General features: G+C 35.6%; 48 protein-coding genes and 1 tRNA gene (2 of these 49 cut by a window edge). 22 read left to right on the top strand and 27 right to left on the bottom strand.

The genetic code is table 11. The annotated features are described in order from the left end of the window. The 20 genes from FLA105534_RS09505 to FLA105534_RS09410 all read right to left on the bottom strand — a co-directional run. Positions 1–2,173, bottom strand: the 5' portion of a protein-coding gene (locus tag FLA105534_RS09505; protein ID WP_173965884.1) for an eCIS core domain-containing protein. It extends 1,949 nt beyond the left edge of the window; the window shows 2,173 of its 4,122 coding nt (coding positions 1–2,173); it begins with the start codon at positions 2,171–2,173; the stop codon falls past the left edge of the window. 29 nt (positions 2,174–2,202) lie between these two features. Then, positions 2,203–3,306 (bottom strand): hypothetical protein, encoded by a 1,104-nt coding sequence (locus FLA105534_RS09500; RefSeq protein WP_173965883.1) that lies wholly within the window; start codon positions 3,304–3,306, stop codon positions 2,203–2,205. Between the two features lie 78 nt (positions 3,307–3,384). Next, positions 3,385–5,628 carry an eCIS core domain-containing protein gene (locus FLA105534_RS09495; RefSeq protein ID WP_173965882.1) on the bottom strand — a complete coding sequence of 748 codons (2,244 nt, stop codon included), beginning with the start codon at positions 5,626–5,628 and terminating at the stop codon, positions 3,385–3,387. Between the two features lie 25 nt (positions 5,629–5,653). Beyond that, positions 5,654–7,204, bottom strand: a complete 1,551-nt coding sequence (locus tag FLA105534_RS09490; RefSeq protein ID WP_173965881.1) for an eCIS core domain-containing protein — start codon at positions 7,202–7,204, stop codon at positions 5,654–5,656. Between the two features lie 78 nt (positions 7,205–7,282). Continuing rightward, complete coding sequence (locus tag FLA105534_RS09485) at positions 7,283–8,158, bottom strand: DUF6734 family protein (protein ID WP_173965880.1); 876 nt, start codon at positions 8,156–8,158, stop codon at positions 7,283–7,285. Further along, positions 8,140–8,727, bottom strand: a complete 588-nt coding sequence (locus FLA105534_RS09480) for a hypothetical protein (protein WP_173965879.1) — start codon at positions 8,725–8,727, stop codon at positions 8,140–8,142. The genes FLA105534_RS09485 and FLA105534_RS09480 overlap by 19 nt, the downstream gene beginning before the upstream one ends. A 12-nt stretch (positions 8,728–8,739) precedes the next feature. Then, entirely contained in the window at positions 8,740–10,614 is a 1,875-nt protein-coding gene (locus FLA105534_RS09475) for a contractile injection system tape measure protein (protein WP_173965878.1), read from the bottom strand. Continuing rightward, the gene (locus FLA105534_RS09470) at positions 10,615–14,073 is read right to left on the bottom strand and encodes a PKD domain-containing protein (RefSeq protein ID WP_173965877.1); all 3,459 of its coding nucleotides are present in this window, start codon (positions 14,071–14,073) and stop codon (positions 10,615–10,617) included. Positions 14,074–14,085: 12 nt separating this feature from the next. Further along, positions 14,086–16,788 carry a hypothetical protein gene (locus tag FLA105534_RS09465; protein WP_173965876.1) on the bottom strand — a complete coding sequence of 901 codons (2,703 nt, stop codon included), beginning with the start codon at positions 16,786–16,788 and terminating at the stop codon, positions 14,086–14,088. Next, complete coding sequence (locus FLA105534_RS09460) at positions 16,776–20,114, bottom strand: baseplate J/gp47 family protein (protein WP_173965875.1); 3,339 nt, start codon at positions 20,112–20,114, stop codon at positions 16,776–16,778. Before FLA105534_RS09460 ends, FLA105534_RS09465 begins: the two co-directional genes overlap by 13 nt. 7 nt (positions 20,115–20,121) lie before the next feature. Continuing rightward, a complete protein-coding gene (locus tag FLA105534_RS09455) occupies positions 20,122–20,532 on the bottom strand; it encodes a GPW/gp25 family protein (protein WP_173965874.1) in 411 nt (136 codons plus the stop codon). Positions 20,533–20,534: 2 nt separating this feature from the next. After that, positions 20,535–20,825 (bottom strand): PAAR domain-containing protein, encoded by a 291-nt coding sequence (locus FLA105534_RS09450; RefSeq protein ID WP_173965873.1) that lies wholly within the window; start codon positions 20,823–20,825, stop codon positions 20,535–20,537. A 317-nt stretch (positions 20,826–21,142) separates the two neighbouring features. Continuing rightward, on the bottom strand, positions 21,143–22,888 hold the full coding sequence (vgrG, locus tag FLA105534_RS09445) for a type VI secretion system tip protein VgrG (RefSeq protein WP_173965872.1): 1,746 nt from the start codon (positions 22,886–22,888) through the stop codon (positions 21,143–21,145). Continuing rightward, positions 22,888–23,571, bottom strand: a complete 684-nt coding sequence (locus tag FLA105534_RS09440; protein ID WP_217427697.1) for a CIS tube protein — start codon at positions 23,569–23,571, stop codon at positions 22,888–22,890. Before FLA105534_RS09440 ends, vgrG begins: the two co-directional genes overlap by 1 nt. A gap of 3 nt (positions 23,572–23,574) precedes the next feature. After that, positions 23,575–23,733, bottom strand: a complete 159-nt coding sequence (locus FLA105534_RS09435; protein ID WP_173965871.1) for a DUF5908 family protein — start codon at positions 23,731–23,733, stop codon at positions 23,575–23,577. A 2-nt stretch (positions 23,734–23,735) separates the two neighbouring features. Then, positions 23,736–24,182: a phage tail protein gene (locus FLA105534_RS09430; RefSeq protein WP_173965870.1), complete on the bottom strand. Its 447-nt coding sequence runs from the start codon at positions 24,180–24,182 to the stop codon at positions 23,736–23,738. A gap of 2 nt (positions 24,183–24,184) precedes the next feature. Continuing rightward, the gene (locus FLA105534_RS09425) at positions 24,185–24,613 is read right to left on the bottom strand and encodes a phage tail protein (protein ID WP_173965869.1); all 429 of its coding nucleotides are present in this window, start codon (positions 24,611–24,613) and stop codon (positions 24,185–24,187) included. A 30-nt stretch (positions 24,614–24,643) separates the two neighbouring features. Further along, complete coding sequence (locus FLA105534_RS09420) at positions 24,644–26,740, bottom strand: phage tail sheath C-terminal domain-containing protein (RefSeq protein ID WP_173965868.1); 2,097 nt, start codon at positions 26,738–26,740, stop codon at positions 24,644–24,646. A 19-nt stretch (positions 26,741–26,759) separates the two neighbouring features. Beyond that, entirely contained in the window at positions 26,760–27,602 is an 843-nt protein-coding gene (locus FLA105534_RS09415) for a hypothetical protein (RefSeq protein ID WP_173965867.1), read from the bottom strand. Next, entirely contained in the window at positions 27,599–28,201 is a 603-nt protein-coding gene (locus FLA105534_RS09410) for a DUF4255 domain-containing protein (protein ID WP_173965866.1), read from the bottom strand. Before FLA105534_RS09410 ends, FLA105534_RS09415 begins: the two co-directional genes overlap by 4 nt. Before the next feature lie 748 nt (positions 28,202–28,949). On the opposite strand from FLA105534_RS09410, the gene FLA105534_RS09405 reads away from it, so the two are divergent. Then, entirely contained in the window at positions 28,950–30,668 is a 1,719-nt protein-coding gene (locus FLA105534_RS09405) for an alpha-keto acid decarboxylase family protein (RefSeq protein ID WP_173965865.1), read from the top strand. 43 nt (positions 30,669–30,711) lie between these two features. Then, complete coding sequence (locus FLA105534_RS09400; protein WP_173965864.1) at positions 30,712–32,706, top strand: flavin monoamine oxidase family protein; 1,995 nt, start codon at positions 30,712–30,714, stop codon at positions 32,704–32,706. A 328-nt stretch (positions 32,707–33,034) separates the two neighbouring features. Here FLA105534_RS09400 and FLA105534_RS09395 read toward each other — a convergent pair whose 3' ends face one another. Both FLA105534_RS09395 and FLA105534_RS09390 read right to left on the bottom strand, forming a co-directional pair. Beyond that, the gene (locus FLA105534_RS09395) at positions 33,035–34,651 is read right to left on the bottom strand and encodes a S41 family peptidase (protein ID WP_173965863.1); all 1,617 of its coding nucleotides are present in this window, start codon (positions 34,649–34,651) and stop codon (positions 33,035–33,037) included. A 49-nt stretch (positions 34,652–34,700) separates the two neighbouring features. Beyond that, positions 34,701–35,150: a hypothetical protein gene (locus FLA105534_RS09390; RefSeq protein ID WP_173965862.1), complete on the bottom strand. Its 450-nt coding sequence runs from the start codon at positions 35,148–35,150 to the stop codon at positions 34,701–34,703. A 286-nt stretch (positions 35,151–35,436) separates the two neighbouring features. On the opposite strand from FLA105534_RS09390, the gene FLA105534_RS09385 reads away from it, so the two are divergent. The 4 genes from FLA105534_RS09385 to FLA105534_RS09370 all read left to right on the top strand — a co-directional run bounded on the left by FLA105534_RS09385 (position 35,437) and on the right by FLA105534_RS09370 (position 38,071). Next, the gene (locus FLA105534_RS09385; RefSeq protein WP_173965861.1) at positions 35,437–35,805 is read left to right on the top strand and encodes a winged helix-turn-helix transcriptional regulator; all 369 of its coding nucleotides are present in this window, start codon (positions 35,437–35,439) and stop codon (positions 35,803–35,805) included. 96 nt (positions 35,806–35,901) lie between these two features. Then, on the top strand, positions 35,902–36,906 hold the full coding sequence (locus tag FLA105534_RS09380) for an MsnO8 family LLM class oxidoreductase (protein WP_173965860.1): 1,005 nt from the start codon (positions 35,902–35,904) through the stop codon (positions 36,904–36,906). Between the two features lie 187 nt (positions 36,907–37,093). Continuing rightward, on the top strand, positions 37,094–37,312 hold the full coding sequence (locus tag FLA105534_RS09375) for a tautomerase family protein (protein ID WP_173965859.1): 219 nt from the start codon (positions 37,094–37,096) through the stop codon (positions 37,310–37,312). A gap of 24 nt (positions 37,313–37,336) precedes the next feature. Continuing rightward, positions 37,337–38,071: an SDR family NAD(P)-dependent oxidoreductase gene (locus FLA105534_RS09370; RefSeq protein WP_173965858.1), complete on the top strand. Its 735-nt coding sequence runs from the start codon at positions 37,337–37,339 to the stop codon at positions 38,069–38,071. A 252-nt stretch (positions 38,072–38,323) separates the two neighbouring features. Here FLA105534_RS09370 and FLA105534_RS09365 read toward each other — a convergent pair whose 3' ends face one another. Then, the gene (locus FLA105534_RS09365; RefSeq protein WP_173965857.1) at positions 38,324–39,178 is read right to left on the bottom strand and encodes a hypothetical protein; all 855 of its coding nucleotides are present in this window, start codon (positions 39,176–39,178) and stop codon (positions 38,324–38,326) included. A gap of 72 nt (positions 39,179–39,250) precedes the next feature. Further along, positions 39,251–39,322, bottom strand: a tRNA-Glu gene (locus FLA105534_RS09360). Between the two features lie 421 nt (positions 39,323–39,743). Here FLA105534_RS09360 and FLA105534_RS09355 point away from each other — a divergent pair. The 4 genes from FLA105534_RS09355 to FLA105534_RS09340 all read left to right on the top strand — a co-directional run bounded on the left by FLA105534_RS09355 (position 39,744) and on the right by FLA105534_RS09340 (position 41,989). Then, a complete protein-coding gene (locus FLA105534_RS09355; protein ID WP_173965856.1) occupies positions 39,744–40,325 on the top strand; it encodes a Crp/Fnr family transcriptional regulator in 582 nt (193 codons plus the stop codon). 55 nt (positions 40,326–40,380) lie between these two features. After that, entirely contained in the window at positions 40,381–41,004 is a 624-nt protein-coding gene (locus FLA105534_RS09350; protein WP_173965855.1) for a hypothetical protein, read from the top strand. A 74-nt stretch (positions 41,005–41,078) separates the two neighbouring features. Continuing rightward, positions 41,079–41,501: a hypothetical protein gene (locus FLA105534_RS09345; protein WP_173965854.1), complete on the top strand. Its 423-nt coding sequence runs from the start codon at positions 41,079–41,081 to the stop codon at positions 41,499–41,501. Further along, positions 41,498–41,989, top strand: a complete 492-nt coding sequence (locus tag FLA105534_RS09340; RefSeq protein ID WP_173965853.1) for a hypothetical protein — start codon at positions 41,498–41,500, stop codon at positions 41,987–41,989. The genes FLA105534_RS09345 and FLA105534_RS09340 overlap by 4 nt, the downstream gene beginning before the upstream one ends. Positions 41,990–42,059: 70 nt before the next feature. Here the strand turns inward: FLA105534_RS09340 and FLA105534_RS09335 are convergent, their stop codons facing one another. Continuing rightward, positions 42,060–42,512, bottom strand: coding sequence for an Lrp/AsnC family transcriptional regulator (locus tag FLA105534_RS09335; RefSeq protein ID WP_173965852.1), 453 nt, complete (start codon positions 42,510–42,512; stop codon positions 42,060–42,062). Positions 42,513–42,665: 153 nt separating this feature from the next. On the opposite strand from FLA105534_RS09335, the gene FLA105534_RS09330 reads away from it, so the two are divergent. The 5 genes from FLA105534_RS09330 to FLA105534_RS09310 all read left to right on the top strand — a co-directional run bounded on the left by FLA105534_RS09330 (position 42,666) and on the right by FLA105534_RS09310 (position 46,855). Beyond that, a complete protein-coding gene (locus FLA105534_RS09330; RefSeq protein WP_173965851.1) occupies positions 42,666–43,826 on the top strand; it encodes a histidine decarboxylase in 1,161 nt (386 codons plus the stop codon). A 384-nt stretch (positions 43,827–44,210) separates the two neighbouring features. Then, positions 44,211–44,714, top strand: coding sequence for a hypothetical protein (locus FLA105534_RS09325; RefSeq protein WP_173965850.1), 504 nt, complete (start codon positions 44,211–44,213; stop codon positions 44,712–44,714). Then, positions 44,711–45,511, top strand: coding sequence for a tetratricopeptide repeat protein (locus FLA105534_RS09320; RefSeq protein WP_173965849.1), 801 nt, complete (start codon positions 44,711–44,713; stop codon positions 45,509–45,511). Before FLA105534_RS09325 ends, FLA105534_RS09320 begins: the two co-directional genes overlap by 4 nt. A 307-nt stretch (positions 45,512–45,818) precedes the next feature. Continuing rightward, a complete protein-coding gene (locus FLA105534_RS09315; RefSeq protein ID WP_173965848.1) occupies positions 45,819–46,178 on the top strand; it encodes a hypothetical protein in 360 nt (119 codons plus the stop codon). Between the two features lie 353 nt (positions 46,179–46,531). Further along, entirely contained in the window at positions 46,532–46,855 is a 324-nt protein-coding gene (locus FLA105534_RS09310) for a hypothetical protein (RefSeq protein ID WP_173965847.1), read from the top strand. A gap of 143 nt (positions 46,856–46,998) precedes the next feature. Here FLA105534_RS09310 and FLA105534_RS09305 read toward each other — a convergent pair whose 3' ends face one another. Beyond that, on the bottom strand, positions 46,999–48,303 hold the full coding sequence (locus tag FLA105534_RS09305) for a M20/M25/M40 family metallo-hydrolase (protein ID WP_173965846.1): 1,305 nt from the start codon (positions 48,301–48,303) through the stop codon (positions 46,999–47,001). A 265-nt stretch (positions 48,304–48,568) separates the two neighbouring features. Beyond that, complete coding sequence (locus FLA105534_RS09300) at positions 48,569–49,069, bottom strand: GNAT family N-acetyltransferase (protein ID WP_173965845.1); 501 nt, start codon at positions 49,067–49,069, stop codon at positions 48,569–48,571. A gap of 1,224 nt (positions 49,070–50,293) precedes the next feature. Between FLA105534_RS09300 and FLA105534_RS09295 the strand changes: the two genes are divergently transcribed. From FLA105534_RS09295 to FLA105534_RS09265, 7 genes are all read left to right on the top strand, one after another. Then, positions 50,294–50,902: a DUF6896 domain-containing protein gene (locus tag FLA105534_RS09295; protein WP_173965844.1), complete on the top strand. Its 609-nt coding sequence runs from the start codon at positions 50,294–50,296 to the stop codon at positions 50,900–50,902. Positions 50,903–51,660: 758 nt separating this feature from the next. After that, complete coding sequence (locus tag FLA105534_RS09290) at positions 51,661–52,218, top strand: hypothetical protein (RefSeq protein ID WP_173965843.1); 558 nt, start codon at positions 51,661–51,663, stop codon at positions 52,216–52,218. Between the two features lie 440 nt (positions 52,219–52,658). Next, positions 52,659–54,215, top strand: coding sequence for a rhomboid family intramembrane serine protease (locus tag FLA105534_RS09285; protein ID WP_173965842.1), 1,557 nt, complete (start codon positions 52,659–52,661; stop codon positions 54,213–54,215). A gap of 160 nt (positions 54,216–54,375) precedes the next feature. Next, entirely contained in the window at positions 54,376–55,515 is a 1,140-nt protein-coding gene (locus FLA105534_RS09280) for a tetratricopeptide repeat protein (RefSeq protein WP_173965841.1), read from the top strand. An 812-nt stretch (positions 55,516–56,327) separates the two neighbouring features. After that, positions 56,328–56,660, top strand: coding sequence for an ArsR/SmtB family transcription factor (locus FLA105534_RS09275; protein WP_173965906.1), 333 nt, complete (start codon positions 56,328–56,330; stop codon positions 56,658–56,660). 10 nt (positions 56,661–56,670) lie between these two features. Further along, on the top strand, positions 56,671–57,156 hold the full coding sequence (locus FLA105534_RS09270; protein ID WP_173965840.1) for a GNAT family N-acetyltransferase: 486 nt from the start codon (positions 56,671–56,673) through the stop codon (positions 57,154–57,156). Positions 57,157–57,246: 90 nt separating this feature from the next. Continuing rightward, positions 57,247–57,671: the 5' portion of a DUF6428 family protein gene (locus FLA105534_RS09265; RefSeq protein WP_173965839.1), read on the top strand. Its footprint extends 49 nt past the window's final position; the window shows 425 of its 474 coding nt (coding positions 1–425); it begins with the start codon at positions 57,247–57,249; the stop codon falls past the right edge of the window.

Genomic DNA, 57,671 nt, shown 5'->3' with positions numbered 1-57,671 from the left:
CCAGTAATTCAACACCCAATCCTCCCTCTGCTCGGAGTCGCAGTCCTGCGAACATTGACATATTAAAAGAGGCGGAAAGACTAAAATCATTAAATACTGCAGGATCGGTAGAATAAGTTCCTACTGCTCTTATATTATAAATTTTAGCAGGACCAATTTTAGCAAGAGCTTCTAATCCAATGTTAGCAAATAAGAAAACATTTCCGACTAACGGAACTCCATACATGGTACGAACTTCGACAGTAAAGATTTCTCTTATATAATCTCGTTGAGCAAATAATTCTACTTCTGCGGGTGGTGTAATTTCTCCATGAATAGTAACGTGGCCTTCATTGTCGATAATAACCATGGCTCTGCCTGTCATCCATTCGGTAAAGCTAAAATCGACTTCGCCCCAACCTGCCATCGCTCTTGGTCCGGGTGTTGGTCCACTGTTTGCTTCAGGAATCCCATTTGCTTCTCTGGCACTTTCGTCAATTTGAGAAGGATCCAGCTGGCTTAAAGCGGCATTTCTGGCTGTTGCAGCATCTGTCACCAATAAGGTTACCTGACCACTTATTTTTTCGGTTTGATAACCTACAGTACCTCTGATGTCAAAAGTTCCATTTAAAAAAGCAGCATGGATGCTACCGTTAAAATTAGCCATATTGACAGCCAAATCAATTTCGCCGGTTATATTTCCTTCGGCATTACGTTCAATTGTAATTTGAGTTGGACTTAGATTTGGGACTTCGATACTTCCACTGGCTCTAAATGTGATTACTTCGCCTTGAATTCCAAAATCAAGAGTTGCATTTACAAATCCTCCCAATTGAACAGGAATTCCATTAGCCGTTAACGTTAGATTTCCACCTTCAATGGTGTTTTGCACGTTAGGGACGCTTGTAACATCAATTCCAATCCAGCCAAAAGTTTCGCTATTGTCTTTAATGGCATTAATAAGACCGGCTGGATTTCCAACTAACCGATCGCCTGTTTTTACCGTAATATAACCAGCTATCGCATTGTTTTCTATTTGAATGGCCAAAACCGGGGTAATATTTATACTTGTAAGCGGGCTTAAATAGTTAATATTAAGATTTATACTTTGTCTATTGTCTTTTGTATTGTAGGTACCGTCTGTATTTTTTTTCATTTTGATTGCACCTGACGCCCATTGTCCAAAAGTTACATTAACCTCAGCACCTCTGTCTCCCGCTGCCTCAATTTGAGAAGCAATTGTTTCTGGTGGTGTAAACGTTGGCGTTTGTAAAGAAATACTTTGATTGGTACCTGATACAGGGGAAGCAGTAGTTGGAGCAGTTGGTGTTTTCTGGATCATTTTAGGCTGAACTGAACTAGTGCCTTGTTGTACGGTATGTGTTAATTCGTGTGCTAAAAGATGCTTTCCGGCTGTTGAATTTGTATTGTATTTACCTTGGTTAAAATAAATGTCATTTCCGTTGGCAAAGGCCTGTGAACCCAGTTCTTTGTTCATCTGAACGGCATTTGAATCATTATGGATTCTTACATTGCTAAAGTCAGCTCCAAAACCGGATTCCATTTCCGTTTTAGTGTTTTTAGAAAGTGGAGAACCACCACCTCTGCTATTGTTTAAATTGCTTTCCAAATCAGAATCATCAGAAGGATTTGCATCGGCACCGGCACTCATTTGAAGCTCTTTTTCGTCTTCTTTGGACTGAATTTCTTCTTCCTCTTTAGTTTGAACTTCTTCTTCTGTTTTCTTTTGTTGAACAATGGGTTTTGGAACAGAAATGGTTTCAGTGGTTTTGACCGTTTCGTTTTGAGGAACTTCTATTTTATTTTGTGGAGTTTCTTCTACAGTTGCCTTTTCAGGAACAATGGTTTCCTTTTCTTCTTTTTCTGATTTTAACTGAACAACGGGAGAGATGTTTTCTGCTATTGATTTTTGGGGGGCGGCTTCCTCCTTTTTTTGTACCTCATCTAATTTATTTTGGATTATGGGTGATGGGCTGAAAAACGGTTCAGGATTATTTTTAGGAGCCTTAGCAACTATTTTGTCGGCTGCGCTGTCGGCTTCCGCTTCATACTTATCATTTGATTTACCAATGCTGAGTTTTGCCTGTAAACCAAAAAAAGGGCTGCTGCCTCGCTCATTCGTTGAGGTAGTTTGATTGGAGGAATGAGCTGTTTTTTTAGCAAGAGCACCCATAATTAAGTCATATTTTACCGTTTTAAAATTTAAAAAGAACTATTGATCTCCATCAGAATAATTTCTTTAGGTCCAACCAGGGATACCAGTAGCTTATTGTAGTTCGGAATATTGAAATAACGGCTTTGTCCAATTTTCCACCGATAAGGCAATATGTTTTTTTCATATATCTTTTCATCGATATTGTTTGTTTCTTGTGCCTTTTGATCTTTTTTACTGAATTCACCAAAGCTGTTCAAATGATAACCGAAGTAGGAATCTCCTTTTTCGAAAACAATGGGCAGAATGTAACTTTTAGAATCTTCGGGAATATCCCATTCTTTGGATATGGTATTGGTTTTTAGGTAAGTTTTTTTGTTTTCGGTGTAAGAAATAAATACCTCTCCATTATTTAAAACACCGGCAGACTGAAGTGCTATTTTTCTTTTCAAAACAGATTTCTCATACCATCTGAAAGTGGAACCTTCCAGCGTGATGTATTTGCTGCCCCAAAAGCCGGCCAGTTTTTCAAAGGGACCAAAGTTTTCTTTTGTTTTTTCATTTGTAACAGTACCTTTTGTGTCTAAAGAAACAATTTCACTTTTGGAATTATCGATACAATGGAGCGCATTTTGATAAGAAACAGTATGGATACCGCCGAACCATTCAAGGGCTTTGATTTTTGTATAATCATCTTCAATCAACCATGCATTATTGATCCCAATTACCCAAATGTCTTTGTTTTCTGAAAGGATAATTTTCATTCCTTTTAAAGGATGCTGAATTTTGACATTATCTTTTTTTACGATATACAGGAAGTCAGAGGTTAACTTCAGAAAATCCCCATTTGAAGTAACAGCCAGATCAATAACATCCGAATCGGAATGGTAGTCAAAGGAATCATTGAGGATAGAGAAAAAATGATTATCCCGTGTGCCATTTTCAGAAACATATCGACCAATTAACGCCTCTGAAGTGCCATACAATTCCATAAATTTTCTGGGAAATGCAAGTTCAGGGTTTGGGATGTCTATACGAGAATATTCGTGCCCGTTTTTACCAATTGTAGAATACTTTGATAAAGCGGGTACGGAATCTGTCGATTGTTTATAGACAATTTTAAAAGTGAGGTCGTGTTTGTTTTTGGGATTCATTTTAGAAACGTTTTGACAATTGGTAAAAACTAAAAAAAATAATAAAGATAAAGCCTTTTTCATATCGGATTGCATAATTTACCAAGGGGGATTAGAAATTTGAATTACTCCCGAAAACACGGTAATATTGACACGCTGTATAAAAAAGTCATTATTAGGCTGCGACCAGAGGCTGATAGCATGGGTTCCGTCGATTGCCATCGCAACGTGCCCCGGGTAAGGTCTGCCGGATTCGGTATAAAAAATTAACTGTCCGACCGTTGGGGTCATACCCGGATAGGTAGGCAGACCGCTGTTCCAACCTAATTGACTCCATATTAGTACATTCGGATCAGAGGCACCAAAAGCAGTATTATAAAAATTCTGAATCCATGAAGCGTTAATTTTGTTAGACAGATAAGCTGCGTACATGATACTTTCCCAGCAATTCATAGTGGCAGCAGCCGGAAGTGTTCCAGAACCTCCATTGGTCACAAAATAAGCAAAGAAATCATTGTTTTGAGGATTTCTCCAGTACATTGAGTTCAGCAGCAGATGGGAGAAAACAGCAACAGAAACAGGAGCTGTCAGTTTTGAATTGATTAAGCTTCTGATGCTTGTATCTGCCAATGCAGCTTGTCTTTCGCTGGCAGAGGCATTTAAGATTTCATTTCTAATGGCATCATAATCGGTACTGTGATTAAGAAGCCAGGTAAGTTTTGGAATGAAATCTGAACCTTCATAATTAATCCATTCTAATTGTGTTACAATGTCAAAATTGAGATCGGTCACAGCTTCGACCATGGTCGTATTATCACAAACCGCGCTAAAAAAATCTCTCCAGAGAGTCGTTTTTAAAGCGTCTTTTTGAGTTTGGTCTGTACTGGAATTTATGATCCATGGTTTTATAGTAGCATAATCGAGTTCGAATCGGGTTATGAACATTTCGGCGTTCAGCCAGGTCAATTTAGTAGCTAAATCAAACTGCAGATCGTTTAGGGCTTCAATCATAGTGATGTTGTCGCAAACGTCTACAAAGAAATTCATGCCCACATCGGTACGTACTTTTAGGGCATCTCTTTCGGTTTGATTGGTGCTGGTGCTTGTAATCCAGTGTTTTATGTCTGAATAGTTGATTGACCAACTTGCTGAAAAGATTTCCGCTTTAAGCCATACTAATTTTGTTATTAAATCAAATTGTAAATCGTCGAGAGCTTCAATCATATTGGCATTAGTACAAACGCCAACAAAAAAGTTTTTCCATGTATCGGTTTTTAAAACATCTCTTTGCGGTTGATCGGCGGCGGTTACCATTTCTTTGATTTCGCTGTACGCCATGAAAAATGTTCCAAAGGTAGCGGCGGCATTTACCCATTCCAGTTTTGTATTCAGAGGAGCTCCCAGATTATTAACTGCTCTGATCATTTCGGCAACATTTAGTGCTGCAGCCATTCGGGTTTTGTAACTGCTATTGCCTAAAACAGTTGCTTTTTCAGTATTGTTAAGTTGAGAACACATTAAAATGACTTCATCTTCAGGAACATTCCAGCTGTCCAGCATTTCGTTTAGACTGTCTAAATTGCTTGGTGGATTCTGTTTTTGAATGTTTGGTTTATTGCCTTGCTGTATCGTGTGTGTAAGTTCATGTGCTAACAGGTGTTTTCCGTCCTGAGAATCCGGATTGTATTTCCCTTCATTAAAATAAACATCATTACCATTGGCAAAAGCCTGAGAACCCAGTTCCTTGTTCATCTGAACAGCATTAGAATCATTGTGGATTCGTACTTTGCTGAAATTGGCTCCAAAACCGGATTCCATTTGGTTTTGAGTGGTATTGGCCATGGGAGAACCGCCGCCTTTACTACTTTGAAGTTTGCTTTCCAGCGATGCCGTATTTGTTGGACTTGTTTCGGTGTCGGCACTTTTTTGAATTTCCTGTTCCTCCTCTTTAGTCTGAACTTCCTCTTCTGTTTTTTTCTGCTGAGTCAGTGGTTTTGAAATCGGATTTTTTTCGACTGCTTTAGGAGTTTCAGTGGCAACAGTTTCAGTTTTGTTTTGAAGTGTTTCTTCCTGTTCCGTTTTTAATTGCGTAACAGGCGTACTTCGTTCTGCCGAAGATTTTCTTTGAACCACAGGTGAGGGGGTGAAAAAGGAATCCGATTTGGCATTTTGTTTTTGCGTAACGATTTGGTCGGCTGCTTTGTCGGCTTCAACTTCATATTTGTCATTCGATTTTCCGATACTGAGTTTGGTCTGTACGCCAAAAAAATCCTCACCCTGCCTTGAATTAAAGGCGGATGGTCCCGAAGGATTGGATTTTGATTTTTGGTTAAAAGCTCCCATGTGTCGTTAACAGTACTTGATTTTATTAATGTCTGTGTTTTGATCCCACACCTTTAAAAGCATTCTCTCCACAGGAAGCCGGAGTTCCAATGATCATCCTGAACTTGCCTGCCGTTGGGGCGGTGAAATTAATCGGAACTGTACCGCCAATTTTGAACGAGGTTGGTCCCATTAAACTTGTCCCTGCGGAATCAGTAATTTCGACTATGTAACCTGAACACGGGTTCTCACCTTTATTTCTTGTCGTTGTTAATGAGATAGAAAACGATTTACAAGCACCATCTGTTTCTAATGTTTCAATGTGAACGGGATCTGAGGAGAAATGAAATGTATTCGTTATATCGCAGGTCTTTTTGTCTTTTTTCTTTGGTGGTTTTTTCTTTTTGTCTTTGCCTGGGCCTGGGCCTTTTCCAACATAAATATCATCTAAGCGACCAATCGTTTGTACGCCAACAATACCATCGTAGCTCAGACCATTATCGGATTGAAATTTGAATACCGCAGCTCGTGTTTCACTGCCAAAATCACCATCAGCACCAAATTTCGGAAGCTGATAACCTAAATCCATTAAACCCGATTGTACTTTTTGTACGGGCTCTCCCTTACTTCCGGTAGCGAGATAATCTAAATCATCGTGCGTTTGCTCTAATTTGTAATCTCCTTTAAAACGAGGAGATTCTAAATCTTCAGCTGCGGTTGAAGAAGGATCTACTGATTTTTGTACAGCTCCGGTTTGCTGAATGGTATGGGTTAATTCATGTGCCAGCAAATGTTTTCCCTCCCGGGAATCCGGATTGTATTTTCCTTTGTTAAAATAGACATCGTTGCCATTGGTGAAAGCTTGTGCTCCCAATTCCTGGCTCATTTGGACAGCATTAGTATCAGTGTGAATTTTTACATCGCTGAAATCAGCTCCAAAGCCCGATTCCATTTCTCCTTTAGTTTTTTTGTCTAAGCCGGCACCTCCTCCTTTTGAGTGGTCTAGTTTTCCTTCCAGCTCGTTATCGTTAATTTCAGCATCAGGGTTTTGTTCTTTTTTCTGAACGGCTTTATCTTCTTCTTTTTTATCTTTTGACTGAACTGTTTCTTCTTTTTCGCAATTGTCACACTTGGCCTGTATCGGTTTTTCTTCTTCTTTCTTATCTGATTTCTTCTGAACAGGTTTTTCCTCTTCTTTTTTATCAGATTTTTTTTGAACCGGCTTCTCTTCTTCCTTCTTGTCCGACTTTTTCTGTACCGGTTTTTCTTCTTCCTTCTTATCCGATTTCTTCTGAACGGGATTTTCCTCTTCTTTCTTATCGGATTTTTTTTGAACAGGTTTTTCTTCTTCTTTTTTATCTGATTTTTTCTGTACAGAAGATATGGTTTCCGAAATAGGCTTTTGTTGTACGTTTTCTTTCGATTGCAAAAGACCGCTTCCGGATGAATTATGGTTTACTACTTTATCGGCTACTCGGTCTGCTTCCACCTCAAACTGATCGCCCGCTGTTCCTGTTTTTAGCTTTTTTTGAATTTTAGGACTAAAAAAAGGAGAGGAGGAGTGCGTAATTGGTTTTTTATTTTCTAGCGTTCTCATAACTTCATTGTTTTACTAATTGAAACAAGTACTAATTGCATTAACTTCAATAGAATTAATTTTCCTGAATAGGATGTACTACGATGCTAACATCGTTGGAGAGCTGTTTTCTTCTTTCTGAATGATCTGATGTTTTTCTAATTCGATCTTGATTTGTGCATACCAGTACGGAAAAATTTTAAACAGGCGATATTCAATTTCTTCTATAATGTCTTTTTTGTATTTTTTAAGACCGAAGAGATGGCTGTAGCTCATTTCATTGGCATATTTACTCTGCTCTATTATGTTTTTTCCTTTTAAGAGTAAGGTCGGGCTAATAGTATTGTGATCTAATAAAGAGGCCAGATTGTACTGTTCTATAACAATACAGGGTTCAAATCCTTGTTGTTTTAAGGGTTCAAATTCTTCGCGATGTGCGATGTAAATTTCTTCCAGATCATAGTAGGCACTTACAAATTTATTACGAAGCGTAAGATCATTAAACCCCAGTACACCACAGCTATAGGAATGCCCCAGGTCAGAATGCCAGTAAGGCAGATTTTTAGTATATGGGTTGAAAAAATCAATCTGTTTTTTATAATGTACTTCGTAGCCGCATTCTCTTCGTTCGAGAATAATAGTATCAAAATTAAAATTGATTTTCTTTTTTATAAATACATCGGTATCGAGATGAACAAAGGGTTTGGTTTGCCTTTCGATAGCATGAATCTTAGATTTCATCCAGAGTTCTTTGTTTTGCCCATGATTCACTTTTGTAATTCTGCAGGGCAGCATATACAGGAATTTATACGCCGTTTCGTCAGCATAAAGTTCGATGTCTTTGTACCAAAGATGACTGTATAAAATGCTCAAAGCCGTCATGTAAATGGTCTCTTTGAGTTTATTACCCATTTGCCAGCGGTTGTTTATCAGAGGAAAAGCATCCAGGCTGTATATTATTCTTGGTTCTTCCATAAAGTATCATTTAAGGTTTGAAACTTCTGTTTTTCTTCCAGATAGCAGACGTTATTGTATAACGAAGCTTTTTTGCTGTGTTTGTAGAGTCTTTTCCATTCGTATTTTTGACCCATTGCCTCTGAGGTTATCAACGGTATTTGGTTGTTGTGAAAAGCTTTCATTTCGTTGAAAGTAGCATGCCACACCATCGTACCCAGAAGAGGAGACTGAACCAGTCTTATTTTGGAAAAAACTCTTTTGAAAAAGTCTGCATGCACCTCTTTATTATCGATCTTAAACTCTGAAACCAGGACTTCCACTTCCAGATCATAGAACCTGGTGAAATAGCGTGTGATACCGTCATTTTCTTTAATGGGCAATAAATCCTCTTCATCTTGATAAATAATATCAATATCATTTATAGGCATATCATAATAACTGCGAAGATTAATATAATCTGCAATTCCGCCTACAAAGGCGATTTTTGACATGTCGAGTTTTTCAAAAATATTTTTCAGCGCTTGTTTCTGTTCGTAGAAAATATTTTTTTCATCCTCTTTTAGAAATGTTTCTTTTTCGGTTTCCATGTTTTTTTAATATTACCAGTCCACAAAAATTATTTTGTCTTTCCAGGCCAGTTTTACAATCCCCAGATTCCAGTTCATTTTTTCCAGGAGGATATCCTGTGTTTTTCTTTCGATAATGACTTTAGGATTATCTTCAGTAAGTATTATTTTGCCGGGTCTTTGTAAAAATTCGTTCTGCAATAAGGCGATAGAAGAATTTTTCATAATCGGCCAATTGAATAAAACCGCCTGTAGCATTTTATGTCCCTCATTTTTTAATTCTTCCGAGAGTACAATGTTTCGGTTGATGGTTTGGTTTATAGGTATGTTGCACAATACTTTTTCGAACAGCATCTCAGACTCATAATCCTGCTTCCGTCCTGTGGCGATATAGTGTAAAAGGTGTGCTGCCGTTTCGGAATCGTTTATCGTGTGGTTTGTATTTAGTAAACCGCAATGCTCAAAAAGAGCTTTCAAAAAAGGATGAACCAATATCAATCCGGCATTATTCACATAGTGCACCGAAGGAATTTCAGGGATTGTTTGGTCTTCCGGAAATAAAGAAGAGGGCCAGTTTTCTGTCTCTTTGACTTCCTCTTTAGCTTTCTCTTGGGTTTTCTTCTGAGCTTTCTCCTTACGATCGGAAACGCCATTTATTTCTGTTGTTTTTTCAGTATTGGATTCCTGAGGGACTACAGCAGAATTAGAACTTTCCTCGATTTCGTTTTTTTTGTTGGGACCAAAAACGGAATTTATTTCGGTTTCAGTTTCAGTTTCAGTTTTTGGATTTTTTGGATTGTCAGGATCTGGTCTATTTTCGGATAGGGGAGATTGTTCACTTTCTGAAAAATCTGATTTTAGGAATGTTTCTTTGTTTTTTTTCGGAAGGATTTCGGAAGCTTTTTGATTAAGAAGGGCGATTATATTCAGAATTTCAGGGTCAAGGCTGGCCAATATTTTTAAAACGGGTTTGTCTGATATATAGTTGCGAGTGTGTTCCAAAACAAATTTTGAATCGTATTGACGAACCGGAGCAAAAGAAGTAAGCAGCTGCAGTACTTTTTCTTTTATAATAGTATCATCATGCTGCAACAATTGCAACAAAACGATATCCCAAATCAGATTTCGCTGCTGTAAACCGTGTTTTGATTCCGAAGCAATAGTATTTATATTGTGTTTGATTTGCTTAACCATTTCCGAAACCAAAACCGAGTCCGAAGCAGTTGCTTCTAAAAGAAGTGTTCTTTGGAGTAGGTTATAGATCTGTTCGTCTGATAATTGTTTTATGAAACGGGCTCTTATCTGTGGGGTTTCTAATGTTTTTCGTAGCCTTAAATTAAAAGCTTTATCAACTGCAATTTTTTTAAATAGATGGTCTTCGTTTGTGCCAAGCATGTCACTATAAGTACTATTGAAGATGCCATTGTCATTGACATTCTCATTACTATTGTTATTGACATCCTCATTGCTATTGTCATTGTTATTGCCATTCTCATTGCCATTGCCATTGGAAATTGCCCACCAGGGATTGGCTCCGGTTTCCAGAAAAATGAAGAATTCATCTCTGTTTTTTTCCTTGCGGTCAATCAATTTGTATTGTTTTGTATCCGGAAAACCCTTTTCAATTTGCTCTTCAATTTGTTTTTGACATTGATTTACTATTTCGAGTTTTACAGTGTTGAAATTAAGGTCGGGAGCTACAGAAAGATTAAGATCTAATTTTTCTATCTGAATGCTGTACAGTGGTGTTTTTTTATCCAGCGTATCAAAATAGGTTTCTAAAAGAGGAAAGAGTTCTTCTTTTAGAAACGTATCGAGGTGATCTTTCAGGTAATACGCCTTTTCTTTAGAATGGGTATTGACCTCAAGAAACAGTTTAGAGATAATATGGCTGTCTGTACTTTGCACCTAGTTTAAATTCTTTAATTGTGATTCGATTGCCTCCAATATAAATTTGATATCCTTAAACGAAACCTTCTGATCGGATAAGAAATTTTTTAAGGTTCCCTTAGGATCGGTCTTATACTGATTTTTTACAAAACCTTGTAACAAGCTATCGATACGTCCTGTAATAGTTGTAAATGGTTTTTCGAATTTGTTTATGAGTTCTGCGGGCTGACATTTTATGATGGTATAGAAAAGCGAGATATGACTTTCGGTAAGGAAACTCAGTACTGTTTTTTCCTCTTCCATTCTTGCATTTTTTGAACCCAGTAATAAATTGTGGTATACAAGCTCATTATACATCTCGGGTAATGCAGTATTAAAATCTCCATTGATATAAGCACTGGTTTCTTTTTCAACACTTGCAAATTGTTTCTGAATTTCAGTAATCAGCGAAAGAGTTTCTTTACTGAATTTTTGTAATTCAGGCTGTTGGTTGATTTTTTCAAAAGTCAGGTTCGTTTTTTTGACAAATTCTACTGCATTGGTCAGACAGGGATTTTCAGTCGGTTTTTCACGAATTCGGATATCTTTCGGACCGTCTATTGATTCGCCGCATCTTTTGTTGAGTGCAGAAAGCGATACTTTGATCACGTCGTTTTTATATAGAGAAAGCGGTCGCGTGATAGGTTCAATAGAGTCTGTTTCTACCATCTCTCCGTCAATATTCCATATATATTTTATGGCATCTGTAGAGTTGTTTGCCAATACAAGCTGATTGTTTCTGATGGTAAAACTAAATAAAGCTACAGGCGGATTTTGCATCGTAATGGTAAGGTTCGAAGGTTTACCATTTATTAATATAACTACGTGATCTACATCTTTAGGAACATTATTGCCGATAAAAATGTATTGACCTGCATCATTCTGGGAAACTCCCGGGCCTGATAAGACGGTTTTTTTACTATTCGGTTCAATAGTTAAAACATGCGGTTTAAGGTCGTTTCTGCAGATGTTTCTGGTGTCGATACCTACGACTACAGGCACTTCAAAAGTTACCGGATGCTGTGCCTGAGCATTACAGTTTCCGTTTTCACCAGTAACTTTTACCTGAAAACTATAGCTTTCTTTAGCAGGTACTTCATAAGAATAAACATGTTGAATTTTTGCTTCAGTAGTGGCAACAGGCTCACTGCCATCACCAAAATCCCAAATATATTTCATGTCTTTCTGATTCTCACCGCTAATACTAAAATCGACTACAACTCCGGTTTTATGGAGTGATTTTGGGAAGACAAAAGTGAAATCAAATTTTGGTTTTCTAAAAATGGTTATTTGACAGTTGGTTTCAAAATTATTCACCGTAAAAGTTATCGGTTTTCCGATGAGTTCTTCACTGACTAATTTTGGATCGAAAACAAATTCGCCATATTGATTTTTGGTCACTCCGCCATTCAAATCTTCTTCTACATCAGCTTTTACAAAACCTCCGGTTGGGGTTACGTGAAAGGGGAAGTAAGGCGTTGTTTCATCAAAGCAGATATGGTTCATAGGTAAGGACAGCGTGATGAAATTATCATCGCAGCATAAATACGGTAAGGTAAAGTCGGCTATTACCGGATTTAGCACGATAGATTCTCCGGGTTCTTTTTTATCGCCCTCTTTTTCAAAATCGCCTGCGAGAGAATTTCCGCGTGGATATTCGTACGGATAACCATAGCCGTAATAATAAGGATATTGACTGTACTCTCCTTCAATATAAATCATGACAAATGTGCCTCCGGGTGCCACACCGGATTTGTGTTCGTATCCGTGATTTTTGTTCAGATAGTAGGAGGTATAATTTTCAACTATTTTTTTTGCGTCATAGGCTTTTACTCCAAGTACAACAACATTGAATCCTAAACCGTACTGGCGTCTGATGGCCTGAATCGTTTTTAGTGCTTTTTTATAGTCTGTACCCTGATGCCCTTCGATTCTGTAAAAGTTGTGATCTGAGACCATTTCGTTAGGCCATTTTGTATTCAATAAGTTATCATGATAACTTCTGTTATTGCGCTGTTGTCCGATAGTGGTTTTTTCGTAATCCCAAAGTTCAATAAGATGATCGCCCACGTTATTGTAAAATGGAATTGCTTTTTTACCAAGCGAACCCAATTCAAAACTAGGAGTGATTTTTATATAAGTATAGTTTACATTGTAATTTGCTAATAATTGTACGCAGCGTTTTATCAGACTGTACAATTTCTGTAAATCTGTATTTTTTCCATAACAGATTGTAATTTCTTTACCTTCTAAATCGACAATAAATTCGTTAATGGTGTCTTTCTTCCCGGGTTCGTTAAGCGTGTCAAATGGCAGACAATCATTACAGGTGCTAAGGTTCTGTCCCGTGAGCAACGGTGATTTGTAAAAAGAATGTCGGTATTCAAAACAAGGACCGCTTTTTTGCACTTCTCCCAGCATTAAGTGTTTGGGGAATGATTTGATGTCCGGAAAGCAAAAATCATAGTCCATATTTGATAATAAAAGTCTGATCTCATTGTAAGTATCAATTAAATCGTTGAGCAGATCGTATCGATACTGAAAATCAGGAGGGGCATTTTTTTCATCAAAACTGTACAGGGAAGCCAGATTCTTTTTAATAGAATCCAGTATGACAGGCATTTCTAATGCGGTTAATAGTATTTCAAAACCGTCTCGCAGTCTGGCCACTACATTGTTTCGGAACAGACCATTGGTGAATTTTCTCTTGATTTCATAATAACTGCTAAAATCTTCGGGCTGTAATACAATGCGGTTAGAAATCAGTTCCGGGAGTTTGTAATACAGGTTAGAGAATTTGATTTTGCTTATGATCTTATCATGACTGTTTATCTGCGCCGCAACGGTTTTACTTACCAATAAGGCTTTGTGATTACCGATAATTTCCAGTCCTTGATTGTCGCAAGAGAGGCTGACACAGAGATCGGAATCTTTTTCATAAGATTCGATATACAAAAGAACGACAGCATCGGTTACCTCTAATCCTGTATTTTTTTTAAGATAATATATTGGATAAGTATTGGCACTTTCGGTAAGTTGCTGTTCGGCAGTTAAAAGTTCGAAGATATCAAGCTGTTTTGTACCATCGTAAAAATAAGGTTTGTAAGCAGCTTTTTTGTTGTCGTATACTTTATAATGAGTGTACTGTTTACTTTCAAAATCAATAATTTTTCCGCCGTTTGGAGTAGACTTGTACAACTGTATAAGATCACCGTCGGTCGTGATACCGCTGCCTTGTGTTATGGTAATGTCTTTTGAAACGGGGCTGTATGAAACCTTAAATCCGCAAATGATGCCGACACCACTAAGACCAATTCTGGAAATACGATCCTGATCATCAAAATAATCTACAATCTCGTTAAGATGTCCTTCTGTTAGTACCTGATTTTTGGTGAATCTTCGGTACAGCGTTGTTATGGTTGAAAGTTTTACTAACATTTTGAATGGTATTTATAGTGATCCTAAATTTGTTTTTCCCAGTATTATTTTCTCGAATTGATTTTCGTTTTCGTCGCTGCAATCAAATAGCCTTCCTGTAGGATATAAATTGCTAAGGCCTGATATGGACTTAATAAGTTGTATCAGTTCTGTTTCCGGTTGTTCCTGGTTCAGTGAGGTTTTAGCAAATAAATATTCCTTATATGAATTCTCAAACTGTAAAAGTTCATTTTCTGCCGGATTTTCAATTTCATTTTTCCGATGTCCGATCCAGCAGATTTTTGCCAGAACATGTGCCGGTAATTCTTCTTTAATAACTTTTTCGATATAATTTCTAAAATCGATATTGGCAAAGCGCAAGGTGTATCCGGGCAGTATAATGCTTACGCGATAGGAGTAAGGGTCCAAAGGCTCACAGCTTTTGCATTGGTCTGTACAAATGGGTAAAAAGGTTTCCGGATTTACAGTCGTGAGATTTACATCGGGACGAAGCATCATATGTTCAACGATAAACATTCCTTCCTCTGTAAATACCTCTTTCATAAAATGGATTAAATCCAGAATAGACTGTTTTACTTTTTGCAGGGAACTGTAATACGTATAGCGTTTGGCGATAATCCTGTCCTTGTTGTTTACATCTGTAATTAACGGATTAATGATGTCATAAGAATATTTGCCGGAAGGAGACCGATGGATCTGAATGTTATCGATAACCTGCGGATCCGAAATTCCTTTTTTAAAAGCTTCTTCGACATTATATTCTTTGGTTTGGATGATTTGCAGGATGGCAAAATACAATTCCCGGTTTGCTGTAGAAGTATCATAATACTCTGTTGTAGCAGAGAGCACAATTTTGTGTTTGTCGTCTCTGACTCTCCATCGATACACCAGCTGATTGTCTGAATCAATAAAATGATAGAGATCAACAAATGAATCAGAGAGATGTCTTCTATTGTAATTTTTAATCCCCAAAAGTCTGGCAAGTCTCTTCTTCACACCCGAAACATTGTTGGTATCCCACAAATTACTGTTCAGCTGCTGGTAGTAATTAAAAGAAGTACCGCGGTTTTTGCTTACGATTTTATAGTCTTTCAAAAAGTCTTCTTTGTTTTTCAGGACTACTTCGTCGGTAGCACTGCCATAGATGCTTTTATTGATAAAAACATATTCGGAAAAACGTTCTGCAAAACGCCCTAAAAGATGATCCAGTATGTTATTTCTTCTCTCGATATTATTATCCAGCTGTTTAAAAAGAATTTCGGTCAGATAATCATCATTGTGTTCCGGATAGTCCGTTACCAGATCACTAAAACCTTCGATGTCTTTTACTGCCTGAGTAAAGAAAGTCTTGGTAAGATTCCCGCTTACCGAAAGGATTTCGTTAACCTTTCCTAAATGTTTAAAGTAACTGGCGAGAATCTGATCAAAGAATAAAAGATACCCTTTAAGCTGTTTGGCCTGAGACTGTCGGGCGACTGTGGCCCGAGTTGGTAAACCGGCTTCCCCGATACCGTAAGTGTCCGGGAAATCGTTTTGTATGGTAGTATAGCTGTCTGGTTTTAAGTAGCTGCCGTTAGGTATTTTCAGCTCTTTATGTTTGCTGGCATAATCGGTCGCTTTATCTTTCTCGGCATTAATTTCCTCCAGATATAGAGCTACCTGTGTTTTATTAATATTTAGTGGCAATACGCCTTTATTGTAATTGAAAACACTTTTATAACAAATGACCGGTTTTTGGTATTCCTCCAGACAAAGTAGCCATTGATTTCCCTCGGTTTCATTGTCACCGCAATTCCCCAGAGAAATATCTTTGATGGTGAGTACTCCCGGCACATTCATAATCAGTTTTATAATATCTGATAATCGGACTTCACTGGTCAGTTCGGCTTCGATTAATTCTTTGGTATCGATAAAACCGCTTTCTAAAACCGGACCGTCAAATATTTCTAAGGAGGAATATCCTTTGTCCATCATTTGCTTAACGGAATAAAAATTAACGGTAGTCGACAAATAACCATCGAGTGCACTTAGTACAAGGGCATGAACCATTTCTTCGTCGGCCTGAGTGTCGATCTCAATGCTGGTACATATTTTTATAGGGTATTCTTCAACTTTTATAATATTGATGAGGTCTTCGCACAGGTTTCTGTTGGCGTGGTATTTTTTTCTGATTTTGTCTTTGACGGCATTAATATCAGACGGTTTTCGGCTCTCAAAATCGACATAAAGATCATACAATCCTTTAAGTTGAAACTGTTTTTTAAACCCTCTCGGAAGCTCATTAAAATCCTTATAATTATAGGAAAGCTGTTCGTCTTTACAATTGACATACATTGTTTTTTTGTGTTTCGCCGGCCAGCAATTTTTAACTCCGTCAATATCAATAAACAGTTTTCTGTAATCCAGGGCTGTAACCGGACTTGTAGGCAGTACTTCCGAGGCTTTAAAAAACTGTGATGGAATATCTTTTTCTTTCACATCAGAGGCCAAAACGTTTTCGATAGGCAGATTGATCCGCATGCCAAGATCGGTTACGGCATAACAAAGCATTTCCAGCATGGTAATACCGGGATCATGCGAATTAAAATCGGTCCATAATTTGCCTCCGAGCTGTTCGATATACTCAATACCTTTTTTTCTGAGATAGAAAAAATCCAGGTCATCTTCGGTAGCAACCTTTTTCGGAATTGTACTATTTGGATTTAATATTGACATGTCTCTTCAGATTGAGTATTAGATATTTTGCAAGTTTTTATCTCTGTCGAAATGATATGGTTTTTTACGGATACCAAAATGCGTTTTGGATTAGACGGCGACAAGACCGATAAAAATTCGAGCGTTGCCAGATAAGCCGGATCGCTTGGATTTTCAGATTCTGTATTGTCTTTGAGCTTGGCCATTTCCAGTTCTGCCAGATAGTCGACATAGTATAATTTTTCGATGTAATCAATTATAGTGCTTCGGTGCAATTCAATTCCAAAAAGGATGTCCTGAGTGGTGTCAAATGCCCATGGGGATAAGAATTTCGTAATGTCCTGATTAAGCTGTTTCTTATAGAAATTCTCATCGTATTCGGGGTAGAACTTGACATTTAGTTTTATAATTACCTTTTCGTATTCCGGATTAATGACAGAAGCTTCTACATGCATACTGTTTAAACCACTGACATAATGCCGAATTTTATTTAAAGTTGCTGTATTTACTCTGGGTTCATAAAGATCAAATACGTTTTTGTTTATAATATCCGGAACGACTATAAGGGTCACATCTCCGGGTGAGAGAAAAGACTCGGTTTCATTATTGGTATGATTGAGGCATTTTACTCTGAAAACCTGAGGAAATTCCTGAAGAATAAGATGTTCGTAATCCCAGAGTGTGATCGCTCTGTTTTTATGACGCAGACGTTCGCTTACACGTTTGTAATAGGTCTCATCTGATTCCAGTGCTTTTCCGTTAAAAGAATTAAAAGGCTGCTCGACACTTTTAACCTGTGTTATTCGGGTAATAAGTTTAGAAATGGTTTCGGCAGGCAGTCCCTTTTCTAAATGCGACAAATCATTACCGTTGTTAAAAAATTCGGCAGTGACCACCTGTGTTTTGATGTCGATTACTTTGCAGATCGCATCATAGGCTTTATGCATTTTAGCCCTTACCCAAATCAGGTTATCCGGAAATAAAGTATTGTTTTTGGTTGCTTGTTTCGGAATAGCAAATTTCAGGATTCCTGACTTTAAAAAATTATCTGTTGAATTGCCCAGAATCTCATTTTCAATATTTTTCCAATGATTGTCACAGAGTATAAACCATTCTATTTTTTCTCTTCCGACAAAGGATTTAGCAAGCGGATTTTCGCTTCCTTCCAGTAGTTGGATCAATAAGGTAATCTGTTGTAAGTTTTCTGCTTCTTCAAGGCCTATGTAAAATTCACCTCCATTACAATAATCAGGAACCAAACGGCTTGTAATAGCTGCATTAGCGTCAACAACTCCTTTTTGTCTGGCCAGATTCTTCAAATAAGAATGTTCTTTACTTTGACCAAAAGGGGCTTCTTGAAATAATTTTATTCGTTCAGCCTGATATTCTGTCTCCGTTTGATGGGTAAAATCGGCGGTTTCCTCTGCCGTATAATTCAAACTGATCGTTTCGATAAATGGAGTGTAAGCTTCGTTCGGAATCAGTGTTTCCGGATTTTTGCTCATGATGGCGAGCGTATATATTTTCGGATACAAGGAGTGCAATAACGACTGGTTCAATGTCAATCGGATCGGACCGCTTTTATCGATATCATAACTGTTTCCTGCCAGAGAGAATTCCGTTACATAAGAGGCATCTTTTAGAGTAAACAAAACAGTGTTGGTACTTTTGCTTTCCCAGTTTTCTTTGTTTAGTATCGATACAGTACCTTTAAAATATTCATCTGATTCTACAATTAGATCGGAGTCTTTTGTGTTTAGAATCGGAATACTTCTTGGCGGAGTATTTATTACAACAGCATCGATTGTGGGTTGTGGATCTTCAGGCTGATTTACAGCAACTTCTTCTACAACTTGTTCCAGAAACATTCCGCTAAGAAAAAGAGTCTGGCTTATTGTGGTATCAAGATATTTCGTTTTGTATGCTTTGTAATGTGTTTTAAAAGATTTGGGTGTGTTTTTCCAATTTATTTTGACATCTATATTTTTCCATTTTTTCGAAAAGATCTCCGGATAATTAATCAAAAAGGCAGAACCGCTGGTAGGCTGTGTCGTAAACGGATAGAAAGGTTTGGCCACATTTAATACACCGGTATCGCTTTCCAATAACAAAGATTTGACATCTTTAACATCTACTTTTATATTTAGGGTACTGATGGTTTTGGTAACCAGATTTCTAAACAAATAATGTCCTTTCTTATCTTCGGTACGAATTAAAAAACGGATAATGGGGTCGGTATCTGTGAAAGATTCTCCCAGTTTTTTTTGATCGTAATTGACAATGGAAGGAGTATCTTTTGAAATCTGAAAGACCAATCGCAATTGATTTCCTAAAATACCGGAGGTGGCAGCGGCTTCACTAATTCTGAAAGGACCAAGCCATTCTTTTTCACCGCTGCAAAAAATACTGATATTCTCTGCAAGGTCATTGACCGTGATTGGTTCGGTGAAGGGTTCGATGGTAAAATCAAAGGCTTCATTGAAGGTGATGGTAATATCAATATTTCTTTCTCCTTCTTTTAATTGCAATAAAGGGGAAGCGATGGCAAAGCCAAGTCTGGCGGCTTTGAGTTCGGTATATTTTTCTTCATTAGACGTATAGCCAAATGGCAGCCAGTATTTATATTCTTCTTTCAGACTTTCTCCTTGTCCGTCAAGAGAATTTGCCACCTGACTTACTTTGATTTGACCTAATTTAATATCGTTGTAAACACTTTTAAGGGCTGTAATCTGAGCTTTATTGGCGATTAGTTCTTCATTAGTTTTATAAATGAGTTTGTTGCCCTGGGCATCTTTTCCGGCATCTAACTGGGTTTGCGCTGCAATTTGTTCCTCGGTACTTTTTTTGGCTAGTTCAAAAATAACATATACCTGATCTGCTTTTGCAGGAAGCTTTTCGATTTGTAAAATATCTTTATAAAAGAAATCAAGGTGTTTTTTGGTGATTAAATTAAAGCGTGCTTTAGATAATTCCAACAGCTTTAAGAAACATATAAAAAGAGTCATATGCGGCGTTAGAGTACCTTCAAACTCAATATTGCGCAGTATTTCTGAAATGCTTTGTTTTAGCGTAGCATAGGTTTTGTCTTTTCTGAAAGGAATGTCAGTTTGTGAAAAACCAAAATGATCAAAAATCACCTGCCAGTCACCGGATGCTTTTTTGCTGTTGGTCGTTTCAAAAAACTTTACTTGTTTGGCAAAGTTATAGGTAAAAAGAAACCAGTCTTCAATATCAAAGTCATGGAGTTTTAAATTGCCAGGATCAAGAATACTGTTCAGGCGGTCGCCCTGATCGGTGCCATTTCTTTTAAATACTATATCGTTTGTATGGTCGCTGTTGTTACACATAATATTCTTAAATATTAGTTCCTTCTTGTTTGTAGAAAGGATATACCATATTAGTTCTGGAATTGGTAGCTCTTACTTTATAATCTAAAGCCACTAACAATTCACCATTTAGATCATCTCCCTGGCTGATGTCGATTTTTTCTACATCAATTCGGGGTTCGTGGTACAAAATGGCGGTTCTTATTAGTTCAGCCACATAAGTTTTTAAGGTTGTGCTTAAAGGATCAAAAAGGAGTTCATCGACATTGCAGCCGTATTGAGGAAGCATAATGCGTTCTCCTATTTTGGTTGACAATAAAATTTCCAGACTGCTCTTAATGTCTTCTTCGTCAGAAATCATTACTGCAGCTTTAGTTGTTTTTTTAAATTCCGGAGGGAAACTCCATCCGGTTCCCAAAAAGGCTTGTTCTGTTTCCATAATTAACCAATTAAAACGGTTGCTAATCCGGCTACTATTGTACCGCCATGCGCGGTTGAATCACCCATTCGTGCGGCAGGTTTTCCTCCAATCAAAACGGTCGACGAACCTGCAGCAATGGTATCAGGAGGACCTGTGCAGGTAGCCATGTCTCCGACACATGCGGCCGGAACTCCGCCAATTAATACGGTTGGCGAACCGGCAGGTAAGATAGGCCCTCCTACATGCGGAACCGTTCCGGTAACCATCGGGCAAACGTGCATATCTGTAATTCTGGCGGCTGGTGCTCCCATGATTTTCTACCAATTTTATTTATATTTCAGTTCAATATTTTTTGATACAATACCGATGTAATATTAAAATAGGACGATGAAATTGTACTATATTGAATACATTCGGGATTAATTTAACCCGCTGAGTGTAATTCATTTTAACACATAGTAACATAGGTTCTGTATCCATAAAAAAGACGTTTCACTTTTAATACTATCGCATAGTGCTGTCGTAGAGCTATGTGAAGAAATCTTGATTTTTTTAAACTATCTTTAATTGTGGCATAAAATCTATGTCTCTATGTGTTAAAACATTTTTTTAAATTATACCCAAAGGGTTAATTTATTTGTACGATGCTTCCTTTTACAATGGCTACTGCGCCGGAGGATAATTCTGCGCCGGCACTTCCTTCCGCTTTAAATTGCGCTGTGGCTTTTAAGGATACATTGGTTCCCTCTATTTTAACATCGCCTGATGCGACTATTTCAATGTTTCCGGCACTTTCCATTTTGATCCCCTTACTGTCAATGGTAATCACATTCGAATTTTCATCTTCAATAACGATAACACCTTTATCTTCATCAAGGGTTATTTTTTTGCCTGCAGGAGTTTCAATTCCGATTGACTTTTTTTCGTCATCAAACATTACTTTCATTTCACTTCGGGTGACAATTCCTTTTTTGTGATTGTCGTCAGAAGCTGTGATCGGAGCAGGTTTTCCGCTGCTGTGGAGCATTCCTAAAACGATGGCGTTGTTTGGGTCCTCGTTGACGAAACCAATAATAACTTCATCTTCTATTTCGGGTCTGAAAAACACACCTCTGTTTTCCCCTGCATCTGGCGAAGCTACCCGGCACCAAATCCCCTGTTCTTCATTGTTGATGATGGGAATTTTTACCAGAATCCGGTCTTCACCATTGGGGTCGCCTTCGAGCTGCGTTACAATTCCGGCATGAAGTCCTTTTATGGCCGGGATGATTCCGGAACCTGTTGGCGTATGAATGTCGTAAGTTTCGGAGAACCACTCCGGATTTAATCCGAATTGAGCATCGATGGTCCAGTTTCCTTCCGTCAGTTCGTGAAAAACTCCGGTGATGTAGGCTTTTCCGTTAAAGCGGTCACCAACACCTTCAAGCGTGATGATCGTATTCGGTTTCACGGCAGGAATACCCTGAAATTTGGCTCTTCCGCGGATTTTAGACAATTGCTGAAACAGTAATTTGGCATCGGCCCAATCCTGTAACTGAACTTCGGTAATGGTACCACCGTGACGCAATTCCAGATTTTCAAGTTCAATAGTTTCAGACAAATCAGAAGCCGTAAGATTGCCGTTTAGGCTCACACCAGGATCACTCGCTTCAATTTCGACCAGCTCCTGATTAGTGTAATCCCAGCTGTACGAAGACACTTTGGCAAACTGATTTCGGGCATCAATTTCGGCATCAAAATCCAGTAAAGAAGCTCCAAAAGTTACTGTCTCAACAGCTGCTGAGGTTAGATTGGGTTTACTGACGGTTATTTTTCCGTTCTCTACAAAACAAAGCTTGCCATTGGCCTGCGCTCTCGAAACGATAAAATCCCAATCGGAAGTATTGTACTGAACGAGTTCTTTATGACTGAAATTAGTAGCTTCGACGTCTTTTTCTAACCCGTAGGTACCTATAATTTCTTCAAAAACATCACTGTCTTTTACATCATAAAAATACTTGCTCTTTCTGCCAATTGTAAGTTTTACCGCTTCATCCTTGCATTCGATAATCAGCAAAGACGCACCACCTTTTATTTTAATAGCATGTTTAATGATAATTCCTTTATAAATGGTTTCTTCATCGTTGTGATAACCGGCAGTGATTTCGATTTTTTTCCCGGGAATCAATAAATCTTCATTGCTTAGTTTGAAATCTCTTTCAGAAGCTTCTCCGTCTGTCAGAACAATTTGAGCCATAGGAATCCGATTGACCTCATTTTGTACCACAATACTTTTTACCTGATAGGTTTTAGACAGTTCTTCCCCTTCAACTAAAATTTTATGCGTTACTAAATCGGCACTTTTACTGGTCTGTATGACTCCGCTGTTGTTCATCAGGATTGTTTTTGTAAAGGAGGAAAAAATAGTTTTTGCCCCGTTTTTAATTTTCTGAAATTGACAATGTTATTGACTCTGGCGACTTCGAGATAATACTTTGAATCCCCATAAATGTAAAAGGTCATCAAAGGCAGGGTATCACCTTCTTTTACAATTCTGTAATGAGTCAGATCCGGAGATTTATTGTTCTCTTTTGCTGCCCTTAGTTTATCTTCGACAAAACCCTGAAATTTTGCTTTTGCAATGGCTCTGATTGGAGTTCCGTCCGGTTTAAAGAGTTTGAACTCTATATCCATTTCGGTTAAAGCCCCTTTGAAAAGCAATGTTCCCCAGGAAATAATCAGGTAATTGGGTTTGTGCTCGTCTCCATTGTAATCTAAAATGACTTTTTTAAATTTTTCAATGTCGTCAATGATCCCCTTGTTCACACTTGGAGAGCCATCGATTACTCCGGATCGGTCAAAAACAAAATCGAGTTCCAGATTTTCCGGTAGTTTTTTGTTGAACTTAGGAGACACTGTACTCGTCCCGGACGCCTGAGTTTCATCTTTCTCAATCTTATAGTGATAGGTATATTTTTCCGGGTTCATTAGTGTAGAAAATTTACCATCGGCAATTTTGTTGTTAAATTGCGGGTCACTGTAAGCAACAACTTTTAATTTTTCGAGTTCTCCTGCCATGATTTATCGCTCTTTTTTGCGTTCGATGATTTTCAATACCTGTTCGACACATTCCGCTACCGGATCTTCACCCTTGCTTTTTGGAGCACTGGGAGAAGCTGCCGGTTTAGATCCTTCGTTCACGTTTATTTTAATGTGAAGCTCTTTTATCTCTATGGGCATAATTAACTTTTGATTACGGTGAAATAATTGTAGGTAAGCTCAAAATTTTCGATAACGAGCTTACTTTCTTCAGCATTAAAATCTTCAACCGACCATTTTACAGGATAGGCGTGAACCACATTCCATGAAACCAAAGGTTTATGTTCGGGATTGAGCAGTTTGACAGTCAGGTTTACAGGTTTGAATGAAAAATTTTCGATAGCATCCCTGCACCAGTCAATAACCGCAGAATCAATCAGTATTCCTCTCTTTAAAGTCAGGTTTGGATATTTTGTCTTTACCGGAAGTTTGTGCTTGAATCTGTTTTCTCCACCCTCGGCAATTTCCTCGGTTTCGATATCGACGGACAAGCCGGAGACCGATTGAAACTGATGGTCCTTTTCTTTTGAACCAAGCCCCTGGAACTCCACTAAAAAATGAAAACCGACAGGTGGATAATAATTAGCCATGATTAGTCATTTTGGATGGATAAACCTTCGTGAACCAATTCCATAGATTCAATCGCTACTTCATTTCCGTCGGCTTTTAAATCGGTCGACTGAATTTTGGTAGGCCATGCATTTTTTACTTTCCAGGTTACTACAGGATTGTGTTCTTCATCCAGTAATTTGATGGTAATGTCCCTTCTTTCTATGGTGTTTAGTTTTACCGTATTCCACCAGGCATAATACTCATTATCACTTTTAAAAGTTCCCCTTTTCAGTGTGATGTTGGAGAATTTCTGCATGCCCGGCATTTTGATCTTACTATACTCGGGACTTGCTCCCTGACGGTATTCAATAACCTCAGTTTCTACATCTAATCCCGAAACTTCTGTAAATCCTATTTTTGTTCCACCCCAGTCAACTGAGAAATGAAACTTTGATAGCGGATAGCTCATGATTTATATTTTTTTAATGTTGATATTTAATTAAGATTCCTGCATTTTGTGAGAAAAACGAAGTATGATGAATTCTGCCGGACGAACTACTGCCATTCCGATTTCGATAATCATTCGGCCTTCAAGAATATCTATTGCCGACATGGTTTGCCCCAATCCGATTCTAACATAAAAAGCCTGTTCAGGTTTGGCTCCGGCCAATGCTCCGGCTCTCCATTGAAGAATCAGGAAATTTTCGATCATAGCTCTTACTCGTATCCAGGTATTCGCGTCGTTAGGCTCAAATACAAATTGTTCGGTCGCTTTTTTGATGGATTCTTCGGCCATATTAAAGAAACGTCGAACCGGAACATAACGCCATTCGTTATCGTTTCCTGCCAGTGTTCTGGATCCCCAAACAAGAGTTCCTTTTCCTGTAAAACTTCTGATTGCATTGACAGATTTACCCGCAACGGTATCCACATTTAAGTTGTCCTGAATGGTGTTGGTGATTTTAACGGTTGGTTTTATCACATAGTTCAGACTTACATTGGCAGGAGCTTTCCATACCCCTCTGTCTTTATCTACTCGGGCATAAACTCCGGCAATAGCAGAACTTGGCGGAAGTGTTATTGGCAGGTTATAGATCTCGGTAAGAATTTTATTGTAAGTGGCATTGTCAACAGCCTCAAGAGCACTTAATTTTCTGCCGTTTAGTTCTCCGTTATTCAAATCTTTTCCATCAACAGATTTAATGGCATTTAATAGTGCAGTAAGTGCAGCAGCAATACCCGAAAAGTTATTGGTAAGTCCGCTAATTCCTGTTTGAACATTCAGCGGTGTATAGATAACCAGTTTTTTTAGTTCCTTGTCAAAACTCACAGCGTCAGTAGATATAATTTTTAGCAGTTTAGCTGTAATGTTTTCATCCTGAATTTTTTTCTTTAATGCGATTAAGTTTTTATAGACAGAATCAATTTTATTGGTAGCTGTAAAAATTAAATTGAAAGTATTCAGGGTAGTAGAGATCGTATTCGCAATTCCCGGATCTTCATCTGAGATGGTGCTGATGGCTGCATTGGCTTCATCATTCAACGAATTTCTCAATGCAGATAATTCCTGAAGAGAAGCCAGTAAAGGGTTTAGCTTGTTTAAGAAAGCCGTTTTTTTGGTTGGATTGCTCACAAAGGTTCCGCCTAAATCAAAACCAGTGGCATTATTGCTGTACATCTGTAAAAACAAATCACTATACTGACCGGCGATATCACCCGCAACTGGTTCACTAATTAATTTGGTTACCGTAGCAGTAATTCCGGTCGCAGGGTCTTCTATAGGGACTAATCCTGCAGCGATTTTGTCATATGCTTTTGCGGTATAAGAATAGTGTTTTAAAGTAATTCTACTGGCATCAAAAGCATAATCCAGAATCGTTTCCAAGTGTGGATAATAAACAGCTCCGTATTTAATGGTATCTTTTTCAGAACTAATTTCGTTTCTTAAATCGTCTACATTGGTATCTGTCGGACTTGTCGCGTCATAATTTAACGTATCAATTAAAGTGAATCTGTCCTGAAGATTTTTACATTGCGTTAAAGCATTGTTGTATAAGCCGTAGAAATCCGTAATTGTTATTCCGGATACGTTTGTAGCGTCCGGAAACAAAAGTAAAGTTGGTTCGTCTACTTTTTCGATTTCCAATAATCCGTTATTCAGTGCAGTGCTGTTGTTAATTGTCGTAACAGCTGAATCTGCATCATCTAAATCATCTCCATAGCGACCTACCGAAACAATGTAGCAGGGACCACCACCATTTGCAAAGAATAATTGCAGAGAATAATACATCAAAAAGGGCTGTTTTGAAGTGGGCTGATCTACAATAATAGAACGAGTATCTCCACTGTCTGTCGAAACATCATTAATTGTTATACTAATGGTGGTTTCTGGTTTTGCAAAGCCGAAAAAGCGTTCGTATTCCAGAAGAGAGGTAATTCTGGTTGGTTTTAATTTCAAATCTCCATTAATCTTGTTTGTCGCTTTTTCTGTATAACCAATAAAAGCGGGAATCGCTGTTTCTACCTGGGCAACGGAAGGAGGAAATTTTACGATCTCCTCGACATATACCCCGGGTGTTTTGTAAGTTGTTGCCATGATTAATTGTTTTTAATTATTAAATAAATATTTCTGAGTAGTAATCACCATTGAATTTTGTTATTGATTTTACAGATGGATTAGGGTAGTGGCTGTTTACCGGTTCTGCCGGTGTAAAATCGGTAAGTGGGTCAATTTCGACAAAACCGGAAAGTGTTAATGGTTTTGCAGTATTGGTTTCGATCTGAGTTGCAGCTTTACGGTTGATATATTTCCAAAGTGTTTTTCGATTGTCAAAATGAATTTTAAAATTTGGACTTACTATTTGCCCCGTATTGTCTACAATATTCTCTGATACATTATCGCCTTGCAGTTGCAGCGAAATAAGTCCAAAAACACCTGGTTTTTCAAACGGCTGTAGGGTCGAAATTAAATTAGCAGAGGTTTCTTTAGAGACTAAATAGGCATTGGAAATTAGTTTGTTGTCGTTTATTTTAGGTAAATATTCAAACGTAACCGGTTCGCTTGATGGTTTGACGTTGCTAAACAGAAATAACTGATCGGTTGTAAAAGCGAGATCGGTATAATTCTCAAACTGATAGTCGTTGATAGAAATCATAAAGTTCAGATTCAAATCTGCAGGGACTTTTATGAAAGGATCAATGTCATTTGTTTCTTTGACTTTAATATAGATATTGAAACCCGTTTTGTTTTTTTTGAATATCATTTTGTAGTTTCTAAGTACAGTTTGAGTTTCCAGAGTTGGTGTTACAGAGATAAAGGAATCAATGCTGAATTTTTGCAGCATTTTTTCTTTATCATCAGCTGACATGCCGGCAAAGCTGCTTTCACCGCTATTCAGGAAATAGTTGTGAAAAAAAGTTACTTCAAATAACAATCCATATATAACATTAAAACTCATGATTGTTCGCTTGTTTTGGTTATACCTTTAATTTTACTGATAAGCGGTCCTTCGCTTTGTGCAATATTGCGTTCGATTTGTATCATGCTTACTTTGTATAAAGCCGAAGGGAGCTGTTTACCACCCAGAGTTCCCCAGATGTAATTCAGTTCCTCAAAAGTGGGAGTATAGAGTTCCACCGTAAATCTGAAGTTGTCAATATTGGCCATGGCAACATTATTTCTGTTGTAAATTGTATTGGCTTGTGTAAACAGGTTTTTCCCCTGAAAAAAGGCAATGATTTTCGAAATATCATTAAGAGAATTGATGTACGCCGTTCTGTTGGCACTAAAAAGCAAATACAGATTTAAGTTGATAACACTGTTTCGATAAACTGTTTTAGTGCTTTCGACAATATGGTTGGGAAAGTTTTTTAAAGTAGCTTCCTGATCTAAGTTGATGAGGGTAAGCGCTACTTTATCATCTAAATTGGTACCTATGGCTTCATTTTGTGACTCTAAAAAAGCAATATTTTCAGGCACAATCGTTTTTTCCAACCCGATTTCTTCGAGGTAGTTGTTGACTTGTTCTGTAATTATCTGAATAACTTCAAAAATCATCTTGTGGAAAGTTTTAATATATTTTGAAATTCGTTAAGAAAGGGCAATTCAAATCTCTGCCTTTTTAAAAGCAGTACTGATGTTTTTGGCTTTTTTTCGTGATATTTCGCTTGTAGAAAAACTGTATAAATAGGCTAAAAAGAGATAGCTCTGAGGCGCAGATTGAAAGGTAAAAAGAAGTGTTTCCCGGCTTAAATTTAGATTTGTACTTAAAACTAGGGCTTATAGAAGATCTAAGTTAGAAAAACATTAGGATATCAAAACAGCGTAAAAATACCTTTTTTTAAATAACTTTTAGTTTTCTAAATGGTTAATTTTCAGTTACTTAACTGTTGTGTTGAAATTTGATTTCATTTTTTTAGAAAAAAGAAACGTCAGAATTTTCAAATACTATTAAAGTTTTAATATGGAAAAGGCAAAAAAGTTTGTTTTTTAAGTCTATTTGTTTGTTTTACAGTATGATATGTTTTTGTGATGGAGCTTTGAAGCACTTTTTAGTTTCAAAAAGACCTGAAAATATTTGAAGCAGACCATTCAAAGCTGCCTCAACATACAAAAAATGACCTCATACTGTTATTTGGGTTTCTCATGGATAAAAATTCGCCACTCATACCTTTTTTTTGATTTGAATTCTGGCAGACTGGTAATTTTATAATGAAATAAAAACCGGAGATAGCTTTAAAAGAATAAAAGCGAAGACCGCTACTACCAAAACAAAAACAACTCCTAATTTAGAATAGCAAAAAAAATGAAACCTACAAAAGATTTTACAGTTGCAGATTATCTGCTCACCCGACTCAAACAATTAAATGTTACCGAGATCTTTCAGATTCCGGGCGACTATGTAAAACATTTTACACAGGCTCTGGAAGATTTTGAGGGAATTAAAACGATTGGAACTTCAAACGAATTAGATGCTTCTTATGCGGCCGATGCTTACGCACGTACCCGAGGCTTGGGGGCGGTATCTCTGCAATATGGAGTAAGTACTTATAGTGCATTGAATGCTATTGCCGGAGCTTACGTCGAGCGTAGCCCTGTGGTTGTAATTAGTGCTACACCTGGAGCAGATGCAAGACAAATAGGAAGTATGTACAATGTGCTTTACCATCACTCGACTGGTAACCTCAATGCCGATCAGGAAATTTTTGAAAGAGTGACCGTTGCGGCTGAAACCCTGAGCAGTTCTGTAGATGCCCCTGAAAAAATCGATAAATTAATTATTGCAGCACTTACACATCAGCGTCCTGTATATATTGCATGTTATAAAGAGGTGTGGGGCGAACCTTGCCCGAAACCTTCCGGCAAAAAATTAGAACCTCAAATTATAAAAAGTGAAGCTGCAGAACTTGAGAATGCTGTTTCTCAGGCCTGGACACAAATTAGCCAGTCAAAAACACCTTTGATTTTTGCGGGAGTAGAACTTTTGCGACATAATTTAACAAAACAGTTAGAAGAACTTATTAAAGCAAGTGGAATGTTGTATACCACAACTTCACTCGGGAAAACGGTTTTGGATGAAAAAGGAGATAAATTTATTGGGACCTATTCCGATCAGGCTTCAATACCCGAGGTCATAAAATTGGTTGAAGCTTCCGACTGTATTTTGTCTTTAGGAACGATTATTACCGATGATTATTTATGGTTGGTAGAAAATAAGTTTTCGAATATGATTCAGGCGACCACGCAGGAAATGCGAGTTGGTTATTTTACTTATACCGGTGTAACGTTGAAAGACTTTATCGAAGGGTTAACCGAACGCTTTAAAAAAGCTTCTGGATATCCTTTAAAAATAATAGCTCCGGCTCAGCCAAAATTTCCGGAACCATGGCGATCTAACTCAGACCAAAAATATAATAAAACTCCTGAAGTGATAACATTTAACCGCTTTTTTGAGAGAGCCACTTATTTTCTGGAAAAACAAAAAATGCTGGACGATATCGTGTTCACTTTTGGGGTCAGCTCGTCGATGTACGTAGCCACCAATATGTACGGATTATCTAAGAATGCCTTTATTTCTTCCGCTGCCTGGCAGTGTATTGGTTTTGAAACCGGTGCTGCTTCCGGAGCTCAGTTAGGAAGTGGTAAACAAGCATGGACTATCGCGGGTGACGGTGGTTTTATGATGGTGGCACAGTCACTTTCTACCCTTGTAAAATACAACATCAACTCTGTAATCTTCGTGATGAGCAATGGCGTTTATGCTATAGAGCAGGTATATGTAGACATGGACTCATTTAAAGAAGGTTCGTCTCATAAGTTTGATGAATTTGATATTCTTCCAAATTGGGACTATCAGGCACTTGCCAAAGCATTTGGAGCAAAGAGCTACCGTGCTAAAACCGTCAAAGAATTAGACGAAGTACTTCTTAAACTGAAACAAAAAACAGATCTGCCAACTCTGGTAGAAATTGTAATTCCTCAAAAAGATCTGGCACAGCAAATGGAAAGGCTGGGGAATGAGTAAAACAACTAATGAAAAGCAATAAAAAAATTAAAAAAATAAAATCATGACCAAGAAAACATACTCTATTTTTGGAGCCGGTGCCGCCGGACTCTATACAGCGTGGAGATTATTGGATGGGAAATCCAAACGCGACAAAAATGAAAAAATGCTGGTTAAAGGCGATGTATTAGAACTCTACGACTGGGGAAAATATGATTTTTCTAAAAAAAATCCGGGAACCAGAGAGGCGGGAGCACGCGTTTGTACGTGGCATTATAAAGACAACAAAGACAATTCGTATCTGGAATTGGGCGGTATGCGATATTCATATTGGGACGGCACTCCACAAGGAGCAGGACATCGTGTAGTCACAAAAACGATAGAGAAACTGGATTTAAAGAAAGATTCAGTTGAATTTAACGAATCAGCTGATCCTTTAATGTCTTTGCGTACCAAGAACATGTATGTCTCAGATGTTAATTCGAATCAGCCGGCTCCTTATTTTACTAATAATTATGGTGAAGATGCTCCGCCGGATGATGGATTCACCACCATACAATCTGTAGCAATTACAGCAACGTCAGGTCCTGTTACCCGTAGAGAATGGTGTAAGTTTTATGAGAATGGAAAGATCGAGATTGACATGCCGGACAGTTCCATCTTTCAAAGAGGAGATTTACTAAAGGATATTGGATATTGGAATCTTGCTTATGACAGACTTGGACAAGAAGGATTTGGCTATCTGGCAGATGGTAACGGCTATAGCTCCAATGTAGTAAATAGTCATAGTGCCCAGTCGTTTAATGTTAATGACGAGTTTACGCCGGGAACAGAATATAAAACGCTGGTAAAAGGATATTCCAGCTTATTTGTTGCCTTATTCGATGAAGTTGAAAAACTAGCCAAACAAAAAGGAATAACGCTGAATTATTTTCCGGATACCCGATTACGTTCGATTCTGCATACTAAGGAAGGGATTCGTTTTACAACCGCAAAACGTGCAACTCCTGATAAACTTGCCGATAGTAAAATATGTGATGCTGCGTTTCTTGCCATGCCTCGCGCATCCATTGAACTGGTAGCTCAGGCAACACGTTATACAGATGATGAAGGTCAGGACATATTAAACCATGAAGAAGTACAGCTCTATCTGGAATCTGTAATTATGGAACCTTCCTATAAAATTGGGATGTTTTTCACTACACCATGGTGGAGAACAACCGAAGCCGGAAGCCCAACTTATCCTGCCAAACTAACCAGTTACTTTTTAACGCAGGAAGGAATTGCTAAACTGAAAAAAGAAAAATTTCCGTCTAATTATTTGAAAGCAATAGAATCAGCAAAAAATCCGGTTATTATTGCGACATCGTTTAACGATAAGGCCAGTTTTATAGCTGCGGTAGAAAATGCGATTCAGGAACGTCTGACTTTTAAAGAAGAAAAGCAAATCTCAGCTATAGCCGAATTAGATACCATTGGCCCAAGTATTACCGATATGCCGATCCGACAAGTGGTATATTTTGGTGATAACGCCATCAATCAAAAAGGGGAAAAAGTGTATGGTATTTTGGCCAGTTATGACGACATTCAGTACACCACATTTTGGAAAGCTTTAGAACTCGGCCCTCATGGAACACGCGAAACTCCGGAGTCCAGAGATTGCCAGACGCTCGAAGGACCTCGTTTAGCCACTCCGGTAATGGTCAAAATGCTTCGCTCGCAACTGGCAGCATTACATTTTGGACCACAGACTGATTATTCGGCCGTACCCGAACCTTTAGAAACGAGATATATGGACTGGTCATTGCCTCCTTTTAATGCAGGATATCATGCCTATAAATCACACTATAATCTGGGTGATGTACAACGAAAAATTAGAAAACCTTCACAACTGGTTCCAAAAGCAGATTGCGATATTTTTATCGTTGGAGAAACCTATTCAAATGATCAGGCCTGGGTAGAAGGTGCTTTTTGTACTGCCGAATCGGTTCTGAATGATTTCTTTGGAATTGAACCTATTATAGACGAAAAGTATTATCCATTTATCAGTCCGGAATAGTAGATTTTGGACTGTTTTTTAACCGCAAAGATCGCAAAGGTTTATGTAAAGTACGCAGGAATAGTAGCCGGAAGGATACATAAAACTATGTGTTAAAACTAATTGCATCCAGAAAGTTAAAGAAAACAACAAAACAGGCAATTACGTTGGAATAGAGACAAACTCCAACATAATTGCCTGTTTACTTATTCGAATAAATCAGCAGTTTTAACAATGAGTATTGCTATTGAAAAAACGATATGCTTATCTACTAAAAATAAAAAAAATCCATATTAATCCGCGTTTTCTCCTTGGCGAATCCGTCTCATCCGCGTACGATATCAAGCTTCTATTTAGCAATAAGCTTAAGAACAAATTCCATTTGTGTGTCCTTTTGCTGAAAAAAGTCGTCTAAAGAAGGCCATACTTCATAGTCAGGCATAATACCGTGACCTTCTGGCTGGTTCTCTTTTTTAGGTGCATCCTGTACGACATTTACAATTGAAAATTGTGTTTTTACTTTTGAGTTAGGAAGTTCGTAAACCAATGGTGAATGTCCATTATGAACGTAATAACCTCCAACTGTTTCCAGACCTACTATGGTAACATTATCCACATAAGCTTTTACCAGAGAAGCAAAATGGGAAGCAGCTGATGCCACATTTTCATTAATCAAAAGATAAAGCTTGCCTTTAAATAGCGGTGATTTAGGGTGATAAACCGGATTGTATTTCTGGTTCTGGAAGCTTATTTTGTTTTCGAAAACCGGATACAGTGACTTTAGATACTCTTTTCCTGCTTTTAGAGCAGTACTATCCATTCGTTCTGAAGTTGAGGTACCCCAAAAATACTTTTCGAGAGGTAAAACATTAGGGTCGAATATGATAGTAGCCTTTACATTTTCCTTGAAGGGTTTATCGGTGAGGTACATTACAGGCTGTTCAAAGTTAGGATCACTTCCTCCCGGATTATTTCTAACATCAATGATTAGATTAGCAACTTTGTTTTTGTCCAGTTCTGTAAAAATGCTATCCAAAAATCGAACATACGGTTTGAACTTAGGATCGTCTGATCCATAGGCCATACCAAAAAATCTTAGATTCAACAAACCTAAGGTCGGATTGATCATACGAAAGCTATAGGGAGGCTGTTTTTTATAATCTAGTAAATCAGTAACCGGAGCACTAAACCTGTTTTTAAGGTTGGCTGTTCTTTCCTTCAGCGTTACTGAGCGAAGCACTGTTTTTTTTAGAGATTCAGATTTTGGTGCGCTGTATTCTATAACAAACTCATCACAAAGACCATATTCGAGCAGGTAGTTCAGCCCAAACGATTTATTTACGCTGGCCGATAATTTTTGGGTAGCATGATGACCATCTGTTGTATAATATTTGTAGAAAGAGCGCATTAATTGTACGTCATTTATTCCGTTTATACTTTTTATTCTTGAGCCGGGAGGTATATCCGATGATTGACCGTCAAAAATAATTTGTCCGTTAATATAGACCAGAGGAAAAGGGAAAAATGATTTTTGTCTGTTCAGAAAATTGATTAAACCGAGATCAGGAATGGTGTAATTGTGTAAACTTCCTTCATAATCAGACAGACGAAGCATTATTTTGTAAAATTCGATAGTGCTCATGGGCTTTTTAATACTTTTAATGGCACTGTTGTAAATATGGTCTATTTGTTTTTTAGAACGGTATTGGTATAAACCGGAATTTGCTTTTTCATTTATCGCAAGGAGAGTTCTAAGATCCTCCTGCATTTGTTTTTGCGAAAGCATTTTATTGTACAGCATTAAACTATCCTTCATGGTCTTACCAAAGCTTTGCGCCTGAATAGTACAGGAGAAGAAAAACAACAATAAGAGGGTAAAGACAGATAGTAAATTTTTAGGATTCACAAATGTATTCGTTGTTTGTTTATAAAAGCAAATGGGTGGAGTAATAGGGGTACGATACATGGTTTTGGGTGGTTTTTTTATAAGGTTTTGAAGGTTAGGGTTACAGTAGCTAAGCCAATTGCTGTCTACTATTTTTAGTATTTAGAAAAAAGAGTAATTGGTCTACTTTTTTAGAATTTTCTCTAAGGTCTATCAAATTATTAAAATCTATTATTAAGGACTCGCCATTATTAAAGTATATTTTTAACCTGTCAGCACCACGACCATTAAAAAATTTCCAACTTTTAATTTCGGATAGAAGAATGACCTGGTTTTCTATTTTAGTATAGATAGGTTTTTTATCCCACTCCAATGTAAGCGTGTCTTTGTCGTTGTTGAAATCGATAATTAAGGTGCCCGTAAATAGGTATACTAAAAAAAAGAAGAAAATAAAATGAGAAAACAAGAGTAAAAGATAGTGTGTTTTAAGTCCTATAATTGCCCAAAAAAATCCTTGGAGCGGGATAGAAATTAAATAAGCGATTACCATAAAGGTAACATTTAAGGTTTTAATTTTCATAATTTAAAAATTGATGCTTTTGCAGGTGTTAGTCTTTAAAAAAATCCTTAATTTATATTTTTCGAATATACTAATATATCACAGAAATTCCTTTCAAATAGGATGTTTTTCTCAAACTTAATAAAGGCGTTTGTTTTGGGCGGTAATAATTATCTTTGCAATAGTTATTTACATACTTTCAGTCTTTGTGAAAGACGCAATATTGCCATAGTATAGGCCAGAATAATGCATTTGAATCTGTTTAAAGAAAACGCAGTTGAACTGAAAACTAAAATAAATTTGATTTATGTACGAGAGAAAAATTGAAAAAGAGTACTCCTGTGGTTTAGAGATTACAAGCGAAATTATAGGCGGGAAATGGAAACCTACTTTGATCAATCTTATTCATGAAGGTATTATTAGACCAAGTGATCTGCAACGAGCAATGCCGGCTGCATCAAGGCGTGCGCTCAATATTCAGTTAAACGAACTTCAGGAACATGGTATTATTGAGAAAAAAATATACCCTGTTTTACCTCTTAAGGTCGAATATTCACTTACTGAATTTGGTACCTGCTTACTTCCAATAACCCTCGCAATGGAAGAATGGGGAAATAAATATCGAGATCATTTCCGAAAACTTCTTGAACTAAAAAAAGAAACAACCGATAAATAAATGGTATAGTTATAGGGAATAAGTATGCCGTATCTGAATCGTTTTGCCGTTATTGTGGCAGCTTTTTTTTGGTGCTAAATTTGCAAAAAAAAAGTTATGATTCATTTAAGCATATTAGATTATTCTCCTATCGATGAGAAGAGTAATTCAAGAGAAGCATTAATTGCAACCACGAAACTGGCTCAACTTGCTGATAAATTGGGTTTTAAAAGATTTTGGGTTTCTGAGCATCATGGAATGCAGACTTTAGCCGGAAGCAATCCCGAAATGTTAATGATGCATCTTGCTGCCAATACACAAAACATACGCATCGGTTCCGGAGGAGTAATGCTGCAACATTACAGCGCATACAAAGTAGCAGAAGGCGTGAAGCTTTTGGAGGCCTTGTATCCTGGCAGGATTGACCTTGGTATTGGAAGGGCTCCGGGTGGGAATAAAATCACACACTCGGCACTCAACATCGGAAAGAGTAGAATTTCGTCATACGAACAACAGGTTAAGGATTTAAAGGCTTATTTGAGTGGTCAGGAAGAAATAACCGCTTCGTTTCCGGGTTTAATTCCAACACCAATTGTAGATACAGTACCACAGTTATGGTCTTTGGGAGCAGGAGGTAATGGAGGATTGCTTGCTGGCAGAGAAGGTACATCTTACATATTTGCACATTTTATTAACCCTGGTGGAACAGGACTGCAGGCAACAGAAGATTACTTTTCTAATTTCAGCCCTTCAGTTATTACTCCCAAACCTCAAAACATGGTCGCTGTTTTTGCAGCAGTTGCCGAAACAGAGGAAGCTGCCGAAAGGCTTGCTAAGGGATTTGATCATTGGATGCTAATGATAGAGTCAGGACGAGAAACTCCCTACTACATGACTTTTGAGAATATTCAAGAGTATCCTTATACAGCAGAAGAGAAAGAAATTATAAGAAACAACAGAAGAAGAATTATTGTCGGAAGTCCGGATAGTGCAAAGCAACAAATCGGACAGCTTGCCGCCGCATACCAAACCGACGAAGTAATGATATTGCCCCAGATTTTTGGTAAAGAAAACAGGATGAAAGCCATCGAATTACTAGCAGAGGTATTCCAGTTGGATTAGTTACTTCGTTTAAAAGAGAAGCGACAAAAAAACTGCAAGCTTCTTACTTTAGAAACAAAAACAATAAAAAAACAGCACTGAAAAACGAGACATGAAAAGGGATTTTCCTTCTTTCATGAAGGGTTTTATTGTGCATTATTTAAGCTGAAAATTCAAATAACCGCGATAAGCATAAAACAAAAAAGTCATGCCATACGTAAAGATTGAGATTACACGAGAAGGTGTTACCCGAGAACAAAAGCAAGTTCTTATAAAAGGAGTAACCGATTTAATTACAGAAACCTTAAACAAAGATCCGCATTTGACCCATGTTGTAATTCAGGAAGTAGACCTTGATAATTGGGGATATGCCGGAGAACAAGGGTCGATAATACGAGAAAGGGCTTTACAGTCAATAGAAAAATAATAAATTCAATAAACAATAGAAACAATGAAAAAACAAACAATAGTAGTTACTGGTGCAGCATCAGGAATAGGAAAAGGAATTGCAAAATACTTTTTAGACAGAGGTGATAATGTGGTTATTAATTCATTACTTCCAAGTACACTTGAAGACACATTCCAGGAACTGGGAGCAGGGAAGAATCTTGCAATGGTAGCCGGAGATGTAAGCGATAAACAAACAGGAGAACAGTTAGTACACGCAGCACTCGAAAAATTTGGTTCTTTAGATGTGTTGATTAACAATGCAGGGATTTTTGACAGCAAACCATTTCTGGAAGTAGATGAAGCTTATTTGGATAAATTTTTGAACACCAATTTTAAAGGGACATATTTCACCACGCAGGCTGTAATTCCTCAAATGTTACAGCAACAGGACGGAGTTGTTATTAATATTGGGACACCGCTGGTTAATCATGGTTTTGGTGGGTTGCCTGCTACTGCGCCTATATCAAGCAAAGGTGCTATTCATGCTTTAACGATTCAGTTAGCGGCCGAATTTGGGAAACAAAACATTCGTGTCAACACCATCGCGCCAGGTATTATACGTACACCAATGCATGGAGATAATGCAGATCAGAGTGCTGGGTTACATTTACTAAACCGAGTAGGAGAGATTGATGATATTGCCGAAATGGCTTATACGGTTGCAAAAAGCAGTTTTATTACAGGTTCAATTATCAATGTTGATGGAGGTAAAGGCGCCGGACGCAACTTAAATTAAGAAACAACACCTTAATCTGAGATAAAAACGAAACAGAGATAGTACTTAATCTAAAAAGGAAGATTTGCCCAAAGTCCGCAAAGTTTAATTAAGCTTTGCGGATTTTGCATTTTTAGTATACTTAGGCTATGATTAAAGTGTTGTATTTTAATGGGTGAAGTACCGGAAATGTTTTCGGTACTGTAATTGTAGTCCTTTTCAGGCCCCGCTAAAGAATTCGGCATGGCATAGAAAAGTAAAATACAGAAAACGTTATTTTAACTCAAAGTGATGTTCTGCTTGTTTCCATTTTAATTCGTTTACCAGGAAATATTTATGATAGAAACCAATCAAAACAACGATCTTTTTATCCGGAAATTGAGCCTTCCATTTCAAAATATTATCAATTATAGTTCGGTTTCTTAACTCTTCAAAATGACAATATCTTTTATATAACTCTCTTAATGAAATGGTTTCTTTAGTAGCTGTTTCGATTTTCAGTTGTGCAAATTGGTCATTTTCGTCTACAATTTCCTTTAGTTTTCGATATTGATAAAATTGTCTTTCACTAACCAGATTTGCGGTAGCATTTGAATTTATTTCCTTTAACGGACTATTGTCTAATTCATTTAAAGAGTTTGAAAGTTCTATAAACCTGCTCCATATTTTTTTATGTTTAGCAGAGAGGATATTTAAGGAGTCAAGAACGTTTATTTCATTAAATACCGCATCAGTATTCTGGATGCCGTTTTGTCTTCTGTAATCATTTCGTCCTTCAAATTCTATTGGTCTGAATAGAGTATTCTTAAAATTAACTTTGTATTTCAGAACTGCATTCCATTCGTTCTCGTCGTAAGTATTTTTGAAGGTAAAATCAGAATTAAAATTAGTTTTATCAGATTCCATCAGAATTAAATCCGGTTTTAGATTCTCCAGTATCTTATAGATTGTATCCGTATTGATGTTTTTTGTCGGAAAATGTACTGTTCCGATAACGATTAATTCTGGTGTCTTCGTTTTACTGTTTTTTTGGGCATTACTAAATAGTGAGGTTAAACATAATATAGTAAGTAATAGTCTTGGTTTTGCATTTGCAATCCTGATGAGGTAAACAAAATTTATATTCATTAAATAAAGTGGTTTTTATAAAAGTAAATATAAACAAAAAAGCTTCAGATTTCTCTGAAGCTTTGTATTTAGTAGCCCGTAGCGGAATCGAACCGCTCTTACATGGATGAAAACCATGCGTCCTAACCGATAGACGAACGGGCCTTCTTGTTCGTTGCGGGTGCAAAAGTGCAACTATTTTTAGAATACACAATGGAATTTTTGAATTTTTTTTTCGAGGTTATTTTGAAAACACCATTCTTAGAAACAATCAATAGCAAACGAACAGAATTAACCAAAGTTGTATTTCTTTGATTAATAATTGGTTGTTTTAGGTGTAGAAAATGGAAAATAAGATTTTTCTTTTCTTTTATTAAAATAATACCTTTCAAAAAAAATTAAAATAATTTTTGAGAATCCTTGTTTTGAAAGAAAATTCATTCGGTATTTTTGATATACTTATCGGTTTTTTTCCTTGAACATTTGTATGTATATTTGATATCGGTGTTTTAAATTCAGCATTCGCACTTCTAACTCCACAATTACAAACAAAAATACTGTGTCCCATTTCAGAGAAAACTGCCCTATGTACATTGAGCAAATAATAGAAACTATAAGTGCCACCTACGTTACGTTAACAGATGATTGTAAAGACGATCTCAAAAGAGGGGCAAAAGTTTTGATGTTTGACAAAGAGACAGTGCTTGTAAAAGAAGGTCAGTTTGCGGATAAACTCTATTTTATAATTAGTGGAAGTGCAAGAGCCTATTATACTAAAAATGGGAAGGATATTACAGATTGGTTTGCATTTGAGGGTGATTTTGTAAGTGCCATTGATAGCTTTTTTCGAGACGGTCCAACGATATACAATATCGAATTGCTTGAACCCACAACTTTGTTGCAAATTTCAAGAGAAACAGTATTGGCATTGAGCGATAAACATCATTGTTTTGAGAAATTAGGAGGAATTGCAGTAACCAAAACAATGCTTAAATTGCGGGAAAGAGTTGTTTCGATACAATTTGAGAGTGCTTCGCAGAAATATAAAAGTCTATTAAATACGCGCCCTGATATTATTCAACGAGTACAGCTAACCCATATTGCTTCTTATATTGGTGTTACGCTAGAAACTTTGAGCCGGATTCGTAACCCAAAGTATCGAATTTGATTTAGATCAAATGGATTTTGAATAAGTTGATTGAACTTTGCAGAAATCAAATGAGATGATACGAATTCATTATATTTCAGGACTAACCATTACCGTTTTTATTGGGTTACACCTATTCAATCATTTTTGCAGCATTTTTGGTGAAGAGACCTACATGGCAATAATGGATACTTTACGATTGTTTTATCGCAATACTTTTGTTGAGACAATTTTATTAGTTGCAGTTTTTATTCAAATCGTATCAGGAATCAATCTTTTTAAGAAAAGCAGAAAAACAGCAACATCCCACTTTGAGAAACTACATATTTGGACGGGACTTTACCTGGCTTTTTTTCTAATTGTTCATGTGAGTGCTGTTTTCATCGCCCGTCTCTTTTTGCACCTCGACACCAATTTTTATTTTGGAGTGGCAGGGCTTAATACCTTTCCTTTTTATTTGTTTTTTGTTCCGTATTACGGACTTGCAATTCTTTCCTTCTTCGGGCACATTGCTTCGGTTCATAACAAAAAAATGAAAAATAACATTCTCAGTTTAACACCAGAGCAACAAGCAGAATCAATTCTTATATTCGGATTTGTGTTAACAATCATCCTATTTTATGGACTAACGAACCATTTTAATGGAGTAACATTACCACATGAATACAAAATAATAATAGAGAAAATAAAGAACGTATGATTAATAAAAGAAATAGGTTCTGGGTATTTGCCGGAATAATCAATTTGTTTAGGAACTAAAAAAAAAATAGAATTATGCTAAAACTAGGAGGATATATCAATATTGTAATTGCAATAGGGCACATTCTTGGATTAATTTGGGCTGACCAGATGTTTGAAATTACGGGAATTGGAAAAGAAATGGCAACACTTGCTCAAAAGCATAGTACTTTGCCTTATTTGCTGACCATTATTGTGGCTATTGTGTTTTTTATTTTCGGTCTTTACGGACTTTCTGCAGCTAATAAGTTTAGAAAGCTGCCATTACTAAAGCCTGTTATTTTTTTAATTGCCGGAATATATCTGCTGCGTGGAATTGGAGAATTAATTGCCGATACAATACAGGGAACAAACTCAATAGCTGAAACAATATATTCTTTAGTGGCTATAATAATCGGGCTTTTGTTTTTAATTGGCGGGTTGCAAAAATGGAGAACGGAAAACAATATTTTGTTATGAAAGTAATCAATCTGCACACAAGAATAATTAATGAGCCTAAACACAAAATCGAAGAATTGTTTAGAACCTTATCGTCTGGAAACGATATGATGCTGGCAACAGATAAATGGCCGCCAATGCGATTAGACAACGGATTAAGTATTGGTTCAAAGGGTGGACACGGGCAAATAAGATATACCGTTATGGATTATAAGCCGAACCATTATATTCAATTTCAATTTACAGAACCAATAGGGTTTAATGGATTTCATAAGTTTGAAATTACGGAATTAGATGCTCATGTAACCGAGCTGAAACATTCTATTGATATGAATACAATAGGTTTGGCGACCTTAAAATGGGTGTTTGCAATTCGTTGGCTGCACGATTCTTATATTGAAGATGCATTTGACAAAGTCGAAAACCATTTTACAAAGGAAAAGAAAAATAGTAAATGGACCATTTGGGTAAGGTTTTTAAGAAAAATTTTTAAGCCCAAAAAGAAATAAACTCCTGAAAATTCTATCCCATTCTCAGAAGAGTTCCTCATGAGGAGGAGTAGTTTATTTTTTGGAATTTTTACAAATTATAGGCGAAATCATTTTTTATTTCTTCCATCACGAAAGAACTTTGCACATTTGAAATTCCCTTGATAACCGATAATTTATCGATCACAAACTTTTGGTATTCGTTCATGTCATTGACCGCCACTTTTAGTAAAAAATCATAATTTCCGGACACGTGAAAACAACCCATTATTTCGGGCAACACAAGAATGTGCTGTTTAAAATCATCTATCAATTCTCGTGAGTGCACCGCCAAAGTAACCTGACAATACACACTGATTGATTTTCCAATTTTTTCAGGATCCAGCAAGGCAACATAATTCTTGATGTACTGCTTTTGTTCTAGTTTCTTGATTCTCTCAAAGGTGGGAGAAACAGATAATCCTATTTTATCGGCAATTTCTTTGGTATTTTGTTTCGCATCTTGCTGCAAAAGCATTAATATTTTTTTGTCTATGGCATCCATCTCAGAATAATTATATGGTTTTAGAAAAAAGAAATAGTAAATTCAATATTAAAAAACTTTATTATGGTTCAAATTTAGAATTATATTTTGAGTTTTGTTGTTAATGAAGGATATTAAACCATTAAAAGTACATTTACAGAAAAATTAAATGTTATGACACCTATTTCAGAATCGCTATCCCTAGAAGACAATCAACGTTTATTCGATTTGAATCAATACATCGAAAATGCAAGAGATAATTTCTTAGGCTATCCTGTATCTAAAGATTTTGATTACTCGGAAATCAGTCATTTTTTAAAATATCCGATTAATAATCTTGGGGATCCTTTTGAAGATTGTACCTACAAAGTGCAAACACACGAACTGGAAAGAGAAGTGGTTGGTTTTTTTGCCAAATTATTCCGTGCCAATCCAAAAGATTATTGGGGGTATGTAACTAATGGTGGTTCGGAAAGTAATTTATACGGACTTTATCTCGCACGAGAATTATATCCAAAAGCAATGGTTTATTATTCGGAATCGACCCATTACAGTGTGCGTAAAAATATTCATTTGCTCAACATTCCAAGTATCGTTATTCGCTCACAGGAAAATGGTGAAATTGATTATGAGGATTTTGAGAATACATTAAAACTGAATCGCCATAAACCGGCCATTGTGCTTACCACTTTTGGTACCACCATGAAAGAAGCCAAAGATGACGTATCAAAAATTAAAAATATTCTAAAAGCATTAGCCATACAGGATAGTTACATCCATTGTGACGCAGCCTTATCCGGAAGTTATGGTGCTTTTATGGAACCACGACTTCCTTTTGATTTTATGGATGGAGCAGACAGTATTTCTATAAGCGGACACAAATTTATAGGTTCGCCTATTCCAACTGGTGTTATTATCACGAAGCGTTCTAATAGAGATAGAATCTCAAAAGGAATCTCGTATATCGGTTCCTTAGATACGACGATTACAGGATCCAGAAATGGTCATTCTCCGTTGTTTTTATGGTTTGCCTTAAAAAAACTAGGTATTGAAGGTTTAAAAAAACGTTATTTACACAGCCTGGAAGTAGCGGAATATTGTGAGCAGAGACTGAAAAACATGGGGATTGCGGCCTGGAGAAATCCAAATTCAATCACAGTAGTCTTTCCAAAAATAACCGAAGAAGTTAAATCAAAATGGCAACTAGCCACTGAGGGCGATATTTCTCATATTATTTGCATGCCAAACGTGACCAAAGAACAAATCGATCTGTTTATCAACGACGTAGAAAATTGCATTGAAATCCCTGAAGAAATGGCGGAATTCAGCTGGTAGTTTTTTAGAATAGTATTGTTAGTTCTGTTCTGTAAAAAAGCTTATGAAAAAAGCGTAAATGTCTCCGACTTTACGCTTTTTTTTATGATATTGTAAATGGTAGATTTTCTAAAAATCTCAATTGTAAGTGTTTTGAATGTGAAATCATTTAACTAGTAAAAATTAAACGAAATTTCTGGTGAATTTAAAAATATTTGTGCAGTAGTGATGAGGATGCGTCGGGGAGTGTAGAGCAATTGGCTTACTGGGAAATTGGTTTTGTGTTTAGAATGATTTGGCTAATTCGAATATTGGGCGTAGTTTAGTCCAAAACCGCAATAGCATCAGAATATTATCAGCAATTATTACTCTTAAAAAAAACTAGAAAAAAGAAACAAATATACAATGACTAAAATATTAAAATTCTTCTTGTTTATACCATTAGTTTCTTTCGGTCAGGAAAAAAGCGAAACTAAATCTGTATATCCAAATTATGTTGGGGATATCGAATTTAATTCAGAAATGGACAATAAAGATTTTGAGTTATGTAATTCAAAACATATTTATCAATACTTTAATAGGGGTGATGGTTTGGTATATGAAGGAGATAAATTGGCTATTGAAAAAGAGTTTGCTGAAAAATATAAATCAAAAATCATTAAAAACGAAACAGGGCTAATCAGAATTAATTTTGTTGTTAATTGTAAAGGAAAAACGGATAGATTTCGTTTGATTTCTATGAACGAAAATTATGAAGAGAAAGTTTTTGTTAAATCAATAACAGAACAACTTATGAGTATTACAAAAAACTTAAAAGGCTGGGAAGGGAAAAAAAGCAAAGAAATTGATTATTATCAATACTTGATTTTTAAAATAGAAAATGGACAATTAAAAGAAATATTACCTTGAAAAATTTAGCTTACTTATTTTTGCTTTGCCCTGTTTATTTATTTTCTCAACCAAATTGTAATGCTTTTTTGTACAAAGGCGATACCTTACAATATAAAGCTTGTATTGAAGCAGAAAAAACGGAAAAACTATATCAATTTCAAAGAGAGTTTCAAGAGATTCTTGATAATGCAATTAAAATTTGTCCAAATTTCGCATATGCTTACAGAGAGAAATCTACAGCGTATTTAAAAAGCGGAGACTTTTTAACCTGGAAAAAATTAATAGACAAAGCAGTTGATTTAGATTTCGGTTTAAATTTAGGTTATCGTGCTTGGTGTCGTTATCAATTTTTTAGAGATTATAAAGGGGCTATTAAAGACATTGAAAAACTTGATAGTTTGGTAAATTACGATATAGGATATTCAACAAATGGAGATTATCATTTGAACATAACAAAAGGTATTTGTTACAGTGCAATTAATCAAAAGAAAAAAGCAATTAAAATATTCAACGAACAATTAAAAACAAAAGATTATTCGGCTGGATTATATGATTATTATCAATTAGGTGTAACTTATTATCAAGTTAAAGATTATACGAATGCTTTAAAAGCATTTGAAAAACAAACTAAAATAAATGAGTTCGCTGATAATTCTTATTATAAATGTAAGGTTTATAAAGTCTTACAAAACCAAGAAAAATATAAAAAGTACAAAGAAACTGCGTTAGCATTGTACGCTGAAAATAAAAAAATGTTCGATCCTTATACTCGACATTTTAATAGTGTTTATTACGAAACAATTAAAAATGAATAAAAATTGTTGGTGACAGCCCGGCTCTCCGAAGAGTTCCCTATGAAAAGCCCCCGCTATGCAAAGTGTTTATCTTTAACGCTGTGCGAATGTCTCTGACTTCGCACCCGCAAAGTGATTAAGTTTTCTTGTAGAAGATGTAATTTGAAAACGACGATTAATATAAATAGAATTAAGAAAAGTCGGGAGACTTATACAGGTGTAAAGTTTATGAGAACGAAAGGTTAACAACGCAAAGTCAGGAGACTTTGCGTAGCGGAGGGACTTCTTATTCAACACCTTCTTTTGGAACTAAAAAACAATTTTAAACATGAAAAAAGGGATGTTTTTATTAGTAATTTTTTTGATAACTATTGTTGGATTTATTTTTATAAATATATTTATAAAATCACGTCAAGAGTGTAGTAAGAAATATGATTTTATCATAGCTAATATTGAAATAGATGCTAAAGGAGATTTAACATTTTATGATAGTCTTAACAATAAATATTCTTTTGCAAGTTATAGGTTTAATAAATTCTACAACTTAGAAATTTCAGTTGGAGATAAAGTTTATAAGGACCAGTATTCAAAAAGCTTAACTATTAGCAGAAAAATAAAAAATGAATATAAAGTTTATTATATACAACAGCCTAATGGTATAATTCCTTTTTCATTTTATAACTATTAAAGGAAACTTGAGTAATGTATTAGATGTTGTAACTAATTATTCCATCTAGGATTCGCAGAAAACCAATTGCTAATTTTCTGAAGAGTTGTGTAAATGTCTCTGACTTCGCACTTACTCCAAAATCATTAAGAACAAAGTCACTTCATTAAACGGAGTGGCTTTTGGTTTATCTCATAATTCATTAAAGATCTTAAAACTTAAATAATTCGATATAATCAATTTGTGTTTTATCTGCTTTTCTTGAAAAAAATAGTTTTTTTCTGATGTTATCATATAAGATAACCATTTTTTGAAAATATATGCTAAAATTTGAATGATCAAAAAAAAGTAAGATTAATTTAAATAATAGCTCAATGAAAACAAATGAAAATAAAGATTTAGAGTATCTCAAAAGATTAGCAGATGGGTATTTGAATGCATTAAAACCAACGAATGACAAAACAGGGTATTATGTCGCTGAAATCAAAGTGCTGAATTATTCTGAACTTGGTTGTGTTATTGCAAACATGCTTAAATTATGCGTTTTGGCGCTGAATCAGGATGAGTGTAAAATTTCAGAAACGGTTAAACCATCGGCTATAGATGTGGGGATTGTATTGGAAGTTGCTCTGCAACTTTTTCCTAATGATGAGTTTGATTTGTTAAGCGAAATCAATGAAGTTCTTATTTCTAAATAAGATTGAAAGTGCAAACATGTAACAAAAGTTACGAAATGACAAGTTGAGAAAGTGTGTAAAAAAAAGCTCCAGATTTCTCTGAAGCTTTGTCTTGGTAGTTCGTCGCGGCGAAGACTCGAACCTGTATAATAATTTATTTACGGTTATTTTAATTGAGTGGTATTTACTCTTGTTGGCGTATCTTTTCCATTTATAATCGAAGAAGAGCTTAGTGCAATTGATTTTATGATTTGGGTCATGTTATCAATATCTAACGTTTCAAATTCATCATCGGCCGTATGATACTTGAGTTCGTTATCCATTTTTGAAGTAGAAATGGTGTGAGCAGGAACTCCAAGTTTGGCTAAAGTAGCGTTGTCTGAACGGTAAAATAATTGTTGTTCCGGATAAGGGTCTGCATAAAATTTAAAGCTTGTTCCGGTTAAATTAGTTTGTAAAATCTGCCCCATATTCGACTTTTCGTAACCTGTAATGTAAGCAGAGTTTTTACCCCATTTAGATTCTGTTCCTATCATTTCAATATTGAACATCGCAATCACTTTTTCTGGTGCAAGCTGTTTAGAAAAATATTTGGCTCCATAACCACCTAATTCTTCAGCTGTAAATGTGGTAAAAATAATAGTACGCTCGTTGTTGTTTTGTTTTTTAAAATATTTTGCAAGCATAATTACTGCTGTTGTTCCGGCAGCATCATCATTAGCGCCATTATAAATAGAATCTGTTGCAGGATGCGGGACACCTTCTTGAGGAGAGCCTACTCCTAAATGATCATAATGTCCTGAAAAAATCACATACTCATTTGGTTTGGTTTTTCCGGGTAATATTCCAACAACATTATTCAATGTTTTTTTGGAGATTGTATTCGTTAATTCAACAGAAAAAGTGGTCGCTTCTGGGGTACCAAAAACAAACATAATGGTATTGTTCCCAGGATTAGCAGTTATTCGATCAATATGTTGAATATTCGGTAAAACCTTATCAAATGAAGGGTCAACTAGTACCAAAAGATTTTTCGGACTTTTGTAGTATTCATTAAATTTCTCGCCAATGTTATCCCCTTTATTGATTTTTACAACAGAAATATCGCTTTTTTCAGTTAAAGAAACCTGAGGAAGATAGGAGAATGTTACAACTTGATTGTTATTTATTTCTTTGCCGTCAATAGTGATTTTTGAAGAAATTGCTTTCGAGTCAGTCATCGAAAATTCTTGTCTGTAATTCGTTGCTGCATTGAAAGTTTGCAAACCAATTTCTTTAAACTCCGATTCTATAAAGGCTGATGCTTTGTCGATACCGGGAGTAAAAGTTCTTCTACCCTGCATATCATCTGCTGAAAGTATTTTCTCTATGCGAGTTACTTCCTTATTCGTAATAATTTTATCTATCGATTGTCCATGTACATTAAAACATTGACTTAGAACAAATACACTTACAATAATTTTTCTCATATTTTAGTTTTATAAATAAGGTTTTAGTTAATCCAAAAGTATGTTATTTATTTGCAAAACTTAGTGCTGGTAAAAGTTTTTAATTAAAAAGAACTGACAACATTGCTAAATTATAAATTGCAATTACATCAGTGAAAATGGAGGTAATAAAGCCACAGTAGAATTTTTATCAGCAGTATTTTTAATTTGATTCCTGGTTACCTCCCATTATGCGAAGTGTTCAACTGCAATGCTATGAATGTCTCTGACTTCACACCCGCAAAGATTATAATCTTTCTATCTTAAAATAAGCTAGCTCTTCTTCATTTCTTATCAGATTATTTAATCGTTCAAATCCGGCCTTTTGCAGTACATTTTGTGATCCGGTGTTATTGAGATCTGTTATAGCAACAACTTCTTTTGTATTTGTATTTGCAAAACTATATTGTGTTATTGCTTTGCATACTTCTGTAGCAATACCTTTTCCCCAATATTCCCTACTGAGTACATAGCCAATTTCTATTTGGTTTATGTTATGTATAAAAATACGAGCAACACACATTCCTACGAAATTATTATTTGTAGTGTCAAATATCGCCCATCGACTAAGATTTTTCTTTTCATAGTTTTCAAGCAATTCATTAAACATTTCTACATATCTTTCTAGTGAAGTATCAGGAAGGTATTGTGTAACTTGATTGTCTTTAAAAAGATTTAAAAATGTTTGTTGCTCTCGAGGTAAAAATTCGCGAATAATAATTCTTGGGCTTTGATAAAGAGTAGACATTGGTTATATTTAAGATGAATAATTTAGAAGTGTTTGCTAAAATTATTAGCAGATTTGTTTTTGTAAGTACAGTCAAATTTATAGAAAATAAATAGAGAAAACTTCTCGCTTTTTAAAATGTTTAATGATATTATTTGTTTTTTATCATAGAATGCGCAGCGGGGTTAATCTTGAAAAACAAAGAAAAAATATATTACAATTGTTTAACCGAAATTATAAATTCAGAAAATAATCTGCTAAAAAGTAGCAGAATAAAAAAAGCACAAAATTGAAGATATATGGCCTATCTACTAATATTTACAACCACCGTTACAAGCGATTTATTAATTTAGTGGAATTATCGTTTTTATATCTATTTTTGTTAAGCCGAAAATACTCAGTTTCAAAACCCGTAAACCGCTTGTAGTACTGGGACGTAGTGACAGACATTTCAAAACTTTGAGGATGAAAACTTTTAAATTTTGCAGTAAATAAAATGAAACTTAAAAAAAGATCCTTCTTTATATTAGCCATACCTTTTATTATATTATGCATTTTTAGTTTTATTGGAAATCGATAAAGACAAAGATTTTATAATTCTAAAATTGAATCGAAAATTATTGATAGTAACAACTGGCAAAAAAGGACTTGCGAATATTTTTTAGTTAATGATTTAGAAATTCACGTTACAGTTTTAGATACATTCAAATTATATGTTGGAGATTCAATTTCAAAAAAACAGAAATCCTGGGAGTATAGAGTTTTTAGAAAGAGAAAAAAGAATAAGCAATTTGAATTTATCAATAATTATAAAATGGCTAACTAAGCAAGCCAATAATACCCGCTCTTCGAAGAGTTATTATAAAAAATAAATTTGTCGCACTAGCTGTGCAAGTGTCTCTAACTTCGCACCTCCGCTATGCGAAGTGTTCATCTGCAACGCTGTTCGAATGTCTCTGACTTAGCACCCGCAAAGTGATTAAGTTTTCTTGTAGAAGATGTAATTTGGAAATGACTATTAATATAAATAGAATTAAGGAAAGTCGGGAGATTTATACAGTTTAAGGTTTATGAGAACTAATGGTTAAAAATGCAAAGTCAGCAGACTTTGCGTAGCAGGTAATTAGCTTAATTTAATTATGATTTTGTATTTGGAAGATTTGGCAAATCCGAAGAATAGGCTTAATTTGGTCCCAAACACGTTGTAGTAGCGGGACGTTAGACAACATTCACTTAAGAAAGAAATTGGACAATTCAAACAAAAAATTAATAACTCCGGAAGAAGTTGAAGTAAATCAAGTTTTCTTTGAGAAATGTGCTTTAGAGTATCGAGAACTTGCTACCCAATTAATCTTTGAGTTAGAAGAGTTTTTAAAGATTGACATTTCAAATGAGCTTCCCTATTTAGCTTTTGTCAAATATTGGCAAAAGAATGGGCAAAGTGGAAAAATGAATAACTGGAAATTTTTTTTTCATGGTTTTCACTGTGCCTTTGAAAATGTTGTTACAAATCAATATATTGAAGTTTCTATTGTCTTTGGATTAGAATTTGGTGACCTAGATCCTTATTTCTTCACTCAATACATAAAGTCGACTCCTGGATGTTTTCCAATCCCACTAGTGATAAATGATAATTACAAAGATGGTATAACAATACTAGAGACAATGTTATCCATTGGTAAGTTTGAGAAAATTAATTCAAACTGGCCAAATCGTTACGGAACTGTAGTAAAAAATAGACCCGATAAAGTTGAAATAATCACATTTGAAAACCCATTTGAAAAGTCAAACGACAAAATAAAAGTTGAAAAAAAAGGAAAGTTTGATCTCTGGAAACTTTTTAAATTAAAATAAAACGTTGCCTAACAGCGGTTTCACGCCATAGCTCGTTTTGTTTTTCTTGGAAAATACTTAGTACATTCCTATTTCGACTTTCTTGTAATATTTTTTGCTAAATTTGCCGCTACAGCGTGAAGCCGCGGAACGTTATGCCTCAGTTAAAAAACCGAACTAAACCAAAATATTACAAATTAAGTTCATTAAAAATATTGAAAGTACCTGCGTTAATTGACCGCTAACGTAACAATTAATCAAACCAGAGTAAGGCTTGTTGTTTTACTTTTGATTAATTGGTGAATAACAAAGTGTTTATCGGAAACCGTAAGAGGTTGGTCGCTTACCGACAAAAAATAATCGCATTTTATGTTGACAATTTTTGGAGTAAGCTTACTCCTAAGGATAGTAAGGAAGTTTGTAAAGATTAAATTTGATGTCACAATCAGATTTAAAAACTAGTAAACTGAGCTGAAACTCTTAGGAGGAGTAAGCTCAATTTGAACTTACACTAAAACTGCTTTCAATATATATCAGAGAATATTAAAAAAAAACTTCCTGCTTAATCAGTGCGGAAGCGAAACCGAAAATAATTGTAGCGAAATAACCGAAGGCATAACAGCAACTACAACTACAGCTACAACGGATTTGGGTAATAGGCTTAATGGAAAGTTGGTTTTGTATTTGGGATGATTTGGTAAATCAGAAGTATGATCTTAATTTAGTCACAAACCCGCTGCAGTAGCAAGACGTTAGTGGCTATTTCAAACAAATTCAGTATGAAGAAACTAATTAAATTTTTTTCTATTTCTATATTTATTGTTTGCACATTTCCGTGCTTTCAAACGTGTTCAGATAATTCAATCCCTAAAAGATATCATGAAGACGAAATAATTATTGATTCTACTTTAAGTGCCGAAACTCTAAAATTTAAAAATGATTCTTTAAATCATTTGGCCCAACAAAAAAGAAATCTTGAATTGGAGCAAGTGAGAAAACAATGGACAGAAAATGCCTATGAATTGGGATTTTCTGGCTTTCGCAAATTAGCAATTGAAGATTTTAAAGATTGGACACTTTTTCCAACATTATGTTTTACTTTTTTTATTTTGTTATCCATTCTTGTATTATTTTTCGCTTTAAAAGAGTGTTTAACTAAAGTTTATATATTCTCATTATTAAATTTAGGATTATTGATCTGTTCAATGCTAATACTTCTAGCCAAATATGGAATTGTTATTATGAATAACATAAGATATGGGTATTACATTTTACTTTGCAATATTTTAATCTTAATAATATTATCTAAAAAAGAAATCAACAAGAACAGCCACTAACAGTTACTACAACGGATTTGGGCAATAGGCTTAGTGGAAAGTTTTTTTGTATTGGGGATGATTTGGTAAATGAAAAAATAGATTGTTCATTGATAATCTCCCAGTTGGCTCGAGCGTCCCGCTCGTGAACAAAACAAAAAAGCTCCAGATTTCTCTGAAGCTTTGCTTTAGTAGTTCGCCGCGGCGGCGACTCGAACCTGTGTCCGCGGCGGAGTTAAGTCTTATTTATAGTTTACTTTCCAAAATTCGTTTGTAAATATAATCTATTAACAGCTACTACAACGGATTTGAGCAATAGGCTTAATGGAAAGATAGTTTTGTATTTGCGATGATTTGGCAAATCCGAAAATAGGGCTTAATTTAGTCCTAAAACCTCTTTAGTAGGGGACGTTATATGCCATCATAAGCGAAAACCAGAAAAATTTACAAAAAGCAGAAAATTGGAAACATACTTAACAAAGCTTAAACACATACTCCCGACATTTATCATAATTGCTTTTTCGACAATAGTTGGACTTTATCTTTTTCGTTGGATTTTTGTTATTCAATATGACATTATTGACATAAAAGAAGAAGTTTGGTGTTTATGGCTTCCAATGGGATTACCTTGGATACCAATTTTAATTTGGTTAAGACCTAGATTCCGAATTCTAATCTTTAAAAAAGACAACGATAATGGACGTTTCTTTTTCCAAATTTTATCAGCTGGAACAATCATTGCTTGTCTTATGGTTTCACAAAGTTATTTAACAACTGCAACTGGTAAACTCCAAAAATTATCGACAATTACCGATATAGAAAAAGTAGAAAAATCAAGATATTATAAGGTTGAAAAATTTTCTGTTGCAAAATATTATGGAGGCTCATATACTGACTTCAGACAGAGTGGAAAATACAATCAATATCTTAATTTTCACATATTCTTCGTTACGCCAATCGTTAAAAACACATTAGAAAAAATCAATACAATTCCAAAATATTGGTATGGTGTAGATTTTAATGAACAAATTAGTAATAAAATTAGTAATGAAGAAAAAGAAAATAAATATGAAGTGTTTTATGCTGAATGTATTGAGAAAATGAATAAATATGATTTTCAGTCATTAGATCATTTTGAAAGAATACCAACATCTGATGACCGAATAAATTATTTAAAAGCTATTGAATCGAGAATAAAGCAAAAAGCAAATAAAAATTTTATCGTCTTAGAGCCAATTAAAGAAAAATTTGAAGAAAGAAATGGAAACAAATTTGCTTGGATTTTTGGCTCATTTGGTATTGGTATAGGTGTTTTATTATTTTCTTTAATTTGGCCTCGATATAGTGAAACAGAAAGAAAAAGGTTTTTATCGGGTAAAAAGCAAAAACAAGACGACTTGGTTGATATGCTTAATTACCTTGTCCCGAAAGGAGACCATTTTGCAACTTCAGTAATTTTAGACTTAAATATTCTTGTGTTTTTATTAATGGTTTTCTCTGGAATTGATATAATATCTCCAAACGGAATAGAATTACTTGAATGGGGCGGAAATAGACGACTTGAAACAACTGGTGGAGAATGGTGGAGATTATTGACGAGTATGTTTTTGCACGGAGGTATTATGCACTTAATTTTGAACATTTCTGGGCTTGTAATTGCAGCAATTTTTGTAGAACCTTTACTTGGGCGAAAAAAGTATTTCATCTTGTATATTCTTTGCGGACTTTGTGGAAGTCTAGCTAGTATTTGGTGGTATTCTAACACAACAAGTGTTGGAGCGTCAGGCGCAATTTTTGGACTTTATGGCGCAATATTGGGACTACTTTTAACTAATGCTTTTCCGGTGGGTGATAAAAAAGGAATTTTGATAATGATTGGAATTTATGTAGGTATAAATTTACTTTGGGGTTTGACAGGAGGAATTGACAATGCAGCTCATATTGGTGGGCTTTTAAGTGGAGCATTAATTGGAATAGTATTATACAAGCTAGATGAAGTACAAAAAAACGGCATATAACAGCTACTAAAATGGATTTGGGTAATAGGCTTAATGGAAAGATGGTTTTGTATTTGGGATGATTTGGTAAATCCAAATAATGAGCTTGATTTAGCCTCAAACCAGATGTAGTAGCGGGACGTTATGTCCGATTATAAAAATAACAACATAATGACACATAATGAAAATTAAAAACATTTTAGTAACACTCATTCTGACAATTTCTAACTTGACAATTTTTGCTCAAGACAAATTAACTACAGAGCTAAAAACTTTATCTGACAATAAACAATTCGACAAAATTGTTGAGCAATACGCTTCTAAATCTAAAGACTACTCAGCAAAATCATTGTATTATATTGGACTAGCTTATTATATGAAAGAAGACGATAATAACTGCATTAAGTTTATGGATTTCTCCATAAACAAAGATTCGAAAGACCCTGCATCATTTTACATTAAGGCATCCACTTTAAATTATATGCAAAAATATGATGATGCTGTAAAAAGTTTTCAATCAGCAATTAATTTAAAATCGGATGATGCAGAATTTTATAGCGGACTTGGAGATTCCTATTATAATTTAGAAAAAATAGATTTAGCACTAGAAGCATACAAAAAGGCTACGGAACAAAAGAATTGCCCTGATAGACCTTATTCATTTATAGCTCAAATTTACTCTGACCAGAAAAATAACGATAGAGCTCTAGAGGCATTTTATATAGCAAAATCAAAAATTGACAAAAAATCTAATTCATACATAAATGCATTATTTAACATTGGACTTCTTGAATCTCTAAAAGGTAACTATGAAAAAGCTGAACCCGCTTTTGTTGAACTTTTGCAATTAGATTCCGAAGACTATCACACTTATGCTAAACTTATTCAAATATATTATTATAGAAAAGAGTATGACAAAGCAAAACCATACAAAGATAAACTGTATGAAGCACACAAGAAAAAACAATTAAAAGACAATTTAAAAGATATGTTTTGTTTCGACCAATTCAAATGGAATGACAAATTAATCCAAGTTTTCGAAAGATATGAAGAAGGTTCAAAAGACATATATAACAAACATTTGTTCTATGTTGTAAATCAAAACGATAAAGTTGAATATAGAATTCAGACAGAATATTCTCCAATTTCAGTAGAGCAAGGTGGAGTAAAATATTTACTCTGCCGAACAAAAGGAGATACACATTCAACATTTAACATTGGTTTTAATGACAACTTAAAATATGATGATTTGAAGAAAAGTGTAATAGATATTCTTGAAGAAAAAGTTAAACCGACGGCAACTTCAAAACCTACCAAATAACGAGAATAACTGGGCATAACAGTTACTATAACGGATTTGGGCAATAGGTTTAATGGAAAGATGGTTTTGCATTTGGGATGATTTGGTAAATGAAAAAATAGATTGTTCAATCTCCCAGCTGGCTCGAGCGTCCCGTTCGTGAACAAAACAAAAAAGCTCCAGATTTCTCTGAAGCTTTGTTTTAGTAGCCCCGCCCGAACTAATGTCGAACTTTTTTCAAGAGGATTTAGAACGTTTACTAATGATTCCTATAAATCGCAATGTTGTTTTAAAGAAATATTTTTATTAGAAATAAAGAGGAGCATTAGAATATTGATAATAAGAGAAAAACAAACCCAGTTTTTTTCGACTGATAGTATCTGTTTGTAATTTGCGATAATTAATAGAATTATTGTAGTAAAATGAATGTAAAATATTGAATTCTGGGGTTTGCATTTCGTAAAATAATTCGGTATAACTGGTTTTTGAAGTTACGCTCTCTTTTTCTTATATTAAATATTACTGGAAGAAATTGTTGTATTTATTTAGTATTAGTACAAAAGGGAAAAAATCAAGGAAATACTCATGGGAATTTCATTCTCTAGTTTAGTATCAGGGCTCAGAATCGAATACTTAATACCAGTTTTGTTTTTTTTTTTGATACCTTAAATTAAGTTGCCTCTCGGTATTCATTATTTTTATTTCTACAAAATGCTTGCTTGATTTTGGAGGTTATTAAATAACAAATTCAAACTGTTTTTTAAATAAAAAAATATAATAAAAGCTTGTTATTTTGAATGCATATCGTAATATTGCAATATAAATATAAAACGATGGGAGCTACAAAAACAGATCACTTTACAGGTAATCAAAACGAACTTGCCGTTTTGGCTAAAGCATTAGGGCATCCTGCCCGAATAGCCATAATGGAATATTTATTAAAAGTAGACACTTGTATATGCGGAGATATAGTTAACGAACTTCCGCTTTCGCAACCTACTGTATCGCAGCACCTTAAGGAACTTAAAAACGCTGGTTTAATAAAAGGAAGTATTGATGGTAACTCTATTTGTTACTGTATTAATGAACCAGGATTAGAAAAAATAAAAGGTTTTTTCGAACATATCACAGCTCATCTTGAAAAAAAGAGAAACGAGTGCTGCTAATCTTCTAAATATGGAAATCAGAAAACTATTGGATGCCGATTGGACACAGGTTAGGTTAATTTACGAAAAAGGGATAAACACAGGCAACGCCACTTTTCAAACCACTACACCAACTTGGGAAGACTGGAATGATTCGCATCTTGCCACTTGTAGAATTGTTGCCGAAAGTAATCATTTGATTAAAGGATGGGCAGCACTCACTCCTATTTCTTCAAGATGTGTTTATGCGGGTGTAGCCGAGGTAAGTGTATACGTTGACACTGAACATTCCGGAAATGGAATAGGTCTTGCGCTTTTAAATGAGCTTGTTCATCTGAGTGAGGCCGAAGGCATATGGACTTTACAAGCTGGTATATTTCCTGAAAACACAGCAAGTCTGCACATCCATGAGAAAGCTGGATTCAGGATATTAGGCATTCGCGAAAAAATCGGGAAACAGAATGGAATCTGGAGAGATACTGTACTTCTGGAAAGACGAAGCGAATTGATTAAATAATTACAAATAGTATAAAAGCATAGGTAAATTAATTATTGCTCATGCTTTTGCTGTAAAGGAAAAAGATATAAATTTTAAAACATATAAATTATGAAACTTTCAGAAATTAAACAAGTATTAAAAACAGTTGAAGCTGTAAATTTTGAACTGCCGAACGGGAATTTTGTACCGGAATATTTTCACGTAACAGAAGTTGGACTGATCACTAAAAATTTTATTGACTGCGGTGGAGTAGTCAGAAAAGAAACGGTTGTGAATTTTCAATTGTGGGATGCTAATGATTATGAACACAGACTAAAACCTCAAAAATTAATTCATATCATTGAACTTTCTGAAAAGGTTTTGGATATTGAAGATCATGAAATTGAAGTAGAATATCAGGACACCACAATTGGTAAATACGATTTAGATTTTAATGGTAAAAATTTCATCTTATTAAATAAACAGACGGCATGTCTGGCTCAGGGTCAATGCGGAATCCCGTCTGATAAATCCAAGATAAAAGTATCTGAATT

The organism is Flavobacterium collinsii (genome assembly GCF_902804485.1).
GTDB classification, from domain to species: Bacteria; Bacteroidota; Bacteroidia; order Flavobacteriales; family Flavobacteriaceae; genus Flavobacterium; species Flavobacterium collinsii.
Note: the sequence above shows the minus strand (reverse complement) of the source record. Positions and strands in the feature narration are given on the sequence as shown.

What these genes read in the sequence shown, in the direction of transcription:
- FLA105534_RS09500 (WP_173965883.1), bottom strand. Translation starts at nt 3,306, where the DNA reads ATGAATCCCAAAAACAAACACGACCTCACTTTTAAAATTGTCTATAAA.
- FLA105534_RS09495 (WP_173965882.1), bottom strand. Translation starts at nt 5,628, where the DNA reads ATGGGAGCTTTTAACCAAAAATCAAAATCCAATCCTTCGGGACCATCC.
- FLA105534_RS09490 (WP_173965881.1), bottom strand. Translation starts at nt 7,204, where the DNA reads ATGAGAACGCTAGAAAATAAAAAACCAATTACGCACTCCTCCTCTCCT.
- FLA105534_RS09485 (WP_173965880.1), bottom strand. Translation starts at nt 8,158, where the DNA reads ATGGAAGAACCAAGAATAATATACAGCCTGGATGCTTTTCCTCTGATA.
- FLA105534_RS09480 (WP_173965879.1), bottom strand. Translation starts at nt 8,727, where the DNA reads ATGGAAACCGAAAAAGAAACATTTCTAAAAGAGGATGAAAAAAATATT.
- FLA105534_RS09470 (WP_173965877.1), bottom strand. Translation starts at nt 14,073, where the DNA reads ATGTTAGTAAAACTTTCAACCATAACAACGCTGTACCGAAGATTCACC.
- FLA105534_RS09465 (WP_173965876.1), bottom strand. Translation starts at nt 16,788, where the DNA reads ATGTCAATATTAAATCCAAATAGTACAATTCCGAAAAAGGTTGCTACC.
- FLA105534_RS09460 (WP_173965875.1), bottom strand. Translation starts at nt 20,114, where the DNA reads ATGTGTAACAACAGCGACCATACAAACGATATAGTATTTAAAAGAAAT.
- FLA105534_RS09455 (WP_173965874.1), bottom strand. Translation starts at nt 20,532, where the DNA reads ATGGAAACAGAACAAGCCTTTTTGGGAACCGGATGGAGTTTCCCTCCG.
- FLA105534_RS09450 (WP_173965873.1), bottom strand. Translation starts at nt 20,825, where the DNA reads ATGGGAGCACCAGCCGCCAGAATTACAGATATGCACGTTTGCCCGATG.
- vgrG (WP_173965872.1), bottom strand. Translation starts at nt 22,888, where the DNA reads ATGAACAACAGCGGAGTCATACAGACCAGTAAAAGTGCCGATTTAGTA.
- FLA105534_RS09440 (WP_217427697.1), bottom strand. Translation starts at nt 23,571, where the DNA reads ATGGCAGGAGAACTCGAAAAATTAAAAGTTGTTGCTTACAGTGACCCG.
- FLA105534_RS09435 (WP_173965871.1), bottom strand. Translation starts at nt 23,733, where the DNA reads ATGCCCATAGAGATAAAAGAGCTTCACATTAAAATAAACGTGAACGAA.
- FLA105534_RS09430 (WP_173965870.1), bottom strand. Translation starts at nt 24,182, where the DNA reads ATGGCTAATTATTATCCACCTGTCGGTTTTCATTTTTTAGTGGAGTTC.
- FLA105534_RS09425 (WP_173965869.1), bottom strand. Translation starts at nt 24,613, where the DNA reads ATGAGCTATCCGCTATCAAAGTTTCATTTCTCAGTTGACTGGGGTGGA.
- FLA105534_RS09420 (WP_173965868.1), bottom strand. Translation starts at nt 26,740, where the DNA reads ATGGCAACAACTTACAAAACACCCGGGGTATATGTCGAGGAGATCGTA.
- FLA105534_RS09415 (WP_173965867.1), bottom strand. Translation starts at nt 27,602, where the DNA reads ATGAGTTTTAATGTTATATATGGATTGTTATTTGAAGTAACTTTTTTT.
- FLA105534_RS09410 (WP_173965866.1), bottom strand. Translation starts at nt 28,201, where the DNA reads ATGATTTTTGAAGTTATTCAGATAATTACAGAACAAGTCAACAACTAC.
- FLA105534_RS09405 (WP_173965865.1), top strand. Translation starts at nt 28,950, where the DNA reads ATGAAACCTACAAAAGATTTTACAGTTGCAGATTATCTGCTCACCCGA.
- FLA105534_RS09400 (WP_173965864.1), top strand. Translation starts at nt 30,712, where the DNA reads ATGACCAAGAAAACATACTCTATTTTTGGAGCCGGTGCCGCCGGACTC.
- FLA105534_RS09395 (WP_173965863.1), bottom strand. Translation starts at nt 34,651, where the DNA reads ATGTATCGTACCCCTATTACTCCACCCATTTGCTTTTATAAACAAACA.
- FLA105534_RS09390 (WP_173965862.1), bottom strand. Translation starts at nt 35,150, where the DNA reads ATGAAAATTAAAACCTTAAATGTTACCTTTATGGTAATCGCTTATTTA.
- FLA105534_RS09385 (WP_173965861.1), top strand. Translation starts at nt 35,437, where the DNA reads ATGTACGAGAGAAAAATTGAAAAAGAGTACTCCTGTGGTTTAGAGATT.
- FLA105534_RS09380 (WP_173965860.1), top strand. Translation starts at nt 35,902, where the DNA reads ATGATTCATTTAAGCATATTAGATTATTCTCCTATCGATGAGAAGAGT.
- FLA105534_RS09375 (WP_173965859.1), top strand. Translation starts at nt 37,094, where the DNA reads ATGCCATACGTAAAGATTGAGATTACACGAGAAGGTGTTACCCGAGAA.
- FLA105534_RS09370 (WP_173965858.1), top strand. Translation starts at nt 37,337, where the DNA reads ATGAAAAAACAAACAATAGTAGTTACTGGTGCAGCATCAGGAATAGGA.
- FLA105534_RS09365 (WP_173965857.1), bottom strand. Translation starts at nt 39,178, where the DNA reads ATGAATATAAATTTTGTTTACCTCATCAGGATTGCAAATGCAAAACCA.
- FLA105534_RS09355 (WP_173965856.1), top strand. Translation starts at nt 39,744, where the DNA reads ATGTACATTGAGCAAATAATAGAAACTATAAGTGCCACCTACGTTACG.
- FLA105534_RS09350 (WP_173965855.1), top strand. Translation starts at nt 40,381, where the DNA reads ATGATACGAATTCATTATATTTCAGGACTAACCATTACCGTTTTTATT.
- FLA105534_RS09345 (WP_173965854.1), top strand. Translation starts at nt 41,079, where the DNA reads ATGCTAAAACTAGGAGGATATATCAATATTGTAATTGCAATAGGGCAC.
- FLA105534_RS09340 (WP_173965853.1), top strand. Translation starts at nt 41,498, where the DNA reads ATGAAAGTAATCAATCTGCACACAAGAATAATTAATGAGCCTAAACAC.
- FLA105534_RS09335 (WP_173965852.1), bottom strand. Translation starts at nt 42,512, where the DNA reads ATGGATGCCATAGACAAAAAAATATTAATGCTTTTGCAGCAAGATGCG.
- FLA105534_RS09330 (WP_173965851.1), top strand. Translation starts at nt 42,666, where the DNA reads ATGACACCTATTTCAGAATCGCTATCCCTAGAAGACAATCAACGTTTA.
- FLA105534_RS09325 (WP_173965850.1), top strand. Translation starts at nt 44,211, where the DNA reads ATGACTAAAATATTAAAATTCTTCTTGTTTATACCATTAGTTTCTTTC.
- FLA105534_RS09315 (WP_173965848.1), top strand. Translation starts at nt 45,819, where the DNA reads ATGAAAAAAGGGATGTTTTTATTAGTAATTTTTTTGATAACTATTGTT.
- FLA105534_RS09310 (WP_173965847.1), top strand. Translation starts at nt 46,532, where the DNA reads ATGAAAACAAATGAAAATAAAGATTTAGAGTATCTCAAAAGATTAGCA.
- FLA105534_RS09305 (WP_173965846.1), bottom strand. Translation starts at nt 48,303, where the DNA reads ATGAGAAAAATTATTGTAAGTGTATTTGTTCTAAGTCAATGTTTTAAT.
- FLA105534_RS09300 (WP_173965845.1), bottom strand. Translation starts at nt 49,069, where the DNA reads ATGTCTACTCTTTATCAAAGCCCAAGAATTATTATTCGCGAATTTTTA.
- FLA105534_RS09290 (WP_173965843.1), top strand. Translation starts at nt 51,661, where the DNA reads ATGAAGAAACTAATTAAATTTTTTTCTATTTCTATATTTATTGTTTGC.
- FLA105534_RS09280 (WP_173965841.1), top strand. Translation starts at nt 54,376, where the DNA reads ATGAAAATTAAAAACATTTTAGTAACACTCATTCTGACAATTTCTAAC.
- FLA105534_RS09275 (WP_173965906.1), top strand. Translation starts at nt 56,328, where the DNA reads ATGGGAGCTACAAAAACAGATCACTTTACAGGTAATCAAAACGAACTT.
- FLA105534_RS09270 (WP_173965840.1), top strand. Translation starts at nt 56,671, where the DNA reads ATGGAAATCAGAAAACTATTGGATGCCGATTGGACACAGGTTAGGTTA.